Below are 56240 nucleotides of genomic sequence, written 5' to 3' on the forward strand. Positions count from 1 at the left end.
GGGCGGCGGGGTCTCCTCCATGGTGAAGTCGGCGTCGCCCCGGCCGCTGTAGACGATGTCGTCGAACTCCCCGCCGAGGATCCCCGCGGCGGCGGCCACCTCGGGCGTCGGCGGCGGCGAGGGGAGGAGCGGGCCCGCCCCGTGGCCCTCGGCCGGGAGGGCGGTGCGGCGCGGGCTCCCGGAGGAGCCCTGCGCGGGGACGCCGGGCGCGGACGCGCCTGTGGCCGTCCGGGTACGCGCTCGCGCCCATACCCGCACCCGCACCCGTACCCGGCGCCGTACCCGAGCCGGAACCCGTACCCGAACCCGAACCAGTACTCGTACCCGTACCGGAACCCGAACCCGTACGCGGCCCCGAGGACTTGCCCACGCCGCCGGGCGGTAGGTCCAGCGGGACCGGGCCGGTCTGTCCCGTCCGTCCTGCCCGCCCGGGGTCCGGCGGGTCCTCCCCCTTGCTGATCTTCGTCACCGCGTCATGCTGACACGGTGCCTCCGGGGAGTCGACGGTTCCGGCGCGGCCGCTAGAAGCCGAGCTTGCGGAGCTGCTTGGGGTCGCGCTGCCAGTCCTTGGCGACCTTGACGTGCAGGTCGAGGAAGACGGGCGTGCCGAGGAGGGCCTCGATGTGCTTGCGGGACTTCATCCCGACCTCCTTCAGGCGGCTGCCCTTGGGGCCGATGATGATGCCCTTCTGGCTGGGGCGCTCGATGTAGACGTTGGCGTGGATGTCGAGCAGCGGCCGGTCGGCGGGGCGCCCCTCGCGCGGGATCATCTCCTCGACGACGACCGCGATGGAGTGCGGCAGCTCGTCGCGTACGCCTTCGAGCGCGGCCTCGCGGATGAGCTCGGCGACCATGACCTGCTCCGGCTCGTCCGTGAGGTCGCCCTCCGGGTAGAGCGGCGGGGACTTCGGGAGGAGCGGGATGAGCAGGTCGGCGACGAGCCGGACCTGCTTGTCGCCGACGGCCGAGACCGGGACGATCTCGGCCCACTCGATGCCGAGCTCCTTGCCGAGCTGGTCGATGGCGATCAGCTGCTCGGCGAGGGTCTTGGAGTCGACCAGGTCGGTCTTGGTGACGATGGCGACCTTGGGGGTCTTCTTGATCTCGGCGAGCTCCTTGGCGATGAAGCGGTCGCCGGGGCCGAGCTTCTGGTCGGCGGGCAGGCAGAAGCCGATCACGTCGACCTCGGCCCAGGTGGTGCGGACGATGTCGTTGAGCCGCTCGCCCAGCAGGGTGCGCGGCTTGTGGAGGCCGGGGGTGTCCACCAGGATCAGCTGGGCGTCCGGGCGGTGCACGATGCCGCGCACGGTGTGCCGGGTCGTCTGGGGGCGGTTGGAGGTGATCGCCACCTTCTGTCCGACCAGAGCGTTGGTGAGGGTGGACTTGCCCGCGTTGGGCCGCCCGACGAAGCAGGCGAAGCCCGCCCGGTGGGGGGCGGTGTTCTCATCGGTCTCATCACGGCGCACGCTCATGGGGGCCATTGTCCCCGATGAGCGGCCGGGTCACGTACTCAGTGCCCCCGCCGGGCCCGGCGGCGCCGGATCCGCCACCCCGTGAGGCCGCCGGCGGCGCCCAGCGCGAGCACCGAGGCGACCAGCCAGGGCAGGGCGAGGAAGGAGACGCCGGCGCTCTCGCGGACGTCCCGGGCGGTGGCGACGAGGGTCACCTCGCCCCAGTCGAGCTGCGGCGAGCCGATCCACTTCTCGGTCAGCCGGATCCGCTGCCGGGGCAGCAGCTCGGACGGCACGTGGGCGAGGTCCCGGTCGAGCAGGGTCCGCCCGAAGAGCCCCTCGGCGGTGAGGACGACCTTGGGGTTGAGGGTGACGTTGCCGCGGTTGTGGAGGGTGTACGTGACGAGTGCGGTGCTCTCCCGGGTGCCGGGTACGGCCGGCCGGTCCTGCTCCAGGGTGACGTCCTCGACGGCGAGCGCGGGCACGGCGGGGCCGCTGACCTTGAGGTAGACGCGGGCGGCGACGGCCCGCTGGATCCCCATGGCGACGGCGCCGCCGCCGGGGGTGATCCGCTCGTCGAGGGCGACGACCGCGCCGGGGTGGTCGCCGGGGTCGGCGTCGGCGGGGACGGTCAGGGTGAAGGGGACGGTGACGGCGGAGCGCGGCGGGACGGTGACCGTGGTGCGCTCGGGCCGGATCCAGGCGCCGGGGCCGGTCTGCGGCTCCTTCAGGGTGCGGATGGCGAAGCCGCCGTCGCGCTCGGTGTTGTAGGCGTCGGCGCCGTAGAGGCGGAAGGTCAGGGGCTCGCCCGTCTTGTTGGCGACGGTGACCTTGTCGCGGAGGGTGGCGCCGGGGTCGGCGGTGAGGAAGTAGTAGGGGCGTTCGCCGAGGCGGGCGGCGGCCGGGTAGACGGCCCACTCGCCGTTCTCGGCGGCCTGGGCGGCCGGGGCCCCGAGGAGCAGCAGGGCGGCGCTCAGGAGGAGGACGTACAGCTTGCGTCGCACGGTGCGGAACCCCCGGGTGCGGTGGGAGGGGCGGAGGGGAGAGGGGAGGAAGGGAGCGGCGGCGAAGGGCCGGCCGGGGGGTGCGCCCGGCCGGCCCGACGGCCGCTGTCAGGACGGGGTCACGACAGGGTCAGCGTCAGCACGCCCGCGTAGCTGCCGGGCGCGGTGAACGCCGGGACGTCCAGCGAGAGCTGGGCGTCGACGGTGAACTCGCCGCCGGTGACCGTGCCGTTCGCCGTGGAGGCGAGGGTGGCGCCGGCGCCGACGGGTCCGGCGGAGCCGGCCGTGCAGGCGCTGGGGCTGCCCTCCTTGGCGACGCAGGCCGGGGTCCAGCTGAGCCGGTCGGCGCCGATGGCACCGCCCGGCCCCGCGAAGTCGGTGACCTTGCCGGTCACGGACCAGCCCGCGGGGCCGCCGCGGAAGTCCTTGACCGTCACCGTCTGGAGGGCTCCGGTGGCCGCGCCGCCCTGGCCGAAGTCGACCGCGGAGAGCGCGACGGCGTCCCCGGCCTGGGTCATGGACAGTTCGCCCGCCGTGACCGTGGCGGTGATCTTCTGGCTGTTCGGCGGGGTCGGGGTGTCGTCGATCACCTGGTACGGGATCGGTCCGGCGCCCTTCTCCGCGTTCCAGGAGCCGCCCTCGTAGGCGACGACGCCGGTGGTGGCGAGGTCGTTCACCTTGAGCCGGGCCACGAAGCCGCCCGCGCTGTCGGTGGTGACGGTCATCCGGTCGGCGGTCTCCGCGGCCCCGGCGCGGGCGGCCACGGTCACCTCGGTGAGCGGGGTGAACTTGGCGCCGGTGACGGTGACCCGGGCGCCGGGGGCGCCGGTGCCGGCGGCGAGTTCGAGGGTCCGCTCGTTGGGCACGGGCTGGTCGCCGGCCCGGACCGTCTGGGAGACGGGGGCGGGCGGGTTCAGCACCGTACAGGGGGTGTCCAGCTCCATGATGTAGCTGGTGTGGATGTTGTAGTCACCGGGCGAGAGGGTGATCTCGCCGGCCTTCGTGACCGTGAAGGTGCCGGTCATGGAGAAGCCGGGGAAGGCGCCCTTGCCGGGGACCGGCGGGTTCTTCTTGGGGCCGGTGACGTTCACCGCGCCGGTCTGCGCGCCGCCGAGGACGACCTTCCCCGTGGGGGTGAGGATGTCCGCCGGGAGCGCGAGGTCGACCGGGTTCGACGCGGCGGGCTTGGTGATCGCGTAGGTCACCTTGACCGTGTCGCCGACCTTGGGGCTGGCGTTGTCGACCGAGATCACGGCGGTGGTGGTGCCCTCGATGGGCGGGATGCCGGCGATGGGCGGCGGGACGCAGCGGGTGCGGAATTCCACCGACTGCCCGGCGCCGGTCGCCTGCGCCGGGGCGGCGAGCGCGCCCCCGGCCGCGAACGCGAGGGCGGTGACGCCGAGGACGGCGGTCCACCGCCGTCTTCGGGCCGCCGCCCGGGTTCGGGTGAATGCCATGTGAAAGCCCCCTCCTGAGGGTCGAGAGGGCGCCATTGACGGCCGGGGGCCGAAAGAAGTCAAGGGAGACGGGAGCCATCGACTGATGGCCCATCAGGTCATGGCAAGATCGGTCGATGTGGCGACTTCTCCGGCATGTCCGTGGACACGCCGGAGACCGGTGCCGCCCTCGGCGGCACCGGTCGGGGAGGGTGCGGTGGATCAGCTGATGACGAACGGGCCCGGGGACTGCGACGTGACCGCGTCGCAGTTCACCGTGACGCCGAAAATGACCAGCTTGAGGGCGACGCCGGCGAAGTAGGAGTTGAGGCTGTCGCCGGCCACCACGTTGGTGGCGGTCAGCGGGCCGAGCTTCGCGGTGCCGCCGGCCGGGATGGCCGGGTTCTTCTTGCCGGTGAAGGTCCGGTCCGGGCCCGTCGCGTTGTCCAGGATCAGCGAGGAGCTGATCGTGTCCGCGCCGACGGCGACCGGCGTGGTGACGGGTGCGGTGATCGAGACCTGGGCCGTGCTCCCGGAGTGGGTCATGGTGAGCGTGGCGGTGCCGCCGCCCCACATCCCGCAGTCGTACGTGGCCGTCGCCGTGCCCGGCGACACCGCGGCGGAAGCCGTGGGGGCGAAGGCGAGCGAGGCGGCGGCGAGTCCCGCGGCGAGTGCTCCGGCCGCACCCATGGTGCTTCTTCTCATGGCGAGTTCGTACCCCTTCCGATGACGAACGCAGGGGTGCGGGCGCTGCGTGGAATGGCGCAGATCTGACGGTCCGTCGGACCGCCCGCCGCCTATTGACGCGCAGACGGCATGGGAAGGCAAGAGAAGTCGCGGAGATCCTTCACAAACGCGCAAGGGTCCGGCCGCGGCCGGACCCCACCCGTCGCCGGTACGGCGCTCAGCCCGCCGTGACGGCCGAACGCAGCTGCCCGTCGGGCCCCGCCAGCAGCACCGGCGTCCCGGGCCCGCCCAGGTCCCGCACGGCCGCCCGGTCCTCGTCGGACGCGGCCTCGGCGGCGGAGACCACGGCCGCCGCCTCCAGCGACTGCGCGCCGCTCGCCACGGCCATCGCCACGGCCGTCCGCAGGGCGCTCAGCTTCAGCGACTCCAGCTCCACCGTGCCCGCCACATAGGTGCGGCCGGTCTCGTCCCGTACCGCCGCACCCTCGGGCACACCGTTGCGGGCGCGGGCGCTGCGCGCCAGCGTGATGATCTTGAGGTCCTCGGGGCCGAGGTCGCCGTGCTCACTGCTCAGTGTCATGGACCGAGCATAGGTCGGCGCACCGGACCGGCCCGTCGCCGGGTGCTCACCCCGCCAGCGGGTGCATCGCCCCCCGCCGGCCCTCCGGGGAGGCCAGCCACTCCAGCTTCTCGGCCGTACCGGCCTCCGGCATCGGGGTGTGCAGCACGATCACCAGGTCCGGCCGGGCCGGCACCCGCAGCTGGGTGGCCTCCATGACGAGCAGACCGGCCACCGGGTGGTCCATCTCCTTGCGGTTCTGGCCGCCCGGCCGGATGTCCCGGCGCTCCCACAGCTCCGCGAACTCGGCGCTCGCCGCCTTCGCCTCCTCCACCACCGCCCGGAAGCCGTCGTCGTCCGGGCACTCCGAGCACGCCGACCGGAACTGCGCCACGACCTTCGGCGCCAGCTCCTCCCAGCCCCGCATCCGCGCCCGGTACCGCTCGTCGGTGAAGAAGTCGATCAGACAGTTCCGGCTGACATCGGGCCGCATCCCGAGCACGGAGGCCGCCGCGTCGTTGTACAGCACCGTGTTCCAGTACACGTCCATGATGTGCGCGGGGAACGGCATCCACGCGTCGATCAGCCGCCGCAGCCCGTCGCACATGTCCCGGTCCTCGGGGGCCGGTTCGAGCGCCGGCGGATTGAGCGCCGCGAGCACGTACAGATGGCGCCGCTCGGCCGGACTCAGCCTCAGCACCCGCGCCACCGCGTCGAGCACCTGCGGGGAGACCGAGATGTCCCGGCCCTGCTCCAGCCACTGGTACCAGCTCACCCCGACCCCGGCGAGGACCGCGACCTCCTCGCGGCGCAGCCCCGGCGTGCGGCGGCGGCCGCCGGCCGGCAGCCCCGCCTCGGCCGGGGTGACCCGGGCCCGACGGCTCATCAGGAACTCGCGCAGCTCCGCCAGCCGGTGCGCCTTGCCGCCGGCGCTCTCCACTGCTGTCCCCACGTGTGCTTCCTCCCCCGGACGCCTGGTGGTGCGGCCAACAGGATAAGTTCCCGCTCCCCGGCGTTGTTCCCGGCCGACGAGAGTCACGGTCATGGCAACCGTGTCCTCTCCCCCGTCCGTGTCCCCGCCCCCGTCCCCCACCCTCACCGGACGGGCCCGGCTCGTCCTCTTCGTGCTCTGCGCCGCCCAGTTCATCGTGGCGCTCGACTTCTCCGTCCTCAACGTCGCCCTGCCCGTCCTCGGCGCCGACCTGGGCCTCGACCGCTCCGCCCTCCAGTGGGCGGTCACCGCCTTCGCCCTCCCCTCCGGCGGCTTCCTGCTGCTCTTCGGCCGGATCGGCGACCTGTACGGCCGCAAGCGGCTCTTCCTCGCCGGCCTCGGCCTCTTCGCCGCCGCCTCCGTCCTCGCCACCGTCGCCTGGGACCCCGCCTCCTTCCTCACCGGCCGCGCCCTCCAGGGCCTGGCCGCCGCCGCGATCGTGCCCACCGGCATGTCGCTGCTGACCACCTCCTTCCCCGAGGGCCCGCTGCGCGACCGGGCGCTCGGCATCTCCGGCACCCTCATGTCGCTGGGCTTCACCGTCGGCATGGTCCTCGGCGGCGTCATGACCGAGACCCTCGGCTGGCGCTCCACCATGGGACTGCTCGCCGTCTTCGCCCTGCTGGTGCTGCCGCTCGCCCCGGGCCTGCTCACCGAGTCCCGGACCCCGGACCGGCCCCGCCTCGACGTGCCCGGCGCCGTCACCGTCACCGGCGGTCTGCTGGCCCTGATCTACGCCCTGACCACCGCCGCCGAGCGCGGCTTCGGCGGCACCGACGTCCTCGTCGCCCTGGCCGGCGCACTGGTCCTGCTGACCGCCTTCGTGATCGTCGAGTCCCGGCACCCCGCGCCGCTGGTCTCGCTGCCGATGCTGCGCCGCCGCACCGTCGCCTTCGGCAACATCGGCGGGCTCGTCACCTTCTCGATGATGTCGACGATCGTCTTCGTCCTGACCCTGTACCTCCAGGAGACGCTGGGCCTGTCGGCCTTCGCCACCGGGGTCGTCTTCGGGATCCAGGGCGCCTTCTCGGTCCTCGCGGGCACCCTCACGCCGAAGGTGATCGGGCGGCTCGGCGCCCGCCGCACCCTCGTCGCCTCCCTCGCCGGACAGGCGGTCCTCACCGCCGCGCTGCTCGCCGTGGGCGAGCGCTCGGGGGTGGTCGTGGCGACCGTCGCCGTCACCCTCGCCTCGATGTTCCACCTCGGCGCGATCATCTCGTACGGCCTGACGGTCACCTCGGGCGTCCGGGACGAGGAGCAGGGCCTCGCGACCGGTCTGGTCACCACCACCCAGCAGGCCGGGCTCACCGTCGGCATCCCGATGCTGGGCGTGCTCGCCACCACCGGGACCGGCCTCTACGACGGGGTGCGCACGGTCATCGCCCTGGACGCGGCGATCGTGCTGGGCGCGGCGGTCCTGGTCGCCGTGGGCCTGCGCCGCGCCCGGTGAGCCACGGCCGGTGAGCCACGGCCGGTGAGCTACGGCCGGTCGAGCCGGAGCCGTACCGCCTTCGGCAGACCCGCGACGACCAGGTCGTACGAGTCCTCGACGAGCTCCCGGACCATCCGGTCCGGGAGCCCCGCCACCTCGACCGTGTTCCAGTGCCGCTTGTTCATGTGGTAGCCGGGGGTGATCGCCGGATGCTCCTCGCGGAGCCGTACGGCGTCCTCCGGATCGCACTTCAGATTGACCCGCAGCGGCTCGCCGTCCAGCCAGGACAGGGCGAACAGCTTCCCCGCCACCTTGAAGACCGAGGTGTCGGGCCCGAAGGGGAACTCCTCGGTGGCGTCGTTGAACTCCAGGCAGAAGGCGCGCAGCTGTTCCGGGGTCACTCCGGTTCCCCTCCCTCCGCGCCGGCCGGGACGACCGGCTCCACGAGCACGGTGACGATCTTGTTCCGGCGGCCGGCCGGGGCCTCGGCGGTCAGCCGCAGCTCCCGCCCGTCCGGCAGGGTGACGGGGGCCGAGGCGCCGGAGATCGGGACCCTGCCGAGGGCCTTGGCCAGCAGACCGCCGACCGTCTCCACGTCCTCGTCGTCGAACTCGTCCGGGCCGAAGCCGTACAGCTCGCCCAGGTCGCCGATGTCGAGCCGGGCGGTGACCCGGTGGCGGTCGTCGCCGAGCTCCTGGACCGGCGGCAGCTCCCGGTCGTACTCGTCGGTGATCTCGCCGACGATCTCCTCCAGGATGTCCTCGATGGTGACGATGCCGGCCGTGCCGCCGTACTCGTCGATGACGACGGCGACGTGGTTGCGCTCCTGCTGCATCTCGCGCAGCAGATCGCCGGCGTTCTTGGTGTCGGGGACGAAGGCCGCCGCCCGCATCGCGGTGGAGACCAGGTCGGCCTCGGCCTCGCGGTTGATGTGCGTCTTGCGGACCAGGTCCTTCAGGTACACGATCCCGACGATGTCGTCCTCGTTCTCCCCCGTCACCGGGATGCGGGAGAAGCCGGAGCGCAGCGCCAGGGTGAGGGCCTGCCGGACGGTCTTGTACCGCTCGATGCAGATCAGGTCGGTGCGGGGCACCATCACCTCGCGGACCAGGGTGTCGCCCAGCTCGAAGACCGAGTGCACCATGCGGCGCTCGTCGTCCTCGATCAGCGACTCCTGCTCGGCGAGGTCCACGAGCGCCCGCAGCTCGGCCTCCGAGGCGAAGGGGCCCTTGCGGAAGCCCTTGCCGGGGGTGAGCGCGTTGCCGATGAGGATCAGCAGCTGCGGGATCGGGCCCATGATCCGGGCCAGCGGGACGAGGACGTACGCGGCGGCGGTCGCCGTGCTCAGCGGGTGCTGGCGGCCGATGGTGCGCGGCGAGACGCCGACGGCCACATAGCTGACCAGGACCATCACGCCGATCGCGACGAGCAGCGCCTCCCACGTCTCGGGGAAGTACTCCAGGCAGGCGTACGTGACGAGGACGCCGGCCGCCATCTCGCAGGCGACGCGGACGAGCAACGCCACGTTGAGGTAGCGGGTCGGGTCGGCGGCCACCTGGGAGAGCTTCCCGGCCCCGCGCCGCCCGGAGCGGACGGCCTCGGCGGCCCGGAAGCTGGAGACGCGGGCGAGTCCGGCCTCGGCGCAGGCGGCGAGCCAGGCGACGATCACCAGGGCGACCGCGCCGAGGATCAGCTGGATGCTCATCGGACGCGCGGGCTCAGTTGACGGTCGGGGCCGGGGACGGGCCGGTCAGGCCCTTCTCGGCGCGCCAGCCGTCGACGATCGCCGCCTGGAGGCCGAACATCTCGGCCTTCTCGTCCGGCTCCTCGTGGTCGTACCCGAGGAGGTGGAGGACGCCGTGGACGGTGAGCAGCTGGAGCTCCTCGTCCATGGAGTGCCGGGTCTCGGCGTCCTCGCCCTGCTTCTTGGCCACCTCGGGGCAGAGCACGATGTCGCCGAGGAGCCCCTGCGGGGGCTCCTCGTCGTCCTTGACCGGCGGGCGCAGCTCGTCCATCGGGAAGGACATGACGTCCGTCGGTCCGGGGAGGTCCATCCACTGGATGTGGAGCTGCTCCATCGCGTCCGCGTCCACCACGATCACCGAGAGCTCGGAGAGCGGGTGGATGCGCATGCGGCCCAGGGCGTAGCGGGCGATGTCCAGGATCGCCTGCTCGTCGACCTCGGTGCCGGACTCGTTGTTGACGTCGATCGACATGTGCGGTGCTTCTACTTCCCGTTGCGGCCGGTGCGCTGCTCGTTGGCGCTGTCGTACTTCTCGTACGCGTCGACGATACGGCCGACGAGCTTGTGCCGGACGACATCGTGCGACGTGAGCGTCGAGAAGTGCACATCGGGAACTCCGTCGAGGATGTCCCGCACCTGCCGCAGACCGCTCTTCGTCCCGTTCGGCAGGTCGACCTGGGTGACGTCACCGGTGATGACGATCTTCGAGTCGAAGCCGAGACGGGTGAGGAACATCTTCATCTGCTCGGGGTTCGTGTTCTGCGCCTCGTCGAGGATGATGAACGCGTCGTTGAGCGTGCGTCCGCGCATGTACGCCAGCGGCGCGACCTCGATCGTCCCGCTCGCCATCAGCTTGGGGATGGAGTCGGGGTCGAGCATGTCGTGCAGGGCGTCGTAGAGCGGGCGCAGGTACGGGTCGATCTTCTCGTAGAGCGTGCCGGGCAGGAAGCCGAGGCGCTCGCCGGCCTCGACCGCCGGGCGGGTCAGGATGATCCGGGTGACCTGCTTGGACTGCAGGGCCTGGACCGCCTTGGCCATCGCCAGGTAGGTCTTGCCGGTGCCGGCGGGGCCGATGCCGAAGACGATGGTGTGCTTGTCGATGGCGTCGACGTACCGCTTCTGGTTGAGCGTCTTGGGGCGGATGGTGCGGCCGCGGCTGGAGAGGATGTTCTGGGTGAGCACCTCGGCCGGGGTCTCGTCGGCGCCTTCGCCGTTCTCGCTCGCCTTGAGCATGGCGATGGAGCGTTCCACTGCGTCCTCCGTCATCGGCTGTCCGGTGCGGAGCACCAGCATCATCTCGTCGAACAGGCGCTGGACGAGGGTCACTTCGGCGGCGTCGCCGACCGCGCTGACCTCGTTGCCCCGGACGTGGATGTCCACGCGGGGGAACGCCTTCTCGATCACGCGGAGCAGGGAGTCGCCGGAACCGAGGACGGTCACCATGGGGTGCTTGGCGGGCACCGCGAAGTGGGCGCGGGCCTCGCCCGGCGTTCCGTTGGGGGCTGTGGGTGTCTGCGTCATGGGCCGGCCCTCTGGCCTGCGCATACCTCCTGCTGCGGGGTTCTCGCTGCTCGACAACCTCTCGCACCCAAGCCTACGACCTGGCGCCGGTGTGTCCGAAGTGGTTTACGGGACGGTGATCACGGGGCCGCGAGCGGTCTCCTACGGGACGGCCGCCCGGAAGCCGATGGTGGGGACCGCACGGCGGGGCGGCCAGGGCCGGGCCGGGGCGGGGAGGAGGTCCTCCAGGAAGGCGTAGCGGGCCCGCAGCGCCTCGGGGTCCTGGCGGTCGTCGTGCTGGACGTGCTGCCACCAGGCGGCGACCTCGGCCCAGGTGGGGGCGGAGAGGGAGCCGCCGAACTCCTGCACGGAGAGGGCGGCGGTGAGGCCGGCGAAGGCGAGCCGGTCGGCGAGCGGCCAGTCGGCGAGGGTGCCGGTGACGAAGCCGGCGACGAAGACGTCGCCGGCGCCGGTGGGGTCCAGCGCCTCGACGCGGATGGCGGGGACCTCCGCGGTCTCGCCGGTGGCGCCGTCCACGGCGTAGGCGCCCTCGGCGCCGAGGGTGACCACGGCGTAGCGGACCTTGTCGGCGAGCGCGCGGGCGGCGGCGCGGGGGCACTCGGTGCGGGTGTAGCGCATCGCCTCGGCGGCGTTGGGCAGGAACGCCTCGCAGTGCTCCAGGTCGGTCAGGCCCGCCAGGTCCCAGCGGCCGGTGTCGTCCCAGCCGACGTCGGCGAAGACCCGGGCGCCGTCGCCGGCGGCGCGGGCGACCCACTCCTCGGTGCGGCCGGGGGCGAGGGAGGCGACGGCCGCGCGGGCGAGCGGCGGGTGGATCGCCGCCCCGTCGGGGTGGGGGGCCTCATGGCCGTGGGAGACCATCGTGCGCTCGCCCTCGTAGGCCATGGAGACGGTGACCGGGGAGTGCCAGCCCTCGACGGTGCGGGAGAGCGAGAGGTCGATGCCCTCGCCCTGTTCGAGGGCGTCCCAGCAGTACTCGCCGTAGTGGTCGTCGCCGAAGGCGGCGGCGAGGGAGGTGCGCAGGCCGAGCCGGGCGAGGGCGGTGGCCATGTTGGCGACGCCGCCGGGGCTGGAGCCCATGCCGCGGGCCCAGGACTCGGTGCCGCGGACGGGGGCGCTGTCGAGGCCGGTGAAGACGATGTCGAGAAAGACGGTGCCGGTCAGGAAGACGTCGCAGGACGGGTCGGCGGGTTCGCGGACGGTCTCCAGCGGGTCGACCCGCTCGTCGAGCCGGTCTCCGTGACGCCCGTCGAGGCGGTCTCCGTGTCGTTCCTCGCGCTGGTCTCGGTACCGCTCGTCGCGCTGGTCTCCGCTGGCTGTGGTCACGGCGAACTCCCCGGTCGTGGTGCGGCGGGATCGGCACCGGGTGCCGATCCCGACAGTGTGCCCGATGGGGTCGGGGTGACGGCGGTGACGCGACGAATCGCCGCCTCTTACCCCGGTCCACCCACTCCAAACCGATTGTGACCTGTATCACAGGATGAATCGGGGGAGAGCACCTTCTCCGCCCATTCGGTTGCTTGATACACATGGTGCCGCGACCCCGTGGATCACCGGGGCGCCGTCTCATTCCCCCGTTCAGTCCCTGGACCGCCCATGCCGTCGCGCCCGCGCGCCCGTGGGGCGCTCGCCGCCCTCGTCGCCCTCTTCACGGCCGGTTATCTCGCCCCGTACCTGCTGCCCACCGTCGTCGGCCGGCTCGCCGCCGGACTCGGTCTGGGGCCGTCCCAGGCCGGTCTGGTGGGTTCGGTGCTGCTGCTCGGCTCCGCCTCCGCCGGTTTCACGCTCGCCGCGCGCGTGGAGCGGATCGGCCCGCGCCGGGCGGCCCGGCTCGGCCTCCTCGCGATGGTCCTGGGGTACGGCTCCGCCGCCTCGACCGGCAGCCTGCCGCTGGTGGTCGCCGGGGTGGTGCTCGGCGGCTTCGGCTCCGGCACGGCGACGGCGGTGGCCGCCTCGGGGATCGCCGGGCAGCCGGATCCGCAGCGCGCCTCGACGCTGGGCCTGCTGTCGGTCTCGGCCACGGCCGGCGCCCTGTACCTGACGCTGCCGCGCCTCGGCGGGGGCCACTCCCTGCCGCTCCTGGCGCTCGCCACGGCGGCGCTCGTGGTGTGGCCGGTGACGGGCCGGCTGCCGGGCGCCACGCGCGCGTGGCGGAGTGGCTCCGCCGCCCCGGAAGCCTCCGCCCCGCTGCCGTACCGCCGGGCCGGGGCCGTCCTCGCCGGCTGCGTCCTGTGCTGGTCCCTCGCCCAGAACGCCCTCTGGGGCGTGAGCGGCCGGATCGGCACCGGGCAGGCCGGGCTCTCCGAGGTGACCGTCGGCGCGGTCTTCGCGGTGGCGCTCGGCGCGGGCCTCGCCGGGGTCACGGCCGCCGGGGCGCTCGGCGCGCGGCTCGGCCGGGCCGTGCCGATCGGCGTGGGCACGGTCCTGATCGCGGGCTGCGTCCTGCTCAGCTCGACCGCGGGCGGCCTGGCCTCCTTCGCGACCGGCGAGGTCCTCTGGAACACCGCCTACCCGGTGGTCCTCTCGTACGTGCTCGGCCTCGCCGCCTCCCTCGACCCGCGCGGCCGCTGGGCCGTCCTGGTCGGCTCCGCGTCCTCCCTGGGCACGGCCTGCGGCCCGCTGGCCGGCAGCGTCCTCTCGGAGACGGCCGGCTACCCGGGCATGGGCGCGGCCCTCGCCACGCTGCTCCTCCTGGTGGCCGCGCCGATGGCGGCGGTGGCGCGGCACGCCTCGGGCCGTCCCCTGGTCCCCGGCTCGATCCGCCGCCGGGGCGGCGCGCCCGCGGCGTTCCTGGCGGGCACGGCCCCCACGACGACGGCGCTCCTCCCCCAGGTCGGCGCGCCTGAACAGGAGATCGCCCCGATCCCGGCGCCCGCCCGCCGGCGACCGACCCGCTCCGCCTTCCGCCTGGCCCGCCCGTCGGGCCGGGGCTGAGGGTCAGACGCGGAAGTCGTACGCCTCCACCTCGGCCAGGTACCGCGCCCTGCGCGGCTCGTCGTCCTCCAGGAACGAGGCTTCGAAGGACTGGCGGGCCAGCGTGCGGAGCTGCTCGGGGCCGAGGGACAGCGCCTCGCGCACCGCGTCGTAGTTGTCACCGGCGTACCCGCCGAAGTACGCGGGGTCGTCGGAGTTGACGGTGACCAGGAGGCCGGCGTCCAGCATGGCCGGCAGCGGATGGTCGGCGAGGGTGTCGACGACCCGGAGCCGCACGTTCGACAGCGGGCAGAGCGTGAGCGGGATCCGCTCGCGGACCAGGCGCGCGACCAGCTCCGGGTCCTCCATGCACCGCAGCCCGTGGTCGATCCGCTCCACGCCGAGGACGTCCAGCGCCTCGCGGACGTACGCCGCCGGGCCCTCCTCGCCGGCGTGCGCGACGCGCCGCAGACCGAGCCGGGCCGCCTCCTCGTACACGGCGCGGAACTTGGCCGGCGGGTTCCCGGCCTCCGCGGAGTCGAGGCCGACTCCGGTGATCCGGTCCAGGTACGGCCTGGCGGACTCCAGCGTGGCGAGCGCCGACTCGGCGGACTCGTCGCGCAGGAAGCACATGAGGAGCCGGGTGGAGATCCCGTACCGCTCCTCGGAGCGGTCGAGGGAGGCGCCGAGGCCCTCGATGACGGCGGCGAAGGGGACGCCCCGCGCCGTGTGCGCCTGCGGGTCGAAGAAGATCTCGGCGTGCCGGACGCCCTGCGCGGCGGCCCGCTCCAGGTAGGCGTCGGCGAGCGCGGTGAAGTCCTCGGGGGTGCGCAGGACCGCCGTCAGGGCGTAGTAGAGGTCCAGGAAGGACTGGAGGTCGCCGAAGCGGTAGGCCGCGCGCAGCTCCTCGGTGTCCGCGTACGGCAGGGTGACGCCGTTGCGGGCGGCGAGCGCGAAGGCCAGCTCGGGTTCGAGGGTGCCTTCGATGTGCAGGTGGAGCTCGGCCTTGGGGAGGGGCATGGGTGGTGCTCTATCTCTTCGGTACGGGGACCCTCATGAGGTCCTGGGCAATGCTCAGCTCGCCCTCGAATCCGGCGGCGCGGGCCTGCCGTTCGAACTCCGACGGGTCGGAGTAGCGCTGCGAGAAGTGGGTGAGGACGAGGTGCCGGACGCCCGCCTCGCGGGCGACGGCGGCGGCCTGTCCGGCGGTCAGGTGTCCGTGGTCCTCGGCGAGCCGGACGTCCTCGTCGAGGAAGGTCGACTCGATGACCAGCATGTCGGCGCCCTCCGCGAGGGCGTGCACGCCGTCGCAGAGGCGGGTGTCCATGACGAAGGCGAAGCGCTGTCCGCGCCGGACCTCGCTCACCTCGTCCAGACCCACGCCGCCGAGGCTGCCCTCGCGCTGGATGCGGCCGACGTCCGGTCCCGCGATGCCGTGGGCGGCGAGCCGCTCGGGGAGCAGCCGGCGCCCGTCGGGCTCGACGAGCCGGTAGCCGAAGGACTCGACGGGGTGGGAGAGCCGGCGGGCCTCCAGGGTGAACGCCTCGGTGACGGCGAGCACGCCGTCGTCCGCGACCGGCGCCTCGGTCAGTTCGACGGACTCGCGGTAGGCGGTGGCGTACCGCAGCCGTTCGAAGAAGTGCCGGCCGCTCGCCGGGAAGTGGGCGGTGACCTGGTGCGGGACCTGGTCGAGGTTGATCCGCTGGATCACCCCGGCCAGGCCCAGCGAGTGGTCGCCGTGGAAGTGCGTGACGCAGATCCGGTTCAGGTCGTGCGCGGCGACCCCGGCCCGCAGCATCTGCCGCTGGGTGCCCTCTCCGGGGTCGAAGAGGAGGCCGTGGCCGTCCCAGCGCAGCAGATAGCCGTTGTGGTTGCGGTGGCGGGTCGGGACCTGGCTGGCGGTGCCGAGGACGACCAGTTCGCGGACGGACACGTGGTTATCCGGGGGGCCAGTTGAGGCCGCGGCCGCCGAGCACGTGCGCGTGCGCGTGGAAGACGGTCTGGCCCGCGCCCGCACCGGTGTTGAGGATGATCCGGTAGCCGCTGCCGTCCACCTTCTCCTGCTCGGCGACCTCGCCGGCCTCGCGCAGCACGTCGGCGGCGACGCTCGGCGCGGCGGCGGCGAGCGAGGCGGCGTCCGGGTAGTGCAGGCGCGGGATGACGAGCACGTGGGTGGGCGCCTGCGGGTTGATGTCGCGGAAGGCCAGCGTGGTCTCGGTCTCGCGCACGAGCGTCGCCGGCACCTCCCCCGCCACGATCTTGCAGAACAGGCAGTCGCTCTGCGGCTCTCCGGCCATGCTGCGGGCCTCCTCGCCCTCGGTGGTCAGTACGTGCGCATGCTATCCGGCGGGTCCGGTCAGTCTCTGGGCATCCGGCGGTTGAGGGCCGAGCGGCTCACCCAGTACGTGATGACGACGGCCCAGAACAGCGGCGCCCCGAGCGCCCCGACCACTCCCGCGTCGAAGGTCCACAGCGCCATGGTGACGGCCGAGTACAGGCCGAGGAGTCCGACGGCGGCGGCCATCGCGAGCACCGGCCGGCAGTTGCGGGCGACGAGCAGCAGCGGGCGGCGCAGTCGCGGCGGGACCCGGCGGGCCATCCACACGGCCCAGCCGGCCCAGGCGCCGAGGAGCACGGTGGCCCCGACGAGGAAGGGCACGATCGCGTCGGCGCCGGTCGCCCCGGTGCGGACCGGGGCGGAGCCGAGCGTGGAGGCGAGGAAGCCGAGCAGGGCGACCCAGCGGGCTCCGGCGGCGGTGCCCCAGGCCATCGCCTCCAGGTTGTAGCGGGCCTTGCGGTCGTCGAGGTCGAGCGCGGCGGAGGCGACGAAGCCCTCGGCGGCCTGGGTCCAGGCTCCGCGCCGGAACCAGCGGCGGCGCAGTCTCAGCAGGGAGAGGTTGTTGTGGGCCTCGCTGCTCTGCGGGTTGAGGCGCAGGGTCGTCTCGTACGCCCGCCGGGCGGTGGTGTGGTCGCCGCGCCGCTGGGCGGTGAGGCCGACGAGGAAGTGGGCGGCGTCCTCCTCGGGGCCGAGGGCGACGGCGGTTCTCGCGGCCTCGTAGGCGGCGGCGCGGCGGGCCTTGTCCCGGCCGCCGCCGGCCTCGGCGGTCTCGGCGAGCGCGGTGCCGAGCGCGTAGTGGCTGCCCCAGAAGTCCGGGGCGAGCTGAACGGTGCGGTGGGCGGCGGCCTCGGCGTCGCCGTACCGCTTGAGGGCGAGCAGGATCTGGGTGCGCATCAGGTGCGCCATGACCAGCTCGGGCTCGGCGCGCAGGGCCTGCTCGACGGCGGCGAGGGCGGCGGGGTGGTCGCCCGCCCGGTGCTGGCAGCGGGCGAGCAGGGTGAGGGCGTCGGCGTCCTCGGGGTCGCCGGCGAGGTGCCGGGCGGCGAGCTCCCCGGCCTGCTCGTAGCGGCCGGCCTCGTACAGCGCCTCGGCGCGGGCGAGCGCGGAGGGCGCGGACGGCGTGGCGGGGGTGGCGGGCGTGCCGGGGGTCGTCACAGCTTGCGCTTCCGCTTCAGGTAGGCGAGGAGGTCGTCGTAGAGACCGCCCTCGTTGGCGAACATGGCGACGTTCCGGGCGGAGGCGAACCAGGGTTCGGTGGAGGGCCGGAGCTGCTTGGCGGCGGCGAGCAGGTCCTTGGTGGTGATGAGCCGGACGGAGCCGGTGCGCGCGGAGTCGAGGAGGGCGGCCTCGGCGGCGGTCTCGCACAGGTGGGCGAGGTCGGCTCCGGAGAAGTCCTCGGTGACCTTGACGAGCTTGCCGAGGTCGACGGCCTCGATGGGCCTGTCGCGCAGGTGGTAGCGGAGGATCGCCTCGCGGGCGGGGGCGTCCGGCGGGAGGACGAGCAGGGTGCGGTCGAGGCGGCCGGGGCGGCGCAGGGCGAGGTCGACGTCCCAGGGCACGTTGGTGGCGGCGAGGACGAAGACGCCCTCGTTGCCCGCGCCGGAGGCGATGCCGTCGAGCTCGGTGAGGAGCTGGTTGACGACGTTGCGCAGGCCGTTGTTGTGGGTGCGGGAGCGCTTGCCGCCGAGGGCGTCCAGCTCGTCGAGGAAGACGACGCAGGGGGCCTGGCGGCGGGCGGTCTCGAAGATGTCGTGGATGTTCTTCTCGGAGGCCCCGATCCACATGTCGAGGACGTCGGAGAGCGAGACGGTGAGGAAGTTCGCGCCGAGTTCGCCGGCGACGGCTCGGGCGATGAAGGTCTTGCCGCAGCCGGGAGGACCGTAGAGGAGGAGTCCGCCGCGGAGCGACTTGCCGTAGAGGCGCCGGAGTTCGGGGTTGCGCATGGGGGCCAGGAAGGCGGCTTCGAGGCGCTCCTTGACGTCCGTCATGCCGCCGACGTCGGCGAGGCGCACGGCACCGGGGGCGTCCACGTCCCAGGCGGCGGCGTCCCCGGCGAGCCCGTCCCCGCCCTCGGCCTGCGGCTCCTCCAGGAACCGCGGCCCGACCAGGTCCGACACCTGCTCCTCGGCGGCGGCCCAGTCGAAGGACGGCTTCGGCGCGGCCGGCGTCTCCGGAGCCCGAGGGGGCTCCGGCGCGGGCGCGGGTTCCGGCGCGGGTGCCGGCGCTGGTGACGGCTCCGGCGCGGGTGCGGGCTGCGGCAGGCCCATGGCGCGGACCATCAGCGCCCGCGCGTCGGCGTCCCCCGGCGCGTGCTGGAGCGCGACGGCGGCCTCCGTGACGGCCTCGTCGTTCCGCCCCTCCGCGAGGAGGAGTTCGGCGAAGTGGAGGCGCAGGGGCACGTCGCCGGGCGCGGCGGCGATCGCGGCGCGCAGACTGCGGAGGAGAGGGGACTCGTCGGCCATACGGGTCAGCCTAGAAAAGACCCGGGACGCTTGGACAGCGGGTCCCCCACTCTGTGGACAACCTCCCCCACCGCCGCCCCCTGTGGACAACCTCCCCCGCCCCGCCCTGTGGACGACCGGACCCACGGGGGACGACCGGACCCGCCCTCCAGACAACCGCGCCGGGTCAGCCCCAGCGGCCCGTGCGGCCCAGGACGAGGGCGGTGGCCGCCGTGCCCGCCGTGGAGGTGCGCAGAACGCTGCGGCCGAGCCGGTACGGCTTCGCCCCGGCCGCCTCGAAGGCTGCCAGCTCCTCCGGGGAGACCCCGCCCTCGGGCCCGACCACGAGCACGATCGAACCGGTGGCGGGGAGGTCGGCGGCGGCGAGGGCGCCGCTGGGGTGCTCCCGGTCCTCGTGCAGCACGACCGCGAGGTCGGCGGTGGCGAGGAGCGCGGCGACCTGCTTGGTGGTCATGAGGTCGGCGACCTCGGGGAAGCGGGTGCGGCGTGACTGCTTCCCGGCCTCGCGGGCGGTGGAGCGCCACTTGGCGAGCGCCTTCAGGCCGCGGTCGCCGCGCCACTGGGTGATGCAGCGGGAGGCCGCCCACGGCACGATCGCGTCGACGCCGGTCTCGGTCATGGTCTCGACGGCGAGCTCGCCGCGGTCGCCCTTGGGGAGGGCCTGGACGACGGTGATCCGGGGCTGCTCCTCCGGGTCCTCGTGGTCCGCCGTCACCTCCACGGTCAGCCGGTCCTTGCCCTCGGCCTCCCGCGCCACGCACCGCGCCCAGCGGCCCCGGCCGTCGGTCAGGACGAGTTCCTCGCCCGCCTGGAGCCGCTTCACGGAGACGGCGTGCCGCCCCTCGGGGCCCTCCAGGACGAAGGTGCCGGCGCCGGGCACGGCGTCGACGACGAAGACGGGGGCGGTCATGAGGCACTCCTGGGGGCCGGATCGGCGAGTTCGGTGAGGGCGGTGTCGAGTTCGGCGGCGAGCACCTCGACGAGTTCCCCCGCGGGCAGCTCGCGGGCCAGCCGGTGGCCCTGGCCCGCCCACAGGGCCATGCCCTGGGCGTCGCCCGCGGTGGCGGCGGCCTTCCGCAGCGGGGCGGTGAGGTGATGGATCTCGGGATAGCCGGCGGGGGCGTACGGGCCGTGCTCGCGCATGAAGCGGTTCACGAGCCCGCGGGCCGGCCGGCCGGAGAACGCCCGGGTGAGGGCGGTGCGGTTGAAAAGCGGGTCGGTCAGGGCCCGCTTGTGCAGCGGATGGGCGCCGGACTCCGGGCAGGCCAGGAAGGCGGTGCCGAGCTGGGCGGCGGCGGCCCCCGCGGCGAGGACCGCGGCGATCTGCGCGCCGCGCATCAGGCCGCCCGCGGCGACGAGCGGCAGCGCGGTGGCCTCCCGGACCAGGGTGAGGAGGGCGAGGAGCCCGGTGCCCGGCTGCTCCTCGGCCGGGTCGTCGCGGTACGAGCCCTGGTGGCCGCCCGCCTCGACGCCCTGGACGCACAGCGCGTCGGCGCCGGCCGCCTGGGCCGTACGGGCCTCCTCCGCGGAGGTGACGGTGACGATCGTGTACGTGCCGGCGCGGGCGAACGCCTGGAAGGTCTCGGGCTTCGGGCAGCCGAAGGTGAAGGAGACGACGGGGACCGGGTCCTCCAGGAGGATCGCCAGCTTGGACTCGTACCCGTCGTCGCGGCAGTCGTCGGTCTCGCCGAGCTGCGTCTCGTACCAGCCGGCCTCCCCGGCGAGCTGGTGGCGGTAGACCTCGACGGCCGCGGGGTCGACGGTGGGGCCGGTCTGGGGCATGAAGACGTTGACGCCGAAGGGCTGTCCGGTCAGCCCGCGCACCTGCTTGATCTCCTGGTAGAGGCTGCCGGCCGTCTTGTACCCGGCGGCGAGGAAGCCGAGCGCACCGGCCTCGCCGACGGCTCCGACGAGTGCCGGACCGGAAGCGCCACCCGCCATGGGGGCCTGCACGATCGGGTACCGGAAGAGATCGTTCAGCGCGGTGGTGGACATATGGGCATCGTGTCATGCCCCTTCCCGCCCACGGGAAAGGGGCGGCACTCAGAGTGCCGCCCCTCTCACACACGGGTCATCCCCCCCGCGGGGCTCAGCGCCCGTTGAACGCGTCCTTCAGCCGCGAGAACAGCCCCTGCTGTCCCGGCTGGAACTGGCCCGTGGGCCGTTCCTCGCCGCGCAGCTTGGCCAGTTCGCGCAGGAGGCGCTCCTGCTCGGGGTCGAGCTTGCCCGGGGTCTGGACCTCGACGTGGACGATCAGGTCGCCGCGGCCGTTGCCCCGCAGGTGCGTGATGCCCCGGCCGTGCAGCGGGACCGACTGGCCCGACTGGGTGCCCGGGCGGATGTCGATCTCCTCCAGCCCGTCGAGCGTCTGGAGCTGCACCTTCGTGCCGAGCGCCGCCGCCGTCATCGGGATGGTGACCGTGCAGTGCAGGTCGTCACCGCGGCGCTGGAAGACCTCGTGCGGGGTCTCCTGGATCTCGACGTACAGGTCGCCGGCGGGGCCGCCGCCGGGGCCGACCTCGCCCTCGCCCGCGAGCTGGATCCGGGTGCCGTTGTCGACGCCGGCCGGGATCTTCACCGTCAGCGTGCGGCGCGACCGCACCCGGCCGTCGCCCGCGCACTCGGGGCACGGGGTCGGGACGACGGTGCCGAAGCCCTGGCACTGCGGGCAGGGCCGGGAGGTCATGACCTGGCCGAGGAACGACCGGGTGACCTGGGAGACCTCGCCGCGGCCGTGACACATGTCGCAGGTCTGCGCGGAGGTGCCGGGAGCGGCACCCTCACCCGAACAGGTGGCGCAGACGACGGCCGTGTCGACCTGGATGTCCTTGGTGGTGCCGAAGGCCGCCTCGTTGAGGTCGATCTCCAGGCGGATCATGGCGTCCTGGCCGCGCCGGGTCCGCGAGCGCGGCCCGCGCTGCCCGGCCGTGCCGAAGAAGGCGTCCATGATGTCGGAGAAGTTGCCGAAGCCGCCGGCCCCGAAGCCTCCCCCGCCGCCCATGCCGCCGGCGGAGGAGAGCGGGTCGCCGCCGAGGTCGTAGACCTGCTTCTTCTGCGGGTCCGACAGGACCTCGTAGGCGGCGTTGATCTCCTTGAACCGCTCCTGCGTCTTCGGGTCCGGGTTGACGTCCGGATGAAGCTCGCGGGCGAGGCGCCGGAAAGCCTTCTTGATCTCGTCCTGGGACGCGTCGCGGCGTACGCCGAGTGTGGCGTAGTAGTCCGTGGCCACTTACGACTCCGCCAGGATCTGTCCGACGTAACGTGCCACTGCGCGTACCGCTCCCATCGTTCCGGGGTAGTCCATGCGGGTCGGTCCGACCACGCCGAGTTTGGCGACTGCCTCGCCGCCCGAACCGTAGCCGACCGAGACGACGGACGTGGAGTTCAGCCCCTCGTAGGCGTTCTCGTGCCCGATGCGTACGGTCATGCCCGATTCCTTGACCTCGCCGAGCAGCTTGAGGAGCACGACCTGCTCCTCGAGTGCCTCCAGGACGGGCCTGATCGTCAGGGGGAAGTCATGTCCGAAGCGGGTGAGATTGGCGGTGCCGCCGATCATCAGCCGCTCCTCGTGCTCCTCCACGAGCGTCTCCAGGAGCGTCGCGAGCACGGCCGAGACCGTGGCGCGCTCCTCGGGTTCCTCGAAGGACTCGGGGAGGTCCTGCACCAGCTGCGGCACGTCGGCGAAGCGACGGCCGCCGACCCGGCTGTTGAGCCGGGCCCGCAGATCCGCGAGGGAGGTCTCGCCGAAGGGCGCGGGGCAGTCGATCACCCGCTGCTCGACCCGTCCGGTGTCCGTGATCAGGACGAGCATCAGCCTGGCCGGGGCCAGCGCCAGCAGCTCGACGTGCCGGATGGAGGAACGCGTCAGCGACGGGTACTGCACGACGGCGACCTGCCGGGTCAGCTGCGCCAGCAGCCGCACCGTACGGCCCACGACGTCGTCGAGGTCCACGGCGCCGTCGAGGAAGTTGTGGATGGCGCGCCGCTCGGGGGTGGAGAGCGGCTTGACGCCGGCCAGCCGGTCCACGAAGAGCCGGTAGCCCTTGTCGGTGGGGATCCGGCCCGCGCTGGTGTGGGGCTGGGCGATGTACCCCTCCTCCTCCAGCACCGCCATGTCGTTGCGCACGGTGGCGGGCGACACGCCGAGCTTGTGGCGCTCCGTGAGCGCCTTGGAACCGACCGGTTCCTCCGTCCCGACGTAGTCCTGGACGATGGCGCGCAGCACCTCGAGTCTGCGTTCGCTCAGCACGCGCACACCTCCCGCTCCAGCCGTTCCGGTTGCTCCGCTTTTGGCACTCACCCTGTCCGAGTGCCAGGAATCCCCCGGCCAGTGTACGGCCGGGGCCGTCGCTCCTGGCAAGGAGGCGGACCCGCTAGCGTCGGAGCCATGGACATCGACGAAGCGGTCTGGGCGGCTCAGGGGTGGGAGAGGCTCGCGTCCGGAGTGGGCCGGCGGCGGCTCCCCGGCTGGGACGCGACCACCGGACTGGTCGTGGGGGACACGGCCGTCCTGCTCTACGACACGGGCTCCACGCTCGCCGAGGGCGCCGCGATCCGGGCCCAGGCGGAGGCGATCACCGGCGGCCGGCGCGTGACGCACATCGCACTCGGCCACCCCCACTTCGACCACGTCCTGGGCACCGCCGCCTTCGCCGGAGCGGAGGTGTTCGGCGCGGTCGGCATGGACGAGCTCCTCGGCTCCGCCCGCACCCGCGCGGAGCTGTACGAGGACGCGGTGCGCCAGGGGGTCGGCGAGCGGGCCGCGGCGGAGGCGGTGGAGGCCCTGGTGGCCCCGCGCCACACGGTCACCGGCGAGTGGACCCTCGACCTCGGCGGCCGCCAGGTGCTCCTGGCCAACCTGGGCCCGGCCCACTCCGGCCACGACCTCGCCGTCTTCGTCCCCGGCGAGCGCGAGACCGTTTTCTGCGGCGACCTGGTCGAGGAGTCCGGCGAACCCCAGGCGGGCCCCGACGCGATCGGCGCCCGCTGGCCCGACGCCCTCGACCGCCTCCTCGCCCTCGGCGGCGAGGACGCCCTGTACGTCCCCGGCCACGGGGCGGTCGTCGACGCGGCTTTCGTCCGACGCCAGCGCGATGAACTGGCACACCGCTTCCAGGTGTCGTAGCGTCCCCGAAATGCGCAGCTACGACCCGGACCTGACGCCCCGATGGAAGAAGCAGGCCCCCGCGCCGGAGGTCCCGGCCGAGCCGGACCTGGTGGTCGAGGAGGTCTCGACGGGCTTCTGCGGGGCCGTGATCCGCTGCGAGGCGGGCACCGTCACTCTGGAGGACCGCTTCGGCAAACACCGCGTCTTCCCGATGGACCCGCGCGGGTTCCTCCTGGAGGGCCGTGTGGTGACCCTGGTCCGCCCGGCGTCCGGCGGACCGGCCCGCCCGGCCCGTACGGCCTCCGGCTCGATCGCCGTCCCCGGCGCACGCGCGCGCGTGGCACGGACGAGCCGCATCTACGTGGAGGGCCGGCACGACGCCGAGCTGGTCGAACGGGTCTGGGGCGACGACCTGCGCGTCGAGGGCGTCGTGGTGGAGTACCTGGAGGGCGTCGACCACCTTCCGGAGATCGTCGCCGACTTCGCGCCCGGCCCGGACGCCCGCCTCGGCGTCCTCGTCGACCACCTGGTTCAGGGCTCCAAGGAGTCCCGGATCGCCGCGCGGGTCTCCTCCCCCGACGTCCTGGTGGTGGGACACCCGTACATCGACATCTGGCAGGCGGTGAAACCGTCCGTCCTCGGCATCCGGGCCTGGCCGGAGGTCCCGCGCGGCCAGGACTGGAAGACGGGCACCTGCCGGGCCCTGGGCTGGCCCGCCGACAACACGGGCGCGGTCTGGCAGGCCATCCTGAAGCGCGTCACGTCCTACAAGGACCTGGAACCGGAGCTGCTGGGCAAGGTGGAGCACCTGATCGACTTCGTGACGGCGCCGTAGCCGCGGCGGTTTCCCGGGGGCCGGGCCTCAGTCCACCAGGTCCCGCACCACGGCGTCCGCGAGCAACCGGCCCCGCAGCGTCAGCACGGCCCGCCCCGCGGCGTACGGCTCCGCGTCGAGCAGCCCGTCGGCCAGCGCCCTGCGCGACGCCGCGAGGCCCCGCTCCCGCAGCAGCTCCAGCGGGCAGCCCTCCCGGAGCCGCAGCTCCAGCAGGATCCGCTCGACCCGCCGGTCCTCGTCCGACAGCAGCTCGCGCCCGGCCCCCGGCGACCTCCCGGCCCCGAGCGCGGCGGCGTACGCGCCGGGATGCTTGACGTTCCACCACCGCACCCCGCCCACGTGCGAGTGGGCGCCTGGCCCGGCGCCCCACCAGTCGGCGCCCCGCCAGTACAGCTCGTTGTGGAGGCACCGCCCGGCCTCGGAGGTGGCCCAGTTGGACACCTCGTACCAGGCGTACCCGGCCTTCTCGAACGCCTCGTCGGCGATCAGGTACCGGTCCGCGTGCACGTCGTCGTCGGTCATCGGCACCTCGCCGCGCCGGATCCGCCGCGCCAGCTGCGTACCCTCCTCGACGATCAGGGCGTACGCGCTCACATGGTCGGGACCGGCCCCGATGGCCGCGTCCAGCGAGGCCCGCCAGTCGTCGTCGCTCTCGCCGGGGGTGCCGTAGATCAGGTCGAGGTTGACGTGTTCGAAGCCGGCCGCGCGCGCCTCCGCGACGCACTGCTCAGGCCGGCCCGGCGTGTGGGTCCGGTCGAGGATCTTCAGCACGTGCGGCCGGGCGCTCTGCATGCCGAAGGAGATCCGGTTGAAGCCGCCGGCCCGCAGTTCCTCCAGGTAGGCGGGGTCCACGGACTCCGGGTTCGCCTCGGTGGTGATCTCCGCGTCGTCGGCGAGCCCGAACTCGTCCCGGATCGCCCCCAGCATCGTCACGAGGTCGCCGGCGGCCAGCAGCGTCGGCGTGCCGCCGCCGACGAAGACCGTCCGCACCGGGCGCGGGTCGTCGCCGAGGACCTTCCGGGCGAGCCGGACCTCCTCGACGACCTGCCCCGCGTAGTTGTCCCGCGAGGCGAGCACGCCTCCGGCACCGCGCAGCTCGCTCGCGGTGTAGGTGTTGAAGTCGCAGTAGCCGCACCGCGTGGCGCAGTACGGCACGTGCAGATAGAACCCGAGCGGCCGCTCCCCGGCCCCTTCCAGGGCGCGCGCGGGCAGCGCCCCGTCCTCGGGCATGGGCTCACCATCGGGCAGTACGGAAGGCATGGGGTCCATTGTCCCGCACCGCCCGAGGTGACGGGCTCCGCGCCGGTCAGGCCTCGCGGGACCCGGCGTACATCTCGTCGATGAGCTCCTTGTAGGTGCGCTCGACGACCGGGCGCTTGAGCTTCAGCGAGGGGGTGAGCTCGCCGTGCTCGATGTCGAGGTCGCGCGGGAGGAGACGGAACTTCTTGATCGTCTGCCAGCGCTGGAGGCCCTCGTTGAGCCGGTCGACGTATCCCTGGATCATCTTCTCGGTCTGCGGGGCGGCGACGACCTCGGCGTACGGCTTGCCGGCGAGGTCGTGCTCGGCGGCCCAGCCGAGGATGGCGGGCTCGTCGAGCGCGATGAGCGCGGTGCAGTAGTTCCGGTCGGCGCCGTGGACGAGGATGTTGGAGACGAACGGGCAGACGGCCTTGAACTGGCCCTCCACCTCGGCCGGGGCGATGTACTTGCCGCCGGAGGTCTTGATCAGGTCCTTCTTGCGGTCGGTGATCTTGAGGTAGCCGTCGGCGGAGAGCTCGCCGATGTCGCCGGTGTGGAACCAGCCGTCGGCCTCCAGGACCTCGGCGGTCTTCTCGGGGAGGCCGTGGTAGCCCTCCATGATGCCGGGGCCGCGGAGCAGGATCTCGCCGTCGTCGGCGATGCGGACCTCGGTGCCGGGGAGCGGCTTGCCGACGGTGCCGGTGCGGTACGCCTCGCCGGGGTTGACGAAGGAGGCGGCGGAGGACTCGGTGAGGCCGTACCCCTCCAGGATGTGGATGCCGGCACCGGCGAAGAAGTAGCCGATCTCGGGGGCGAGCGCGGCGGAGCCGGAGATGCAGGCGCGCAGCCGGCCGCCGAACGCGTCGCGGATCTTGGCGAAGACGAGGGTGTCGGCGACCTTGTGCTTGGCGGTGAGGCCGAAGGGCGCGGAGGCGGAGCCGGTGCGGCGGAAGTTGTCCTGGGTGACCTTGGCGTACTCGCGGCCGACGCCGGAGGCCCACTGGAAGATCTTGTACTTGGCGCCGCCGCCGGCCCTGGCCTTGGCGGCGACCCCGTTGTAGACCTTCTCGAAGATGCGGGGGACGGCCGCCATGTAGGTCGGCTGGACCACCGGCAGGTTCTCGATGATCTTGTCGACGCGGCCGTCGACGGCGGTGACGTGGCCGACCTCGATCTGGCCGGAGGTGAGGACCTTGCCGAAGACGTGGGCGAGCGGCAGCCACAGGTACTGGACGTCGTCCTGGGTGACGAGGCCGGTGGCGGCGATGGCCTTGGCCATGTACGACCAGTTGTCGTGCGGCAGGCGGACGCCCTTGGGGCGGCCGGTGGTGCCCGAGGTGTAGATGAGGGTGGCGAGCTGCTCGGCGGTGATCGCGGCGACCCGCTCCTTGACCGCCTCGGGGTGCTTCTCCAGGTACGCGGCTCCGCGCGCCTCCAGGTCGGCGAGGGTGAGGACCCACTCCTCGGAGGTGTCCGCGCCCTCGGGGTCGATGACGACGACGTGGTGGAGTCCGGGCAGGTCGGCGCGGCGCTCGACCGCCTTGGCGAGCTGGGCGGCGTCCTCGGCGATGAGCACCTTCGACTCGGAGTCGGCGAGGATGAAGGCGGACTCGTCGGCGTTGGTCTGCGGGTAGACCGTGGTGGTGGCGGCGCCGGCGCACATGACGCCGAGGTCGGCGAGGATCCACTCGACCCGGGTGGCGGAGGCGAGGGCGACCCGCTCCTCGGAGCGGATGCCGAGGTCGATCAGACCGGCGGCGATGGCGAAGACGCGCTGCGCGGCCTGACCCCAGCTGAGCGACTTCCAGTCGTCCGGTCCGGTGCCGGAGGCGGCGGGCACCGGATAGCGGTACGCCTCGGCGTCGGGGGTGCGCTCGACTCGTTCGAGGAAGAGCGCCGCGACGGAGGGCGGCCGGTTGTCGATCTGGGTCTGGTTGTCGCTCACGTCGTCCTCCGGGCGGCGGCGGTGCCTGTTGGCGGTGCAACTACGGATGCGGAACGCACTCACGCGGGAATGCGTAACTAACTCACGAGTAACCTTCGGGGGGCTTCAGATTAGAGCGCCGAGGTCCGGTACGTAAGGGCCTGTGGATAACGAACGGGTCCGCGCGCCGATGGCACGCGGACCCGTTCATGGCGGCCGGAACGGCTACTTCTTGCTCTTGCCGCCCGACTCGTCGCTCGACAGGACGGCGATGAACGCCTCCTGCGGGACCTCCACCGAGCCGACCATCTTCATGCGCTTCTTGCCTTCCTTCTGCTTCTCCAGCAGCTTCCGCTTACGCGAGATGTCACCGCCGTAGCACTTGGCGAGGACGTCCTTGCGGATGGCGCGGATGGTCTCGCGGGCGATGACCCGGGAGCCGATGGCGGCCTGGATCGGCACCTCGAACGCCTGGCGCGGGATGAGCTCGCGCAGCTTGGCGACGAGCCGCACGCCGTACGCGTAGGCGGCGTCCTTGTGGGTGACGGCGGAGAAGGCGTCGACCTTGTCGCCGTGCAGCAGGATGTCGACCTTGACCAGGCTGGACGCCTGCTCGCCGGTGGGCTCGTAGTCGAGCGAGGCGTACCCGCGGGTCTTCGACTTCAGCTGGTCGAAGAAGTCGAAGACGATCTCGGCCAGCGGCAGGGTGTAGCGGATCTCGACCCGGTCCTCGGAGAGGTAGTCCATGCCGATGAGCGTGCCGCGGCGGGTCTGGCAGAGCTCCATGATCGCGCCGATGAACTCGCTGGGCGCGAGGATGGTGGCGCGCACGACGGGCTCGTACACGTCGCTGATCTTGCCCTCGGGGAACTCGCTCGGGTTGGTGACCGTGTGCTCGCTGCCGTCCTCCATGACCACGCGGTAGACCACGTTGGGGGCGGTGGCGATGAGGTCGAGCCCGAACTCGCGCTCCAGGCGCTCCCGGATCACGTCGAGGTGGAGCAGGCCCAGGAAGCCGACGCGGAAGCCGAAGCCGAGGGCCGCGGAGGTCTCCGGCTCGTAGACGAGCGCGGCGTCGTTGAGCTGGAGCTTGTCCAGGGCCTCGCGGAGGTCCGGGTACTCCGAGCCGTCCAGCGGGTAGAGACCCGAGAAGACCATCGGCTTCGGGTCCTTGTAGCCGCCGAGCGGCTCGGTGGCGCCCTTGGACTGGGCGGTGATCGTGTCACCGACCTTGGACTGGCGGACGTCCTTCACACCGGTGATGAGGTAGCCCACCTCACCGACGCCGAGACCGTCGGAGGCCGTCATCTCGGGGGACGAGACGCCGATCTCCAGGAGCTCGTGGGTGGCGCCGGTCGACATCATCTTGATGCGCTCGCGCTTGTTGAGCTGCCCGTCGACGACACGGACGTACGTGACGACGCCCCGGTACGAGTCGTACACGGAGTCGAAGATCATCGCGCGGGCCGGCGCGTCGGCGTTGCCGACCGGGGCCGGCACGTCCGCGACGACCCGGTCGAGCAGCGCCTCGACGCCGAGACCCGTCTTGGCGGAGACCTTGAGGACGTCCTCGGGCTGGCAGCCGATGAGGTTGGCCAGCTCCTCGGCGAACTTCTCCGGCTGGGCGGCCGGGAGGTCGATCTTGTTGAGGACCGGGACGATCGTGAGGTCGTTCTCCATCGCCAGGTACAGGTTGGCGAGGGTCTGCGCCTCGATGCCCTGGGCGGCGTCGACCAGCAGGATCGTGCCCTCGCAGGCGGCCAGCGACCGCGACACCTCGTACGTGAAGTCGACGTGCCCGGGGGTGTCGATCATGTTGAGGATGTGCGTGCGCCCCTGCTCCGGCCCCTCGGTGGGGGCCCAGGGCAGCCGGACCGCCTGGGACTTGATCGTGATGCCGCGCTCACGCTCGATGTCCATCCGGTCGAGGTACTGGGCGCGCATCTGCCGCTGGTCGACCACACCGGTGAGCTGGAGCATCCGGTCGGCGAGCGTGGACTTGCCGTGGTCGATGTGCGCGATGATGCAGAAGTTGCGGATCAGTGCCGGGTCGGTACGGCTCGGCTCGGGCACGTGGGTAGGAGTCGCGGGCACGCAGGGTTCTCGTCTCGGGCGGTGTTCGGAACGGATACGTAGCCCCCATCGTCCCATGCCCGCGGCCACGCGTCCGGTTCGGGCGGCCCGCGCCCCCGTTTGGGCGGCCGCGCGGGCGCCTGATACCGTGGACAGCTGTGTCTCGTGTGCCCTCTCAGCTGCGCGGCACATACCTGAAGAAACATCGAACCTGTAAAGGCTCTCTCAGTGGCGAACATCAAGTCCCAGATCAAGCGGAACAAGACCAACGAGAAGGCGCGCCTGCGCAACAAGGCCGTCAAGTCGTCGCTCAAGACCGCGATCCGCAAGGCCCGTGAGGCTGTCGCCGCCGGCGACCTCGAGAAGGCCACCGTGGCCACCCGTGCCGCCTCGCGTCAGCTCGACAAGGCCGTCTCGAAGGGTGTCATCCACAAGAACGCCGCCGCCAACAAGAAGTCGGCGCTGGCGATCAAGGTTGCCTCCCTCCAGGGCTGAGTCCGGATCTTCTGATCTCAGGCTGTACCCAGGCCGCACGGGACCCAGCGGACCCTCTCTACCGCTCCCGCCCGGCCACCCGGCCCGTACGCGAGACGCGTTCGCCACGCGTGTACGGGACCACGAGCAGTGAACCGAAGGCCCCGGCCACTCCTTCCCCAGGACGCCCGGGGCCTTCGCGTTGCCCGCGGCGGAACGGTCCCGGCGCGGAACCGTCCGGGCGCGGAACCGTCCCGGCGCGGGGAAACCGGCGCGCGGGGGATGCGGCGCGCGGGGGAACCGCCCCGCAAGGGAACCGGCTCCGGCTCCGCAGGGAAACCGGCCCGCAGAGGTCGTCAGCGCCCGCCGCGCCCCGCCCGCGCGGCTCGCGCCACCGCGACGACCGCCTTCTCCAGGGCGTACTCGGGGTCGTCCCCGCCGCCCTTGACGCCCGCGTCCGCCTCCGCGACCGCCCGCAGGGCCATCGCGACGCCGTCCGGGGTCCAGCCCCGCATCTGCTGCCGCACCCGGTCGATCTTCCAGGGCGGCATGCCCAGCTCGCGCGCGAGGTCGGCGGGCCGCCCGCCACGGGCGGACGACAGCTTCCCGATCGCCCGCACCCCCTGCGCCAGCGCGCTCGTGATGAGCACGGGCGCGACCCCGGTCGACAGCGACCAGCGCAACGCCTCCAGCGCCTCCGCCGCCCGCCCCTCCACGGCCCGGTCTGCCACGTTGAAGGACGACGCCTCGGCCCGGCCGGTGTAGTACCGGCCGACGACCGCCTCGTCGATCGTCCCGTCGACGTCCGCCGTCAGCTGCGCGACCGCGGAGGCCAGCTCCCGGAGATCGCTGCCGATGGCGTCGACGAGCGTCTGGCACGCCTCGGGCGTCGCGGACCGCCCGAGCGTCCGGAACTCCTGCCGGACGAACGTCAGCCGCTCCGCCGGTTTCGTGGTCTTGGGACAGGCCACCTCCCGCGCGCCCGCCTTGCGCGCCGCGTCGAGGAGACCCTTGCCCTTGGCTCCCCCCGCGTGCAGCAGGACGAGCGTGATGTCCTCGACGGGCGCGTCGAGGTACCCCTTGACGTCCTTGACGGTGTCCGCCGAGAGGTCCTGCGCGTTGCGCACGACCAGCACCTTGCGCTCGGCGAAGAGCGAGGGGCTGGTGAGCTCGGCGAGGGATCCGGGCTGGAGCTGGTCGGGGGTGAGGTCCCGTACGTCCGTGTCGGCGTCGGCGGCTCGGGCGGCCGCCACCACCTCCCGGACGGCACGGTCGAGGAGCAGGTCCTCCTGGCCCACGGCGAGCGTGACGGGGCCGAGGAGGTCGTCGCTGGAAGTCTTTCTGGTGGCCATCGCGTTCCAGCATCCCACGGCCCACCGACAGCGGACCCCGGCGAGGTCCGGACCCCGGCGAGGGTCTGACGGTGGCGACGCCCGGACCCCGGCGGGGTCCCGCGGCCGGCCGGGCGAGAATGGGCGGGTGAGTGAACGACACGTACTGGTGCTCCCCGACCGCGACGCCGCCGAGGAGGTGGCCGAGGAGCTGGCCGGCCGCTTCGGGGTGGCCGAGGAGCCGCAGCTGGTCAGGGACGCGCTGGCCGGCGAGGACGACGCCGAGGACGCGCAGTGGCTGGTGGTCGTCGAGGACCCGGACGGCCGGCTCGACCCGTCGGCCCTGGACGACTTCGCCGCCGAGTACGAGGGCTGGCTGGAGGCCCCCTGACCGGCCGGGTCCGCTAGCGGGCGGCCTTCGGCACGATCTGGACGTCCAGGTCGATGGAGATGCTGGAGCCGACGGCCGCGATGCCCCGCGCGAGCAGGGTCTGCCAGGTGAGGGTGAAGTCCTCGCGGTGGAGTTCGGTGGTGGCCCGGCAGGCGCAGCGCGTCTCGCCCTCAAGCCCGCTGCCGAGACCGAGGTACTGGGTGTCCAGGGTGACCGTGCGGCTGACGCCGTGGAGGCTGAGCGCGCCGGTGACGTTCCAGCGGGTTCCGCCCCGGTGGGTGAAGCGCTCGCTGAAGAACTCGATGGTCGGATGGACGCCGATGTCGAGGAAGTCGCCCGACCGCAGGTGGTCGTCGCGCATCTGCACCCCGGTGTCGATCGAGGCGGCGTCGATGACGACGTGCATCGCGGAGTGCTCCATGCGGTCGGCGATCCGTATCGCGCCGGCGAAGCTGTTGAAGCGGCCGTGGATCCGCGCCAGTCCGATGTGCCGGGCGGTGAAGCCGATCTGGGAGTGGGCGGGGTCGATCTCCCAGTCGCCCGGCTCGGGCAGCGAGGGCTGCGGGGCGACCTGGAGCAGCACGTCCCCGAGGTCGGCGTGGGCGCCCTGGTCCACCACGGCGGTGGCGTGGTGCGGGGTGTAGCCGTCGGAGGTGACGGCGATCCGGTACTCGCCGGCCGGGACCGTGGCCAGGAGGGTGCCGTACGGATCGGTCTCCCCGCCCAGCACCCTGCGGCCCGTCGTGTCGGTGAGCGCGAACTCCGCCTGCCGCAGCGGCTCGTGCACGGGGTCCAGCACCCGGCAGCTCAGCACGCCCGCCGAGGCGGGCACGGTGACTCCGGCGAGGGCGCCGCCCCGCCCGCCGGCGCCGCCGTTCCCGCGCTTCCCGAAGAGACCACCGAACATCATCAACGCACCCCCGTGCGACTCGTTCATTATGCAACGAGTTCGCATTCGATCACCCTTGAGGCGTTCGAGGCAAACGCGCCCTTACGGTCGTCGCGTCCGGATTAGGGGGTTCGCTCGTCCGGCACCGGGAGGACCGGCAGCTCGTCGAGCACGATGCCGAAGAGCTCCCGGTAGGCCGCGCGCAGCTCCTCGTCCGAGCCGAACTCCCGCTCCGTGCGCTCGCCGGCCACGGTCCGGTACAGCTTCCTGCCGGCGATGCTGACCCGGCCGTCCTCGGTGAGCCGCGAGCAGATCACCCCGCGGGTGAAGTGGGACTCCGGCGAGGTCCGGTGGTACCAGGCGCCGGCGGCGAAGTCGGCGAGCTCACGCGGCCGGCGCTCCAGCCGGTACTGCGGCTTGCCGTCCCGGAGCACGTCGAGGTCGCCGTCCGCACCCGGAACCTCCTCGATCACGAAGGTCCCCGAGGGGTCGGCCTGCGGCCCGCGCTCGTCGAAGGCGAGCGGATGGTGGCTGTGGTCGCCGAAGCCCACGTCCGCCAGCCACCGCTCCCCGTCCGCCGTCTCCACCAGCAGGGCCATGTGGTCATACGGGATCCCCGCCCGCCCGTCCGGGCCGATGACCCTCGCCTGGAGCAGCCCGACCCGGTAACCGAGCGCCCTCAGCAGCGCGGCGAAGGCGGTGTTCAGTTCGTAGCAGAACCCGCCCCGCCGGGCCGCGACGACCTTGTCGACCAGCGCCTTCTCGTCGAGGACGATGTCCTGCCCGAGGTGGATGGACAGGTTCTCGAAGGGCACGGCCAGCAGGTGCCGCAGGTGCAGCTCCCGCAGCGCCCCGGCGTCCGCCCGGTCCGGCCGCGCGGCGCCGATGCGCTCCAGGTACTGCTCCACCGCGGTGTCCGGCAGCCCTGCGGTCTCTTCATGATCGGTCATACGGGCAGTCTGCCCGCCCGGTCGGCGTCAGGGGGTGGCGGCGGCGGATTCCGGCTTTTGGGCGGGCAGTTCACGCATCCGCGGGAGCGGTGAGGGCAGCAGCCACAGGACCGCGAAGACGGCGCCGACGGTGGCGACCCACAGGGTGGGGCGCACGCCCATCGCGGTGCCCAGCACGCCTCCGACGAGGGCGCCGACCGGCCGGAAGCCGTGGTTGAGGGTGCGGAAGGCGCCCATGACCCGGGCCCGCATGGTCTCGGGTATGAGGGCCATCTGGAACGACCCGGCGGCCACGTCCACGATCATCACTCCGGCGCAGGACAGGAACTCGGCGGCGAAGAGCACACCCACCACGAGCGGCAGCGGCCCGTCGGCGGCGGGGATGAGGATCAGCGGCAGGGTGAAGCCGAGGAAGCCGGTCACGATGGAGCCGCCGATGCCGATCCGGCGGACGACCGCTCCGCTGCACGCCGCCCCGAGCAGACCGCCGACGGCTCCGGCGCCGAGCACGAGGCCGAGCAGGCCCGCCCCCAGGCCGAGGTCCTTGGTGGCGTAGAGGACGAAGAGGGTGTGGAACATGTAGTTGAAGAACTGGACGGTGCCGGAGGCGGCGAAGAGCGCGCGCATCGACGGCTCCCGCACCACCCACCGCATCCCCTCCGTGAAGTGCCCCTTGGCCACGGGCGCCGGGGCGGGCTCGTCCGGCCGGATCCTGGCCAGGTAGCCGGCCGACACCAGGTAGGTGAGGGCGTCCGCGAGGAGCGCCAGGGGCGCGGTCAGCACCTGCACCAGGACGCCCCCGATGCTGGGCCCGGCGAGCCAGGCCATCGAACGGCTGCCGTTCACCAGCGAGTTGGCCTGCACGAAGCGCTCTGCGGGGACAAGGCTCGCGAAGATCGTGGAGTTGCAGACCTCGAAGAGCACCGACAGGGCGCCGACCCCGAGGGCGACCGCGTAGAGCTGGCCGAGCGTCAGGATGTCGAGCGCGTAGGCGACGGGCAGGGTGAGCAGCAGCGCGGCCCGCCCCAGATCCGTCGCGATCATGATGCGGCGGCGGTTCGCCCGGCGGTCGGCCCAGGCACCGAAGGGCAGGTTGAGCAGCAGGGCCGGGAGGAGTTCGAGGGTCTTCAGCCAGCCCATCTGGGCGGCGTCGGCCCCGAGCACGAGCACGGCGGCGAGCGGCAGCGCCATGAGGGATATCTGGTCGCCGACCAGGGAGACGGTCTGCCCCGTCCAGTAGCGGCGGAACGTCCGTTCGCGCAGCAGCGCCGGAACCCGCGCGGTGAGGGCCATCGCCGTCACTCCTTCTCGTCGTCGCCGTCAGGGTCCAGGTAGGCGATCTTCATGAAGCTGACGGGCCGCGCGCCCGGCGGCCGGAGGGCCGGGTCGTCCTCGCGGTCCGCGTAGGCACCGAGCAGCTCGTCGATCCGCTCACCGAGGGAGGTGAGTTCGGCGGGGGTGAGGTACACCAGGGCGTCGCCGAACAGCTCGGCCTCCCGCCACTCCTTGGAGACGCCGGCCCGGCCCTCCAGCACCTTGGCGAACCGTCCGAAGTACCGCTCGGCGACGGCCACGTTGAGCTCGTCGGTCGCTTGGGCCACCGAAGGGTCGTCGCTGTAGCCGGGCCACTCGGTGTACCGGGCGGTCGCCTGCCAGGGCTTCTCCCGGCCACGCCCGCCGGGCGCCTCCTCCACAAGCCCGTACTTGGCGAGTATCCGCAGGTGGTACGAGCAGCTGGCCACCGATTCGCCGGTCAGCTCGGCGGCCCGGGTGGCGGTGAAGGGCCCGTGCCGGCGCAGCAGCCCGACGAGGGTCAGCCGCAGCGGGTGGGCGTAGGCCCGCAGAGCCCGGGGGTCGGTCAGCTTGATGCTGTGGGCCTTCTCGCCCTCGGGTCGCGGCGCGGTATTCTCCTGCATGGTCTAAAGCTATCTATAGAAAGACTCCTTTACAAGCACTCCTTTACAGAGGTTCCTTTACAAGGCTCTGTTCACGGGTCGGGGCCACTCACCACCCCCTTGCCACGGCCACCAGACCGCTTCCCGCACCCGCAACGGCGATCGCCCCGTCCCGGTCGGTCCGCAGCACCCGTGCCCCGCCCGCCCGCAGCGCGGCCAGCGTCCGCGGCGACGGATGGCCGTACGGGTTGTCCCGGCCCGCCGACACCAGCGCGAGGCGCGGCCTCACCCGCGCGGTCAGTCCCGGGTCCTGGTGAGCGGACCCGTGATGCGCCACCTTCAGCACGTCCACCGCGCCCAGCTCGGGGTGGGCCCGCCACAGGGCCCGCTGCGCCGGCGGCTCCAGATCGCCGAGGAGCAGCACGCTCACCCCGCCCGGCCCGCGGACCAGCAGCGTGACACTGGCGTCGTTCGGCCCGCCGTCCGGCGGCCCCGGCCCTGCCCGCGGCCACAGCACCCGCCACTCCAGCGCCCCGGCCCGCCGCCGCTCCCCCGGCTCCGCCCGCAGCACCGGCACCCCCGCCGCGCCCGCCACCCGCCGGACGAACGCCGCCTGTCCGGGCGGCTCGTCGAGCCCCGTGACCTGGATCGCCCCCACGGCCCGCCCCTTCAGCACCCCGGGCAGACCGGCCACGTGATCGGCGTGGAAGTGGGTCAGCACCAGCAACGGCACCCGCCGCACCCCCAGCTCGCGCAGACAGCGGTCCACCGCCGCCGGATCCGGCCCTGCGTCCACCACCACCCCCGCGCCGCCGCCCGCCGCGAGCACCGTGGCATCGCCCTGCCCCACCTGGCACATCGCGAACACCCATCCCGGCGGCGGCCAGCCGGTCACCCACCGCACCAGCGGCACCGGCCGTACCACCACGAGCACCAGCAGCACGGCCACCCCGACCACCGGCCAGGCCCGGCGCCGCGTCCGCCGCACCCCCGCCACCACCCCGCAGGTGAGGAGCGCGAGTGCCGCCCCGCCCCACCAGCCACCGGGCCACGCCACTTCCGCGCCCGGCAGCTCCGCACCCGCCCTGGCCACCCCGGCGATCCACCCGGCCGGCCACCCCGCCACCCAGGCCGCACCGCCCGCGCCCGCCGCCCACACCGGCGCCACCGCGAGCGCCACGAATCCGAACACCGTCGCCGGCGCCACCGCCAGCTCCGCGAACAGGTTCGCCGGGATCGCGACCAGACTCGTCCGGCCCGCGAAGACCACCACGACCGGCGCGGTCACCGCCTGCGCCGCCAGCGCGGCGGCCAGCGCCTCCGCGAGCCGTCCCGGCACCCCGCGCCGCCGCAGCCCGTCGCTCCACCGGGGCGCCACCACCAGCAGCGCCCCGGTGGCCAGCACCGAGAGCAGGAACCCGTAACTCCGCGCCAGCCACGGGTCGTACAGCACCAGGAGCAGCACCACCCCGGCCAGTGCCGGAATCAGCGACCGCCTGCGGCCGGTGGCGATCGCCAGCAGCGCGACCAGTCCGCAGGCCGCCGCCCGCAGCACGCTCGGCTCCGGCCGGCACACCACGACGAACGCCAGCGTCAGCCCCGCCCCCGCCACCGCGGTCCCCCGCAGCGACAGCCCGATCCGTGGAGCGAGCCCGCCCCGCTCCACCTGCCGCGCCCGCCCCGGCCGTCCCACCAGCAGGAGCAGCACGATCGAGAGGTTGCTCCCGGACACGGCCAGCAAGTGCGAGAGGTCGGTGGCCTCGAAGGCGTCCCGCAACTCGGTGCCGATCCGGGAGGTGTCCCCGACGACCAGGCCCGGGAGCAGAGCCCGCGCGTCCGGCGCGAGCCCGTCGGTCGCCGCGCGCAGCCCGGCCCTGAGCTCCCCGGCGGTGCGCTGGAGCGCGCTCGGCGGCCCCACGATCCGCGGCGGCCCCGCCCGCGCCTTGAGCACGGCCGCGTACGGACCGCCCGGTTCCCGGGGCGGCGCGAAGCGGGCACCTACCCGCAGCCGGGTGGACGGCAGCAGCCCCAGCCACGCCTCCCGTGCCTCCCCCGGCGGCACGATCAGCAGCACCGGTGCCCGGGTCCGCACGGCCGCACCGCCCGTCCCCTCCACCCGCACCACCTCGGCGTCCATCATCACCGACACCGGCACCATCGCCCGACCGCTCACCCGGGGCCAGGTGAGCCTCGGGTCCGAGGCCACCGTCAGCTCCACCCAGGCCCTGCCGTACTCCTGGGCCAGCACCGGCACCGGTCCCCGCCGCAGGTCCGCCGCGTGCAGCCCCGCCGAAGCCGCGCCCGCCGCCGCACAGAGCAGCACCCCGGCCCAGGCGGTGGCCCTCAACCGCCACCCGGGCGCCCCCGCGCGCCCCCGACGGTGACCGTCACCGGGATGGCTACCGGGATGGCTGGCGGGACCCTCGCGGGCCTCCCCGTCCGACGCGGGATCCCGCTCCTGGGTCAGCCGCCGCGCCACGGCCGGTGTCAGCAGCGCCACCGCCCCGGCCAGACAGAGCCCGACACCGGCCATCGTCCACCAGCCGGCCACCCCCAGGGCCAAGGCGGCGGCCGCCCAGGCGGCCAGCGCCGGCGGAACGAGCCGCAGGTCGGCCGGTGGCTCCTGCCCCACCTCCTCCTCACGGATCCCGTCCGCCACCGGCTCCGCCCGGGTCACAGCCGCACCAACGGCTGGAGGTCCGCGTAGCGCCGCTCGCCGATCCCGTCGACCTCGCGCAACTCCTCGACCGAACGGAAACCCCCGTGCTCCGTACGGTGGTCGACGATCCGCCGGGCGAGCACCGGTCCCACTCCCGGCAGCCCGTCGAACTGCTCGGCCGTCGCCGTGTTCAGGCTCACCGGCACACCGCTCGCGCCGGCCCCGGGCCCCGGCCCACCGCCACCAGAGCCCCCCGCCGCCCCCGCACCCGGCACGCCCGCGCCCGGCACCCCGACGAGCACCTGCTCACCGTCGAAGAGGACCCGGGCCCGGTTGAGCCCCGTCAGATCCGCGCCCGCCCGCACCCCTCCCGCGGCGCGCAGCGCGTCCGCGACCCGCGACCCGGCCGGCAAGGTCAGCACCCCCGGCCTGCGGACCTTCCCTCCCACATCCACCACGACCTCCGCCGACGCCGACGGACCCTCCGACGCCGACGGACCCGCCGAGGCCGAGGAACCCGACGCCCCTTCCGCCCCCGATCCCGGTGCCGCCGGAGGCGCGGCCACCACCGGCGCGGGCCGTACCACCTCCGGGGCGCGCACGGGCTCCGGGCGGCCGGCCCAGAAGAAGCCGCCGGCGGCGCACGCGGCCACCACGAGAACGACGGCGAGCGCCGCCAGCGACCTCGGTTCCAACCCGCACCGCGTCTGCACCCACAGCGGCAACCGCTCCCGCACGGCGGCCCGCCACCGCCGCTCCCCCGCACCGACGGGCGCCCGCTCCTCGACCACCACCACCGGGTCCGGCACGTCAGACGGCGGGAACAGCGCGTCCCCCCGCTCCCGTACGAGGTACGAGGAACGCGACGCGGCCGCAGAAACCGCAGAAGACGAAGAAACCGAAGGAGACGAGGCAGCCGAAGGAGACGAGGCAGCCGAAGAGACCGAAACGGAAGGCGAAGACGCCGCACGAAGATGACGAAGATCCATACCTGCGACGGTAGAGACGGCGCCGACCCCCTGCCGTCGCCCCGCGACTTCCGTGGAGAACTTCGCGGCTGTGGACAACTCCCTCACCCACAAGGGTGAAGCGGCTGCCTCAGCGCGGCGAGACGACCACCGCGAGCAGCCCGGGCCCCGTGTGCGCGCCGATGACCGCGCCGACCTCGCTGACGTGCAGTTCGGCGACGCCCGGCACCCGCTCCCTGAGGCGTTCGGCGAGCGCGTCGGCCCTCTCGGGCGCGGAGAGATGGTGGACGGCGATGTCGACGGGGCCGGAGCCGGCCTGTTCCACCGCCAGCTCCTCCAGCCGCGCGATCGCCTTCGAGGCCGTGCGTACCTTCTCCCGCAGCTCGATGCGGCCGCCGTCGAGTTCGAGGAGCGGCTTCACCGCGAGTGCGGAGCCCAGCAGCGCCTGCGCGGTCCCGATCCGCCCGCCCCGCCGCAGGTAGTCGAGCGTGTCGACGTAGAAGTAGGCGGAGGTGTCCCCGGCGCGCTTCTCCGCCGCGGCGACCGCCTCGTCGAGCGAGCCGCCCGCCTCCACGACCTCCGCCGCCGCCAGGGCGCAGAAGCCGAGGGCCATGCCGATCATGCGCGTGTCCACGACCCGTACGGGGACGGGGGCGTCCTTCGCCGCGAGCACGGCGGCGTCGTAGGTGCCGGAGACCTCGGCGGAGAGGTGCAGGGAGACGATCGCACGGGCTCCGGCCTCCGCGGCCTCGCGGTAGGTGGCGGCGAAGACCTCGGGGCTGGGCCTGGAGGTGGTGACGGACCGTCGCTTCTGCAGCGCCTCGGCGAGCGATCTGGCGGAGATCTCGGTGCCCTCCAGGAGGGCGCGGTCGCCGATGACGACGGTCAGCGGGACCGCGGTGATGGCGTGCCGCTCCATCGTCCGGGGTGGCAGGTAGGCCGTTGAATCAGTGACGATCGCGACATGCCGGGACATGAGCGGGAGGTTACCCGCCGCGACGGTCACTCGGCAGCCCGGCCCCGGTCACACCCCGCTCCGCCGGGCCACCAGGATCACACGCCCGCCCGCCCCAGCCCCGCGGACACCCCCCAAGCCCCTCGAAGGCCCGCCCAAGCCCCGCACCTGCCTGCCCGAGCCCTGCGAACGCCCGGGGCCCGGACACGCCTCAGTGCAAGCCCCTCAGGCACCCGCCAAGCCCCTCCGACGACCGTCAGCCGGCGGACTCCGGCCGGGCCGTCTTCTCCCACGGGTAAGCCGTGACACGGGGGTCCGGCGCCGTGATCGCCTGCGGCCCCTCATCGACCTGCGACTGCCCCGGCGCCTGCGACTGCCCATGGGGCTGTCCCTGCGACGAGCCCTGGGGCTGTCCCTGCGACGGCCCCTGCGCCTGCGGCCGGCTCTCCGTCCCCGGCGCCGACTCGTACCAGGCCGCCGCCTGCGCGGGCTCCGGCGTGGCCGTCTCCCGGTCGGTGGTCGTCCAGTGGCGCAGCGCGCCCGTCTCCACGTCGATCTGGGCGCTCAGCGTGTCCAGATCGTCCTCGGCGAAGCGCCGGGCCCGGTCACGGGCGGCCTGGCGCAGCGCGTCGGCCGAGCCGGTGATCCGCTCGGTGCGCTCGGTCAGCCCGGGCAGCTGCCCGGCCACGTACGCCTTGTCGGGCTCCCGCTCCAGGCGCTTGAGGTCCTCGTCCAGCTCACGGCCGTGCGCGCTGAGCCGGGCGAAGAGGTCGAGCGACTCCCGCAGCGAGGCGTCCTCGACGGCCCCCGCCTGGAGCGCGTCCTGGGTGGCGCGCATCGAGGTGCGCAGCGAGAGCCGCAGTTTCGCCAGCTCGGCGGCGACTCCGGCCTGGCCGAAGCTCTTGGCTCGCAGGGTCGTGTCCTCGACGGTGCGGCGGGCCTGGTCGAGCGTGCGGTCGACTCCGCGTTTGGTCGCCTTGACCACCTTCACCGTGGCGTAGACCCCGAGCGCCACCAACGAAAGGAAGAGAAGCGCCAGGATCGTGACAATCGCGGCTTCCATGTGCGTCGCTCCTCAGACTCCGTCGGCGTCCCACGGCTGTGGTCCTTCCACCGTCCTTCCACCGTAAACGGAAGGGGCAGGCCGGAGGTTCCATCGGAACCCCCAACCTGCCCGTAGGGGAAACCCCTAGACCCGTCGTGGTGCTCAGGCCACGATGTTCACCAGCTTCGGCGCGCGCACGATCACCTTGCGGATCTCGGCGCCGCCGAGGGCCGTGACGACGTGCGGGTCGGCCAGGGCCAGCGCCTCCAGGTCGGCGTCGGAGATCGACGGGGAGACCTCCAGGCGGGCCTTGACCTTGCCCTTGATCTGCACGACGCAGGTGACGGTCTCGTCTACCACGTACGCCGGGTCGGCCACCGGGAAGTCCTGGTGGACGACCGAGTCGGTGTGGCCGAGGCGGTGCCACAGCTCCTCCGCGATGTGCGGGGCGAGCGGGGCGACCAGCAGCACCAGCTGCTCGGCGACCGGGCGGGGGAGCGCGCCGCCGCCCTTGGTCAGGTGGTTGTTCAGCTCGGTGATCTTGGCGATGGCGGTGTTGAAGCGCATCGCGGCCATGTCCTGGGAGACACCGTCGATCGCCTTGTGCAGGGCGCGCAGGGTGTCCTCGTCGGCCGCGGCGTCGGCGACGGTGACCTCGCCGGTCGCCTCGTCGACGATGTTCCGCCACAGGCGCTGGAGCAGGCGGTACTGGCCGACGACGGCGCGGGTGTCCCACGGGCGGGAGACGTCCAGCGGGCCCATCGCCATCTCGTACAGGCGCAGGGTGTCGGCGCCGTACTCGCCGCAGATCTCGTCCGGCGTGACGGCGTTCTTCAGGGACTTGCCCATCTTGCCGAGGACGCGGCTGACCTTCTCGCCCTCGTACCAGTAGGCGCCGTCGCGCTCCTCGACCTCGGCCGCCGGCACGGCGATGCCGCGGGCGTCGCGGTAGACGAACGCCTGGATCATGCCCTGGTTGTAGAGCTTGTGGAAGGGCTCGGCCGAGGAGACGTGGCCCAGGTCGAAGAGGACCTTCGACCAGAAGCGGGCGTACAGGAGGTGCAGCACGGCGTGCTCGGCGCCGCCGACGTACAGGTCGACACCGCCGGTGGGCATACCCTCGCGCGGGCCCATCCAGTACTGCTCGATGGCCGGGTCGACGAGCTTCTCGTCGTTGTGCGGGTCCAGGTAGCGCAGCTCGTACCAGCAGGAACCGGCCCAGTTGGGCATGGTGTTGGTCTCGCGGCGGTACTTCTTCGGCCCGTCGCCCAGGTCGAGGGTGACGTGGACCCACTCCTCGTTGCGGGAGAGCGGGGTCTCGGGCTGGGTGTCGGCGTCGTCCGGGTCGAAGGTGCGGGGCGAGTAGTCCTCGACCTCGGGCAGCTCCAGCGGGAGCATCGACTCGGGCAGCGCGTGGGCGACGCCGTCCTCGTCGTAGACGATCGGGAAGGGCTCGCCCCAGTACCGCTGGCGGCTGAACAGCCAGTCGCGGAGGCGGAAGTTGACGGTGCCCTCGCCGATGCCGCGGCCGGCCAGCCAGTCGGTGATCCTCGCCTTGGCCTCGACGACGCCCAGGCCGTCCAGGGAGATCTCGTCGTTGGCGGAGTTCACCAGCTTCGCCTCGTACGAGCCGAAGGCGTCGTCCCAGGTGGACGGGTCGGTGCCGCGGTCGTCGCTCGGCTCGACGACGCAGCGCATCGGCAGCTCGAAGGCGCGGGCGAAGGCGAAGTCGCGGGAGTCGTGGGCGGGGACGGCCATGATGGCGCCGGTGCCGTAGCCCATGAGGACGTAGTCGGCGATGAAGACGGGGACCGCCTCGCCGCTGACCGGGTTGGTCGCGTACGCGCCGGTGAAGACGCCGGTCTTCTCCTTGGCGTCGGCCTGCCGCTCGACGTCGGACTTGGAGGCGGCCTGCTTGCGGTAGGCGTCGACGGCCTCGGCGGGGGTGGCGTGGCCGCCGGTCCACACCGCGTGGGTGCCCTCGGGCCAGGCGGCCGGGACGATCTTCTCGACCAGGTCGTGCTCGGGCGCGAGCACCATGTAGGTGGCGCCGAACAGGGTGTCCTGGCGGGTGGTGAAGACGGTGATGGCGCCGGTGTCGCCGACCTGGAAGTCGACGCGGGCGCCCTCGGAGCGGCCGATCCAGTTGCGCTGCTGGAGCTTGATGGCCTCGGGCCAGTCCAGGGCGTCGAGGTCGTCCAGCAGGCGGTCCGCGTAGGCGGTGATGCGCATGTTCCACTGGCGCAGCTTGGCCTTGAAGACCGGGAAGTTGCCGCGCTCGGAGCGGCCGTCGGCGGTGACCTCCTCGTTGGCGAGGACGGTGCCCAGGCCGGGGCACCAGTTGACCGGGGCGTCGGAGGCGTACGCCAGGCGGTACTCGCCCAGGACGTCGGCGCGCTCGGCGGCGGAGAGCTCGGTCCACGCGCGCGTGGTGCCGGGGACCTCACGGGTGCCGTTCTCGAACTGCTCGATCAGCTCGGCGATCGGGCGGGCCTTCGCGGCCTCGGTGTCGTACCAGGAGTTGTAGATCTGCAGGAAGATCCACTGGGTCCACTTGTAGTAGTCCGGGTCGATCGTGGCGAAGGACCGGCGCTTGTCGTGGCCCAGGCCGAGCCGGCGCAGCTGGGCCTTCATGTTCTCCATGTTGGCCTCGGTGGACACGCGCGGGTGCGTGCCGGTCTGCACGGCGTACTGCTCGGCGGGCAGGCCGAAGGCGTCGAAGCCGAGGGTGTGCAGCACGTTGTGGCCGCTCATGCGCGCGTGGCGGGCGAAGACGTCCGTGGCGATGTAGCCGAGCGGGTGGCCGACGTGGAGGCCCGCACCCGAGGGGTACGGGAACATGTCCATGATGAACTTTTTGGGCCGGGCGGCGAGCTCGGGGTCGCCCGCCAGGTCACCGGAGGGGTTCGGGGCCTCGTAGGTCCCCTCGGCGTCCCATACGTCCTGCCAGCGTGCCTCGATGTCGGCGGCCATGGCCGCCGTGTAGCGATGCGGGGCCGCCGTCTCGGCGGCCGTGTTGATCTCGGTCATGGTCCTAGAAGCTCCATCGATCGTCTCTGCCCACTGCCACGAACTGCCACGAAATGAAAAATCCCCTCGCACAGGAGGGGACGCCGCGCCGACTCCGACGGGGTGTCTTCCGCCCGTCGGGACTGGTCAGCGCGGCTCGATAAGCAGGAGGCGTACGGCACGCATGGCGCCAGGGTACCGCAGCGCTCCCAGGGCCCGCATCGACGTCCGAGGGGCGGCGGGAACGACGAAACGGGCCATCCGGTGTGGATGACCCGCTTGCCTTCTGTGGAGCTAAGGAGAATTGAACTCCTGACCTCCTGCATGCCATGCAGGCGCTCTACCAACTGAGCTATAGCCCCGTGTGAAATTGTGCGGCGATCGATGTGCCGCGGAAGTGCGGAGAGCCATCCGGTGTGGATGGCCCGTCTGCCTTCTGTGGAGCTAAGGAGAATTGAACTCCTGACCTCCTGCATGCCATGCAGGCGCTCTACCAACTGAGCTATAGCCCCTCAAGATCGTCCCCGCCCGGTTCCCTCTCGGGCCGTCCTCGCGGCGACGGACAGAACAGTAACCGGCCGCCGGGCAGAACTCCAAATCCGTTTCGCCGGTGCTGTCGGAGGCTCCGGGTAGGGTCGCCCCCTGTGTCCCCCTCCGTTCCTTCCCCGTCCCGCGCCCGGCCGTGGCCCCTGGTCGCCGCCGCGGCCGCCTGCCTGATCTCGTTCGCCGCCTTCTGGGTGGCGCAGCGCGTCGCGCACGTGAACATGCTCGACGTGATGGTCTACCGGGCCGAGGCGGAGACGCTGCGGGCCGGCGGCGACCTGTACGCGATGCGCGCCACCTCGGCGAACCTGGCAATGACGTATCCGCCGTTCGCCGCCGTGCTGTTCCTGCCGCTGACCCTGGTGGACGTCCCGCTCATGCGGACGCTCTCCACGGCGGGGAACCTGCTGCTCGTGCTGGCCCTGGTGCGGCTCTCGCTCCAGCTGGTCCGCCCCGCGCTCGCCGCGCCCGGACGCCGCGCCGACCTGTGGCGTACGGCACTGTGGGTGGCGGCGGTCGCCGTCTGGTGCGAGCCGGTGTGGACGACCCTGCGGTACGGGCAGATCAACCTGCTGGTCGCGGTGGCCGTGCTGTGGGACTTCACGCGCCGTGAGGGCAGCCGGTGGGCCGGCCTCGGCATCGGCCTGGCGACCGCGGTGAAACTCACACCCGGCCTCTTCGTGGTGCTGCTCCTCGCGGCGGGCCTGCTGCTGTGGCGGCGCGACCGGGGGCTGAACCAGTGGCTGCGCACGGCGCTGACCGCCACCGGCGTCTTCCTGGTCACGACGCTGGCCATGGTGGTGGCGCTGCCGGCGGACTCGAAGACCTTCTGGACCCGGACGCTGTTCGAGACGGGCCGGGTGGGTCACAAGGAGGAGACCGCCAACCAGTCGCTCAGCGGGGTCCTCGCGCGGCTGATGCACACGGACGAGCCCGGCCTGTGGTGGCTGGCGGCGGCGGTGCTGCTGGGCGGCGCGGCGATGGCGCTCGCGGTACGGGCGGCGGTGCGCGGCGACAAGGCGGTGGCCGTGGTCGTCACCGCGTTCACGGCGCTGATGGTCTCCCCGATCTCCTGGTCCCACCACTGGGTCTGGTGCGTGCCGCTGCTGATCCTGCTGTACGACCGTGCCACGCGCGCGTGGCTCACGACCGGCGCCGTGGCACTGGCCTTCGCCTCGTTCGCGCTGTGGTGGGTGCCGCACGACCCGGGCCGTCCCGAACTCGACCAGAACGCGGGTCAGATGCTGCTGTCGGCGGTCTATCCGCTGACGGCGACGGCGGTCCTTGCCGGCTACGCGCTGGTGGAGTGGCGGGCGACCCGACGGCCTCGCATCCCGGGCCCCCGCCGGGAGGCCGTCGTGGCCCGGGAGCCTCAGGCCGTGGCGAAGGAGTAGAACCGCTTCAGGGTGCAGTGCTCGTCGAGGAGCCGGCCGTAGATCGGCTCCCCTTCGAGTTCGCGATAGGTCTCGATCGGGTCGCCCTTTATGATCAGCGCCCGCGCGCACTCCTCGCACCAGTACTGGTAGTCGGGGTTGACGGGGTCCATGTCCCGCACGATGGGCGTACCGCTGCCGCACCAGTCGCACTTCCGCCTGTGCGCACCCAAAGGCCACCCTCCCGTCCGGACCTGGTCCCCCTCCGGCCGTCCGATTCTGCCATGGCGGGCGGCCGCCCAGAAGTGACAAAACGACAGATCCCGCCCCCCTTGGCAGGGGAGCGGGATCCGGTGACTGTGGAGCTAAGGAGAATTGAACTCCTGACCTCCTGCATGCCATGCAGGCGCTCTACCAACTGAGCTATAGCCCCTCGTGTTCTTCGCGCTCGGCGCTGCGAACAAGAAGAACTCTAGCCGGTGACCTGCCGGAAAGTGAAATCCGGGCCCTGGGGGCCCGGCCGCCCGGGGTGTGTCAGGTGTCGTCGCCGAGGACCGGCTCGGGCAGCGAGCCGGCGTTGTGCTCAAGGAGGCGCCAGCCGCGCGCGCCCTGGCCGAGGACCGACCAGGAACAGTTCGAGAGGCCGCCGAGGCCCTCCCAGTGGTGCGGCTCCAGGCCGAGGAGGCGGCCGATGGCGGTCCGGATGGTGCCGCCGTGGCTGACCACGACCAGGGTGCCGTCCTGCGGCAGCTTGTCGGCGTGCTCCAGGATCACCGGGGCGGCCCGGTCGGCCACCTCGGTCTCCAGCTCGCCGCCGCCCCTGCGCACGGGCTCGCCGCGCTTCCAGGCGGCGTACTGCTCGCCGAAACGCGCGACGATCTCGTCGTGCGTGAGCCCCTGCCACTCCCCCGCGTACGTCTCGCGCAGCGCGGCGTCGTGGGAGACGGCGAGTCCGGTGAGCGCGGCCAGCTCGGCGGCGGTGGCCGCCGTCCGCTTCAGGTCGGAGGCGACGATCGCGTCGGGGCGGAGGGCGGCGAGCAGCCGGGCGGCCCGGCGGGCCTGGTGGACACCGGCCTCCGTGAGCTCGATGTCGGTCGAGCCCTGGAAGCGGCGCTCCAGGTTCCACGACGTCTGGCCGTGGCGCCACAGGACGATACGGCGGCCGGTGCCGCCCTTGGCGGCGCTCAGCTCAGCTCACCGTCCGCCCTGTCGGCGCCGGTCAGCTCGGCGTGCTCGGCGGCCTTGCCGCGGGTCTTGACCGCGTCCTCGGGCAGCGGCAGCTCGGGGCAGTCCTTCCACAGCCGCTCCAGGGCGTAGAAGACACGCTCCTCGCTGTGCTGCACGTGGACGACGATGTCGACGTAGTCGAGGAGGATCCAGCGGGCGTCGCGGTCGCCCTCGCGGCGCACCGGCTTGGCGCCGAGCTCCTTCTGGAGCCGCTCCTCGATCTCGTCGACGATCGACTTGACCTGGCGGTCGTTGGGCGCGGAGGCGAGCAGGAAGGCGTCGGTGATCGACAGCACGTCGCTGACGTCGTACGCGATGATGTCGTGAGCGAGCCGGTCGGCCGCCGCCTGGGCGGCGGCGTTGACGAGCTCGATGGAGCGATCCGTGGCGGTCACAAGCAGGCTTTCGTCGGCGGTCGGGTACCCCTCCAGGGTCTCACGGACCGCCGACGACCCCGTAACGATTACGAGGCGCCCGGAATCTCGTAGTCCCGGCCCAGGACGACGGTGACCGCGGCGGTGCCGGCGGGCTTGCCCTTGGTGACCGAGTCCTCGGGCAGACCGAGGGTCTTGGCGACCTCGACGGCCGTGGCCTTCTGGGCGTCGTCGCCGTAGACGACCTCGGACTTCGCCTGGCTGTCGGCCTTGGTCCCGCCGACGAAGGCGTAGCCGCCGTTGATCAGGACGATCTTGGCCGCCTCGACGGCGTCCTCGCCGGTTCCGTCCTTGATCGAGACGCGCGGCACTCCGCCGGCGTCGAGGGCGGTGACCTTGCCGCCGAGGATGTCCTTGACCACGCTGTCGCCGGCGCCGTCGGCGAGCGAGCCGTCCTCGGCGACGGGGAGCAGCGCCGTCTTGTAGGCGCCGGTCTTGGCGTGGTCGGCGAGCTTGGCGAGGGAGGCGGCGAGGTCCTTCTCGGGGAGGGACGGGTCGGCGATCTGCTGGAGGTACTCGATGGCGGCCGCGGCGTTCGACGCGTCGCTGGGCATCTTGCGCAGCATGCCGTTGACGACCTGGCCGAAGCGCTGGAGCTGCTTGGCCTCGGCCTCGCCGGAGGCCCGGTGGGTGGCGTAGGCGACGGCGGCGCGGCCGTTGAGGGTCTGCTGCTCGCCCTTCGGGACGAGCGGGTCGGCGCCTGCCTTGGCCTTGGGGTCGGGGACGGCGGTGTCGGTGTCGACCTCGATGCCGCCGAGGTACTCGACGAGGTTCTCCAGGTACGGCGTGTCCAGGCGCCAGGTTCCGGCGATCTTGGCGCCGAGGAGGGTGTCGAGGGCTTCGCGGGTGCCGCTGGAGCCGTCCTCCTCGACGGACTTGCCGAGGGTGGTGGCGGAGCCTTCGGTGTCGGCGACGGCGAGCGCGTTGGGCAGCAGGACGGTCGTGCCCTGCTTGGTCGTGGAGTTGTCCACGAGGAGCGCGGTGGAGGTGCCGCCGCCCTTGAGGTCGTGGAGGTGGAGGACGATCGTGTCGCGCTGCTGGGGTCCGGTGGCGGCGTTCGGGCCCTGCTTCTCGCTGTCGCCGGTGCCGGGGAGCAGACCGGCCGACCACAGGTAGCCGACGCCGCCGACGGCGGCGAGGACGAGGACGACGACGAGGGCGATCACCCGGTTGCGGCCGCGCCGGCGGGCCTCCTCGCGCCGCTCCGACCGGCTCTCGGTGAACTTGAGCCAGTCGATGACGTCCTCGGAGTCCTCGTCGGGCTCCTCGATGAAGGAGAACTGCTCGGTGCGGTACTCCTTGGCCTCGTCGGCCTCGGCGTCGGGTTCGGGCCGCCGGGGCGCGCCGGGGGCTGTCGGGGCGGTGGGCGGCTCGGGGGCGGGCCGCTGCCCGGGGACACCGGCCGGGGCGGAGACGGGCGCGGCGGGCTCGGCGGCCTGCCACTGCTGTCCGGCCCCGCCGGCGCCGCCGTAGGGGTCGTACGGGTCGTAGGAGGGCTGGGCGTAGCCTCCCTGGGGCTGCCCGCCCTGATAGGTGTCGTACGAGGGCTGCTGGGGGGCCTGGGGCTGGGCGTAGGGGTCGTAGCCGTACGTCTGCTGCCCGCCGGCGTACGGGTCGTACGCGGGCTGCTGCGGAGCCTGGGCCTGCTGCTGGTACACCGGCTGCCCGTACGCGTCGTAGCCGATGATCTGCGGCTGCGGCTGGTACGGGTCGTACGGGTTGTGCTGATCGTTCACCGGTGCCCCTCCCCGGGACTCACTCGCCGCGGTACAGCTGGCGCTTGTCGATGTAGCGGACCACGCCGTCCGGGACGAGATACCAGACGGGGTCGCCCTCCGCGACCCGTGCGCGGCAGTCGGTGGACGAGATGGCGAGCGCGGGGATCTCGACGAGGGAGACTCCGCCCTTGGGCAGTCCGTCGTCGGTGAGGTCGTGGCCCGGCCGGGTGACGCCGATGAAGTGGGCGAGGGCGAAGAGCTCCTCCGCGTCGCGCCAGGTGAGGATCTGCGAGAGCGCGTCGGCCCCGGTGATGAAGAAGAGGTCGGCGTCGCTGTTGAGGGAGCGCAGGTCCCTCAGGGTGTCGATGGTGTACGTGGCGCCGCCGCGGTCGATGTCGATGCGGCTGACCGAGAACTGCGGGTTGGAGGCCGTGGCGATGACCGTCATCAGATAGCGGTCCTCGGCGGGCGAGACGGCCTTGTGGCTCTTCTGCCACGGCTCACCGGTCGGTACGAACACCACCTCGTCCAGGTGGAACAGGGCGGCGACCTCGCTGGCCGCCACCAGGTGTCCGTGGTGGATCGGGTCGAACGTCCCGCCCATCACGCCGAGGCGGCGCTTGCCGCGGCCGCCAGTAGGCACTTCCTGCTCTCCCATGCGTGCAGAGCCTACTGGCACGGCGGCGGGCGCCGGTTCAGCGGCCTCCCGGTGGGCGTACCGGCTCAGCGGTCGCGGTTGAAGCGGGTGGTGATCCAGAGCAGGAGCATCAGCGCGATGAAGGCGCCGCCGCCGGTGACGTACGGGTTGAGGCTGTCGTGGTTGCCACCGTGCTCGGCGCCCTCGGAAGCAAGCGTGACGAGGTTGGCGGCGGTGCTGTGGAGGCTCATCTTCGGCAGACCTATCCGATCGGGGGTGGGAGCGGAGACTTCGCGCACATCGTATGCGGGCGGTCCCGGCTCTCTCACGCCGACTCAGGCGTTGGCGTCCCCGGCGTCCCCGGACGCCCCCCGGGCGGAGGCGTCGGCGGGCCGGTCGGACGCGGCGGCGGCCGTCCGGCCGTCGATCTCGTCCGTCTCGCCAGTCGTCTCGGCCGTGGCCGCGCCGGTGGTCTCGTCCGTGGTCCCGCCGGCGGTCCCGCCAGTGGTCTCGTCCGTGGTCCCGCCGCTTCCGTAGCCGCGGAGCAGGAACCAGGCGAGGAGGGCGCCGCCGACCATGGAGATCAGCAGGACGATGCGGAGGGTGTCGCCCGGGCCCTGCTGCGCCGCCGCGGCGAGGGCGGCGGTGGCCGCGTCGATGTCCGGCATGGGGTGGTGCTCCCTCGTCGTCCACAGGGCCCGAGTTGTCCACAGGCCCCCGGCACACGGTAGCGCCCTCGCCTAGGGTGGGTCGTGTCAGGGGGACGAGTACCGACTCGTAAGGATGGACAGGGGGCGTTCATGACCGACAACCACGGCGGGGACCAGCGGGGCGGCGTGCCGAGCAGGCAGCGCAAGCGGTTCCCCGGCATCTCCTCCCGGGCCTACGAGCACCCGGCGGACCGTTCGGCGCTGGTCGCGCTGCGGAAGCTGAGCGGTTTCGACACGGTGTTCAAGGCACTCAGCGGGCTGCTCCCGGAGCGCAGTCTGCGACTGCTCTACCTCTCGGACTCCGTCCGGGTGAGCGACGCGCAGTTCTCCCACCTCAACGACATGCTGCGGGACGCCTGTTACATCCTCGACCTGGACAAGGTCCCGCCGATGTACGTGACGCAGAACCCGGTGCCGAACGCGATGTGCGTGGGGCTGGACGAGCCGGTGATCGTGCTGACCACGGGGCTCGTCGAGCTGCTCGACGAGGAGGAGATGCGGGCGGTGGTCGGCCACGAGGTCGGTCACGCCCTGTCCGGGCACGCGGTGTACCGGACGGTGCTGCTCTTCCTGACCAACGTGGCGCTGAAGGTCGCCTGGATCCCGCTGGGGAACATGGCGGTGATGGCGATCGTGACCGCGCTGCGCGAGTGGTTCCGCAAGTCGGAGCTGTCGGCCGACCGGGCCGGTCTGCTGGTGGGACAGGACCTTCACGCGTCGATGCGGGGTCTGATGAAGCTCGCCGGCGGCAACCACCTGCACGAGATGAACGTGGACGCGTTCCTCGCCCAGGCCGACGAGTACGAGAAGGCCGGTGACCTGCGGGACTCGGTGCTGAAGATCCTCAACGTGCTGCCGCGCTCGCACCCGTTCACCACCGTGCGGGCGGCCGAGCTGAAGAAGTGGTCGGAGAGCCGGGACTACCAGCGGCTGATGGACGGCCACTACCCGAAGCGCTCGGAGGACGCGGACACCTCGGTCACGGACTCCTTCCGGGAGTCGGCCGGGCACTACGCGCAGACCGTGCGGGAGAGCAAGGATCCGCTGGTCAAGCTCGTCGGGGACATAGCCGGCGGGGCCGGGGACCTCGCGGGTGACCTCGGCGGACGGCTGCGGACCGTGTTCGGCGGCGGCGCTCCGAAGAAGGACCGGGGCGAGGACACCGGCAAGGGCTCCGACCAGGACTCCGCGGAGTAGCCGACGGCAGGGGTGCGGGGCCCGGGCCGTCAGGGCTTGGCCGTCAGGGCTTCGGCATCAGGGCTCGGGCATCAGGGCTCGGGCATCAGGGCCTGAGCGTCAGGGCCTGAGCGTCAGGGCTTGGGCTGGGCGGCGGGGGCGAGGGCGCCGCAGAGCGCGGGGGCCGCGGGGCGGCTCGTGGCGTAGGGGTCGGTGAGGACCGGGCCGCCCTCCGCCGGGGCCTCGGCGCCGGCCAGGAGCGGGATCAGCCCGCCTCCCGCATCGGTGCCGCATGCCTGCGGCCCGGCCTCGACGGTGCTGGTCAGCAGCTCGGCCCGGTGCATGCGGAGGTCCTCGCGGTCGAAGCGGAGGTGCAGGGTGCGGTGGACCGTGAAGAGGGAGGCCGGGGAGACGTCGCCGGGGGCTGCGGCGGCGGGGCGCAGCGCGTAGGTGAAGGTGTGGTCGGCGGTGACGTCCAGGGTGTCCGGGGTGCTCTCGGCGAAGCGGAGGGTGCCCTGGACGCGGGGCGCGGGGTCGGTGACGGTGACCCGCGCCGGGTCGAAGCGGGTCACCCAGGCGGCCACGGCGTGCCGGCCGTCGTCGGCGGGTGAGGCGACGCTGCGGTCGAACTGGGCGAGCTGGTCGGGGTCGAGCAGCAGGCGGGCGGGCCGCACGGTCTGGCTCGCGAGGACGTCGGGATCGAGGGAGGAGGCGACGAGGTAGTCCTTGGCGATGCTGAGGGCGGTGACGACCTGGCCTTCGGAGAAATGGGTGGTACGGGCGGCGACGGGGAGGTTGACCCCGGCCGCGCCGGTGCGGTACTCGGCGGCGGGACTGCGGGCGAGGAGCAGCGCGGGGTCGCCGCCGGGGACGGGGCCCTGCGGGGCCAGGGGGACGACGGTGGTGCGGAGCGGCTCGGCGCGCTGGTCGGGCGGCGGCTGGTAGGGGTTGCGGAGGCCGAGATAGACGGCCATCCCGAAGGCGAGGACGATCAGCAGGACCAGCAGGAGGGCCTGGCCGGAGCCACGGCGGCGGCCGCCGGCGCCGGGGCGGCTGCGGACGGCGAGCGCGTGCTCGCCCATCCGCTCCTGGGCCGAGAACTCCTGGAGGTGGGCAGCGCGGACGAACGCCTCGTCGAAGACGACGGCTCGGTACTCGTCCTCACCGCCGGGGACTCCCTCGGGGGTCCCCTCAGGCGGGTCGCCACGCCCTGCCATACCTTCAGGGTAGGTCGGCGGGGGCTCCGGTAAACGCCCAGGTACACGACAAGTTCGGAAGAATTCCGCCGTCGGAGTGGTGGTGCGGGCGGGCGGGGCGGCCGTCCGGGTGGTGTCAGGGTGTGCGGGGTGCGACGGAGGCCGGCGGGGCCGTGCGGGCGTCGGTCACCGGGCCGGCCGTGGCCCGTGGGGCGGCGGTGGCCGGGGCGCCGGTGAGCACCGGTGCCGGGGGTGCGGCGGCGGGCGAGGCGGCAGGCGGGGCCGGGTTGGGCTGGTCGACGCCGGTGGAGGCCGGGGGGACCTGGTCCTGCCGGTTGGCGGCGGCGCCGCGGTAGACGGCGGTGAAGGCGAGGGCGACCATGCCGATGCCCATCAGCAGGGCGAGGAGCCAGGCGACGGGGCGGTGCCAGCGGGCGCTGCCACGGTAGGGGCGCAGGGCGCCGCCGTGGCGTCCGTAGGGGCTGGCGTCGTCGCCGACGTCGTCGGGCTCGTAGGTGAGGCCGAGGGGCTCGCGGCCCTCGTCGTAGAGGTCGTCGTCGCCGGCGGCGCGCAGGGCGCGGGCTCGGGCGGACTCGGCCTCGGCGCGGGCCTGGGCGGCGGCGAGGAGGCGTTCGACGGCGGAGGGTTCGTGGACCGCGGCGGCGCGGACGAACTCCTCGTCGAAGACCACGTCCCAGCGGCCCTCGTCGGCGCCTCCGCGCTCGTCGTCGGGCTCCCAGCCGTTCGGGGGCCTGCCCCCCACGTCGTCCGGCACGGATTCAGAGTAGACCGGCTCCGTGGATTTGGGCAGGGAGAGTGCGAAGTCTCCCCGCCCGTACCGAAAGGAGGTGTGCGGGATGGTGTTACCGGATGTGACCGTCGCCGGTGACGATGTACTTGGTGGAGGTGAGCTCCGGAAGGCCCATGGGGCCGCGGGCGTGGAGCTTCTGGGTGGAGATGCCGATCTCCGCGCCGAAGCCGAACTGTCCGCCGTCCGTGAAGCGGGTGGAGGCGTTCACGGCGACCGTGGTGGAGTCGACCAGCTGGGTGAAGCGGCGGGCGGCGGCCTGCGAGGTGGTGACGATGGCCTCGGTGTGGCCGGAGGTCCACATGCGGATGTGCTCGACGGCCTTGTCGAGGGAGTCGACCACGGCGGCGGCGATGTCGTGGGAGAGGTACTCGGTCTCCCAGTCCTCGGTGGTGGCCGGGACGACGGTGGCCTTGGCGCCCTCGGCGTGGGCGAGGACCCGCTCGTCGGCGTGGACGGTGACGCCGGCCTCGGCCAGCGCGTCGAGGGCGCGGGGCAGGAAGGCGGCGGCGATGTCCTGGTGGACGAGGAGGGTCTCGGCGGCGTTGCAGACGCTGACCCGCTGGGCCTTGGAGTTGATCAGGATGTCGACGGCCATGTCGAGGTCGGCGGTGGCGTCGACGTAGACGTGGCAGTTGCCGGTGCCGGTCTCGATGACCGGGACGGTGGACTCCTCGACGACCGTGCGGATGAGGGAGGCGCCGCCGCGCGGGATGAGGACGTCGACGAGGCCGCGGGCGCGCATCAGCTCGCGGACGGAGTCGCGGGACTCTCCGGGGACGAGCTGGATGGCGTCGGCGGGCAGGCCCGCGCCGCCGATCGCGTCGCGGAGGACGGTGACGAGGGCGGTGTTGGAGGCGTAGGCGGAGGACGAGCCGCGGAGGAGGACGGCGTTCCCGGCCTTGAGGCAGAGGGCGGCGGCGTCCACGGTGACGTTGGGCCGGGCCTCGTAGATGATGCCGACGACGCCGAGGGGGACGCGGACCTGGCGGAGGTCGAGGCCGTTGGGCAGGGTCGAGCCGCGGACGACCTCGCCGACCGGGTCGGGCAGGGCGGCGACGTGGCGGACGTCGGCGGCGATGGCGCGGACCCGCTCCGGGGTCAGCGTGAGCCGGTCAATGATCGACTCGCTGGTGCCGGCCTCGCGGGCCTTGGCGATGTCCTCGGCGTTGGCCTCGACGATCTCCGCGGTGCGGACTTCGAGGGCGTCCGCGATGGCGAGGAGGGCTTCGTCCTTGGCCGAGCGCGGCAGTGGCGCGATCTGTGCGGCGGCGCCACGGGCCCGGTAGGCGGCCCGGGTGACCGGGGTCAGGTTGTCGAGGGGCGTGAGCGAGGTCATGCCCGCAGGGTACTGGCACGGGCGGGCCTGGCCCGCACGTACGACGGGCGCATCCCGCAGTGCGAGACGCGCCCGTGCCACCGTACGGACGGCGGGGGCCCGGCCCGTCAGGACCCGGGTCCCCGTGCGGTCAGTAGGGGTGGACTCCGACCGGGGCGGCGGGCGGCGGGCCGTAGCCCTCCGCGATCCGCTGGTGGTAGGTCTCCCGGTCGATGACCTCCAGGCCGACGATCTCCCACGGGGGGAGCTTCGCCGTCTGCCGGTGCTCGCCCCAGAGCCGGAGGGCGACGGCGGCCGCGTCGTGCAGGTCGCGGGCCTCCTCCCAGTACCGAATCTCGGCGTGGTCGTTGGCGTAGCGGCTGGTCAGCAGGAAGGGGTGGTCATGGGCCAGTTGTTCGAGCCCGCGGCGCACCTCCTGCAGCGGTGACTCGACGCCGGACACGCTGAGCGTGACGTGCCACAGCTTGGACAGCGGCTGTTCTCCCGCGCCGCCGCCCCGTGGGCCCGTCTCGGCTGCTGTGTTCTCGCCTTGCGTGGCCGTGCCCTGTGCCGCGTCGAAGTCGGCTCCGGCCTCGACACTCGTCAGGGCGCGTTCGGCCGTCCCGCGGGGCAGTGCCCCTGGGCGCGCTCGTCTCACCGGCGGCCTCCTGTGTGATGCGTGTGGTGCTGTACCCCGCGTTGCTCGTTACCCCCGAGACAAAGTTGACCAGTCCGAGCCGTCGCATGGGGCGGTTTTGGTAAAGGTCCCTTCCGGATGGCAGGAGTTTCAGCCGTTTCGGCGGCGGTTTCGCAAGGGCTTC

Annotated in this window: 53 protein-coding genes and 3 tRNA genes (1 of these 56 running past the window's edge); 8 read left to right on the forward strand and 48 right to left on the reverse strand. The window is 73.0% G+C overall.

The genetic code is table 11. The annotated features are described in order from the left end of the window. From ACIGHB_RS22255 to ACIGHB_RS22285, 7 genes are all read right to left on the reverse strand, one after another. A protein-coding gene (locus tag ACIGHB_RS22255) for a hypothetical protein (RefSeq protein WP_399915327.1) crosses the window boundary here: on the reverse strand, nt 1-258 show its 5' portion. It extends 558 nt beyond the left edge of the window; 258 of the gene's 816 nt are visible here — the first part of the coding sequence; its start codon is at nt 256-258; its stop codon lies beyond the left edge, outside the window. Between the two features lie 263 nt (nt 259-521). Further along, a complete protein-coding gene (gene era, locus ACIGHB_RS22260; RefSeq protein ID WP_399915329.1) occupies nt 522-1481 on the reverse strand; it encodes a GTPase Era in 960 nt (319 codons plus the stop codon). A 29-nt stretch (nt 1482-1510) separates the two neighbouring features. Beyond that, on the reverse strand, nt 1511-2455 hold the full coding sequence (locus ACIGHB_RS22265) for a DUF916 domain-containing protein (protein ID WP_360307494.1): 945 nt from the start codon (nt 2453-2455) through the stop codon (nt 1511-1513). 119 nt (nt 2456-2574) lie between these two features. Continuing rightward, the gene (locus ACIGHB_RS22270) at nt 2575-3912 is read right to left on the reverse strand and encodes a beta-xylosidase (protein WP_360307491.1); all 1338 of its coding nucleotides are present in this window, start codon (nt 3910-3912) and stop codon (nt 2575-2577) included. Between the two features lie 201 nt (nt 3913-4113). Beyond that, a complete protein-coding gene (locus tag ACIGHB_RS22275) occupies nt 4114-4596 on the reverse strand; it encodes a hypothetical protein (RefSeq protein ID WP_360307488.1) in 483 nt (160 codons plus the stop codon). Nucleotides 4597-4795: 199 nt separating this feature from the next. Next, the gene (locus ACIGHB_RS22280) at nt 4796-5158 is read right to left on the reverse strand and encodes a cytidine deaminase (RefSeq protein WP_360307485.1); all 363 of its coding nucleotides are present in this window, start codon (nt 5156-5158) and stop codon (nt 4796-4798) included. 46 nt (nt 5159-5204) lie between these two features. Further along, a complete protein-coding gene (locus ACIGHB_RS22285) occupies nt 5205-6089 on the reverse strand; it encodes a helix-turn-helix transcriptional regulator (protein ID WP_360307482.1) in 885 nt (294 codons plus the stop codon). Between the two features lie 91 nt (nt 6090-6180). Between ACIGHB_RS22285 and ACIGHB_RS22290 the strand changes: the two genes are divergently transcribed. Next, the gene (locus ACIGHB_RS22290) at nt 6181-7578 is read left to right on the forward strand and encodes an MFS transporter (protein WP_360307479.1); all 1398 of its coding nucleotides are present in this window, start codon (nt 6181-6183) and stop codon (nt 7576-7578) included. 29 nt (nt 7579-7607) lie between these two features. Here ACIGHB_RS22290 and ACIGHB_RS22295 read toward each other — a convergent pair whose 3' ends face one another. From ACIGHB_RS22295 to ACIGHB_RS22315, 5 genes are all read right to left on the reverse strand, one after another. Further along, the gene (locus tag ACIGHB_RS22295; protein ID WP_360307476.1) at nt 7608-7961 is read right to left on the reverse strand and encodes an MmcQ/YjbR family DNA-binding protein; all 354 of its coding nucleotides are present in this window, start codon (nt 7959-7961) and stop codon (nt 7608-7610) included. After that, a complete protein-coding gene (locus ACIGHB_RS22300) occupies nt 7958-9265 on the reverse strand; it encodes a hemolysin family protein (RefSeq protein WP_399915333.1) in 1308 nt (435 codons plus the stop codon). Before ACIGHB_RS22300 ends, ACIGHB_RS22295 begins: the two co-directional genes overlap by 4 nt. A gap of 13 nt (nt 9266-9278) precedes the next feature. Then, on the reverse strand, nt 9279-9776 hold the full coding sequence (gene ybeY / locus ACIGHB_RS22305) for an rRNA maturation RNase YbeY (protein WP_360307470.1): 498 nt from the start codon (nt 9774-9776) through the stop codon (nt 9279-9281). Nucleotides 9777-9787: 11 nt separating this feature from the next. Further along, nucleotides 9788-10825: a PhoH family protein gene (locus ACIGHB_RS22310; protein WP_399915335.1), complete on the reverse strand. Its 1038-nt coding sequence runs from the start codon at nt 10823-10825 to the stop codon at nt 9788-9790. Between the two features lie 141 nt (nt 10826-10966). Further along, nucleotides 10967-12031, reverse strand: a complete 1065-nt coding sequence (locus ACIGHB_RS22315) for a PfkB family carbohydrate kinase (protein WP_399915645.1) — start codon at nt 12029-12031, stop codon at nt 10967-10969. A 387-nt stretch (nt 12032-12418) separates the two neighbouring features. Between ACIGHB_RS22315 and ACIGHB_RS22320 the strand changes: the two genes are divergently transcribed. Then, nucleotides 12419-13756 carry an MFS transporter gene (locus ACIGHB_RS22320; RefSeq protein WP_399915337.1) on the forward strand — a complete coding sequence of 446 codons (1338 nt, stop codon included), beginning with the start codon at nt 12419-12421 and terminating at the stop codon, nt 13754-13756. 3 nt (nt 13757-13759) lie between these two features. Here ACIGHB_RS22320 and ACIGHB_RS22325 read toward each other — a convergent pair whose 3' ends face one another. The 9 genes from ACIGHB_RS22325 to hrcA form a co-directional block, all read right to left on the reverse strand. Beyond that, the gene (locus tag ACIGHB_RS22325; RefSeq protein ID WP_399915339.1) at nt 13760-14755 is read right to left on the reverse strand and encodes an adenosine deaminase; all 996 of its coding nucleotides are present in this window, start codon (nt 14753-14755) and stop codon (nt 13760-13762) included. A 10-nt stretch (nt 14756-14765) separates the two neighbouring features. After that, entirely contained in the window at nt 14766-15668 is a 903-nt protein-coding gene (locus ACIGHB_RS22330; RefSeq protein WP_360307459.1) for a ribonuclease Z, read from the reverse strand. 4 nt (nt 15669-15672) lie between these two features. Further along, nucleotides 15673-16032, reverse strand: coding sequence for a histidine triad nucleotide-binding protein (locus ACIGHB_RS22335; RefSeq protein ID WP_360307456.1), 360 nt, complete (start codon nt 16030-16032; stop codon nt 15673-15675). Nucleotides 16033-16091: 59 nt separating this feature from the next. Continuing rightward, nucleotides 16092-17228, reverse strand: coding sequence for a tetratricopeptide repeat protein (locus tag ACIGHB_RS22340; RefSeq protein WP_399915341.1), 1137 nt, complete (start codon nt 17226-17228; stop codon nt 16092-16094). Next, nucleotides 17225-18535: an AAA family ATPase gene (locus ACIGHB_RS22345; RefSeq protein WP_399915343.1), complete on the reverse strand. Its 1311-nt coding sequence runs from the start codon at nt 18533-18535 to the stop codon at nt 17225-17227. Before ACIGHB_RS22345 ends, ACIGHB_RS22340 begins: the two co-directional genes overlap by 4 nt. Nucleotides 18536-18701: 166 nt before the next feature. Continuing rightward, nucleotides 18702-19445 (reverse strand): 16S rRNA (uracil(1498)-N(3))-methyltransferase, encoded by a 744-nt coding sequence (locus ACIGHB_RS22350; protein WP_399915345.1) that lies wholly within the window; start codon nt 19443-19445, stop codon nt 18702-18704. Continuing rightward, nucleotides 19442-20530, reverse strand: a complete 1089-nt coding sequence (locus tag ACIGHB_RS22355; RefSeq protein WP_360307444.1) for a nitronate monooxygenase — start codon at nt 20528-20530, stop codon at nt 19442-19444. The genes ACIGHB_RS22350 and ACIGHB_RS22355 overlap by 4 nt, the downstream gene beginning before the upstream one ends. 94 nt (nt 20531-20624) lie before the next feature. Beyond that, nucleotides 20625-21764 (reverse strand): molecular chaperone DnaJ, encoded by a 1140-nt coding sequence (dnaJ, locus tag ACIGHB_RS22360; RefSeq protein ID WP_360307441.1) that lies wholly within the window; start codon nt 21762-21764, stop codon nt 20625-20627. Continuing rightward, a complete protein-coding gene (gene hrcA / locus ACIGHB_RS22365) occupies nt 21765-22784 on the reverse strand; it encodes a heat-inducible transcriptional repressor HrcA (RefSeq protein WP_360307438.1) in 1020 nt (339 codons plus the stop codon). It abuts the gene before it with no gap. Nucleotides 22785-22922: 138 nt separating this feature from the next. On the opposite strand from hrcA, the gene ACIGHB_RS22370 reads away from it, so the two are divergent. Both ACIGHB_RS22370 and ACIGHB_RS22375 read left to right on the forward strand, forming a co-directional pair. Then, a complete protein-coding gene (locus tag ACIGHB_RS22370) occupies nt 22923-23660 on the forward strand; it encodes an MBL fold metallo-hydrolase (RefSeq protein WP_360307435.1) in 738 nt (245 codons plus the stop codon). Nucleotides 23661-23670: 10 nt separating this feature from the next. Beyond that, a complete protein-coding gene (locus ACIGHB_RS22375; RefSeq protein WP_399915348.1) occupies nt 23671-24477 on the forward strand; it encodes a DUF3097 domain-containing protein in 807 nt (268 codons plus the stop codon). Nucleotides 24478-24504: 27 nt separating this feature from the next. Here ACIGHB_RS22375 and hemW read toward each other — a convergent pair whose 3' ends face one another. The 3 genes from hemW to lepA form a co-directional block, all read right to left on the reverse strand. Beyond that, the gene (gene hemW / locus ACIGHB_RS22380; RefSeq protein WP_360307429.1) at nt 24505-25746 is read right to left on the reverse strand and encodes a radical SAM family heme chaperone HemW; all 1242 of its coding nucleotides are present in this window, start codon (nt 25744-25746) and stop codon (nt 24505-24507) included. 37 nt (nt 25747-25783) lie between these two features. Then, a complete protein-coding gene (locus ACIGHB_RS22385; RefSeq protein ID WP_360307426.1) occupies nt 25784-27661 on the reverse strand; it encodes an AMP-dependent synthetase/ligase in 1878 nt (625 codons plus the stop codon). Nucleotides 27662-27865: 204 nt separating this feature from the next. Further along, nucleotides 27866-29734 (reverse strand): translation elongation factor 4, encoded by a 1869-nt coding sequence (gene lepA, locus ACIGHB_RS22390; RefSeq protein WP_399915350.1) that lies wholly within the window; start codon nt 29732-29734, stop codon nt 27866-27868. Between the two features lie 207 nt (nt 29735-29941). Here lepA and rpsT point away from each other — a divergent pair, with 207 nt between their 5' ends. After that, a complete protein-coding gene (gene rpsT, locus ACIGHB_RS22395) occupies nt 29942-30208 on the forward strand; it encodes a 30S ribosomal protein S20 (protein ID WP_093876150.1) in 267 nt (88 codons plus the stop codon). 335 nt (nt 30209-30543) lie between these two features. On the opposite strand, the gene holA is transcribed toward rpsT, so the two are convergent. Continuing rightward, a complete protein-coding gene (holA, locus tag ACIGHB_RS22400; RefSeq protein ID WP_360307419.1) occupies nt 30544-31539 on the reverse strand; it encodes a DNA polymerase III subunit delta in 996 nt (331 codons plus the stop codon). A gap of 127 nt (nt 31540-31666) precedes the next feature. Here holA and ACIGHB_RS22405 point away from each other — a divergent pair, with 127 nt between their 5' ends. After that, on the forward strand, nt 31667-31909 hold the full coding sequence (locus tag ACIGHB_RS22405) for a hypothetical protein (RefSeq protein ID WP_360307416.1): 243 nt from the start codon (nt 31667-31669) through the stop codon (nt 31907-31909). 13 nt (nt 31910-31922) lie between these two features. Here the strand turns inward: ACIGHB_RS22405 and ACIGHB_RS22410 are convergent, their stop codons facing one another. The 11 genes from ACIGHB_RS22410 to ACIGHB_RS22460 form a co-directional block, all read right to left on the reverse strand. Then, the gene (locus tag ACIGHB_RS22410; protein WP_360307707.1) at nt 31923-32816 is read right to left on the reverse strand and encodes a YceI family protein; all 894 of its coding nucleotides are present in this window, start codon (nt 32814-32816) and stop codon (nt 31923-31925) included. 104 nt (nt 32817-32920) lie between these two features. Next, nucleotides 32921-33748 carry an arylamine N-acetyltransferase gene (locus ACIGHB_RS22415; RefSeq protein ID WP_399915353.1) on the reverse strand — a complete coding sequence of 276 codons (828 nt, stop codon included), beginning with the start codon at nt 33746-33748 and terminating at the stop codon, nt 32921-32923. Nucleotides 33749-33775: 27 nt separating this feature from the next. After that, nucleotides 33776-35041 (reverse strand): MFS transporter, encoded by a 1266-nt coding sequence (locus ACIGHB_RS22420; RefSeq protein WP_399915355.1) that lies wholly within the window; start codon nt 35039-35041, stop codon nt 33776-33778. Between the two features lie 5 nt (nt 35042-35046). After that, nucleotides 35047-35664 carry a helix-turn-helix domain-containing protein gene (locus ACIGHB_RS22425; RefSeq protein ID WP_399915357.1) on the reverse strand — a complete coding sequence of 206 codons (618 nt, stop codon included), beginning with the start codon at nt 35662-35664 and terminating at the stop codon, nt 35047-35049. An 88-nt stretch (nt 35665-35752) separates the two neighbouring features. Beyond that, a complete protein-coding gene (locus ACIGHB_RS22430) occupies nt 35753-38320 on the reverse strand; it encodes a ComEC/Rec2 family competence protein (protein ID WP_399915359.1) in 2568 nt (855 codons plus the stop codon). Continuing rightward, nucleotides 38317-39291, reverse strand: coding sequence for a helix-hairpin-helix domain-containing protein (locus ACIGHB_RS22435; RefSeq protein ID WP_399915647.1), 975 nt, complete (start codon nt 39289-39291; stop codon nt 38317-38319). The genes ACIGHB_RS22430 and ACIGHB_RS22435 overlap by 4 nt, the downstream gene beginning before the upstream one ends. Before the next feature lie 109 nt (nt 39292-39400). Continuing rightward, complete coding sequence (locus ACIGHB_RS22440) at nt 39401-40246, reverse strand: DegV family protein (protein ID WP_360307401.1); 846 nt, start codon at nt 40244-40246, stop codon at nt 39401-39403. Between the two features lie 235 nt (nt 40247-40481). Beyond that, nucleotides 40482-41288, reverse strand: a complete 807-nt coding sequence (locus tag ACIGHB_RS22445) for a hypothetical protein (RefSeq protein WP_399915361.1) — start codon at nt 41286-41288, stop codon at nt 40482-40484. 144 nt (nt 41289-41432) lie between these two features. Further along, nucleotides 41433-44300: a leucine--tRNA ligase gene (leuS, locus tag ACIGHB_RS22450; RefSeq protein ID WP_399915363.1), complete on the reverse strand. Its 2868-nt coding sequence runs from the start codon at nt 44298-44300 to the stop codon at nt 41433-41435. A 268-nt stretch (nt 44301-44568) separates the two neighbouring features. Next, nucleotides 44569-44641: transfer RNA gene (locus ACIGHB_RS22455), tRNA-Ala, on the reverse strand. A gap of 77 nt (nt 44642-44718) precedes the next feature. Then, nucleotides 44719-44791, reverse strand: a tRNA-Ala gene (locus tag ACIGHB_RS22460). Between the two features lie 132 nt (nt 44792-44923). On the opposite strand from ACIGHB_RS22460, the gene ACIGHB_RS22465 reads away from it, so the two are divergent. Then, on the forward strand, nt 44924-46216 hold the full coding sequence (locus ACIGHB_RS22465) for a glycosyltransferase 87 family protein (protein ID WP_399915365.1): 1293 nt from the start codon (nt 44924-44926) through the stop codon (nt 46214-46216). Here ACIGHB_RS22465 and ACIGHB_RS22470 read toward each other — a convergent pair. From ACIGHB_RS22470 to ACIGHB_RS22505, 8 genes are all read right to left on the reverse strand, one after another. Then, entirely contained in the window at nt 46195-46428 is a 234-nt protein-coding gene (locus tag ACIGHB_RS22470) for a hypothetical protein (protein ID WP_030494108.1), read from the reverse strand. The genes ACIGHB_RS22465 and ACIGHB_RS22470 overlap by 22 nt on opposite strands. 127 nt (nt 46429-46555) lie before the next feature. Continuing rightward, nucleotides 46556-46628 (reverse strand) — tRNA-Ala (locus ACIGHB_RS22475). 101 nt (nt 46629-46729) lie between these two features. Next, nucleotides 46730-47383 (reverse strand): histidine phosphatase family protein, encoded by a 654-nt coding sequence (locus ACIGHB_RS22480; protein WP_360307701.1) that lies wholly within the window; start codon nt 47381-47383, stop codon nt 46730-46732. After that, nucleotides 47380-47817: a ribosome silencing factor gene (gene rsfS / locus ACIGHB_RS22485; protein WP_360307388.1), complete on the reverse strand. Its 438-nt coding sequence runs from the start codon at nt 47815-47817 to the stop codon at nt 47380-47382. The genes ACIGHB_RS22480 and rsfS overlap by 4 nt, the downstream gene beginning before the upstream one ends. Nucleotides 47818-47885: 68 nt before the next feature. Continuing rightward, nucleotides 47886-49592 carry an LCP family protein gene (locus tag ACIGHB_RS22490; protein WP_399915368.1) on the reverse strand — a complete coding sequence of 569 codons (1707 nt, stop codon included), beginning with the start codon at nt 49590-49592 and terminating at the stop codon, nt 47886-47888. A 19-nt stretch (nt 49593-49611) separates the two neighbouring features. Next, entirely contained in the window at nt 49612-50232 is a 621-nt protein-coding gene (gene nadD, locus ACIGHB_RS22495) for a nicotinate-nucleotide adenylyltransferase (protein WP_360307382.1), read from the reverse strand. Nucleotides 50233-50297: 65 nt separating this feature from the next. Further along, the gene (locus ACIGHB_RS22500; RefSeq protein WP_189847634.1) at nt 50298-50462 is read right to left on the reverse strand and encodes a hypothetical protein; all 165 of its coding nucleotides are present in this window, start codon (nt 50460-50462) and stop codon (nt 50298-50300) included. 84 nt (nt 50463-50546) lie between these two features. Further along, nucleotides 50547-50879, reverse strand: coding sequence for a hypothetical protein (locus ACIGHB_RS22505; protein WP_399915370.1), 333 nt, complete (start codon nt 50877-50879; stop codon nt 50547-50549). A 132-nt stretch (nt 50880-51011) separates the two neighbouring features. On the opposite strand from ACIGHB_RS22505, the gene ACIGHB_RS22510 reads away from it, so the two are divergent. Beyond that, complete coding sequence (locus ACIGHB_RS22510) at nt 51012-52118, forward strand: M48 family metallopeptidase (RefSeq protein ID WP_399915372.1); 1107 nt, start codon at nt 51012-51014, stop codon at nt 52116-52118. 113 nt (nt 52119-52231) lie between these two features. On the opposite strand, the gene ACIGHB_RS22515 is transcribed toward ACIGHB_RS22510, so the two are convergent. The 4 genes from ACIGHB_RS22515 to ACIGHB_RS22530 form a co-directional block, all read right to left on the reverse strand. Continuing rightward, nucleotides 52232-53314 (reverse strand): hypothetical protein, encoded by a 1083-nt coding sequence (locus tag ACIGHB_RS22515; RefSeq protein WP_399915374.1) that lies wholly within the window; start codon nt 53312-53314, stop codon nt 52232-52234. Between the two features lie 115 nt (nt 53315-53429). After that, complete coding sequence (locus ACIGHB_RS22520; RefSeq protein ID WP_360307373.1) at nt 53430-54068, reverse strand: hypothetical protein; 639 nt, start codon at nt 54066-54068, stop codon at nt 53430-53432. 88 nt (nt 54069-54156) lie between these two features. Continuing rightward, nucleotides 54157-55440 (reverse strand): glutamate-5-semialdehyde dehydrogenase, encoded by a 1284-nt coding sequence (locus ACIGHB_RS22525; RefSeq protein WP_360307370.1) that lies wholly within the window; start codon nt 55438-55440, stop codon nt 54157-54159. Nucleotides 55441-55570: 130 nt separating this feature from the next. Then, entirely contained in the window at nt 55571-56077 is a 507-nt protein-coding gene (locus ACIGHB_RS22530; protein WP_360307367.1) for a hypothetical protein, read from the reverse strand. Between the last annotated feature and the right edge of the window lie 163 nt (nt 56078-56240).

Origin of the sequence: Streptomyces sp. NPDC085460 (assembly GCF_044541975.1) — a bacterium.
Lineage (GTDB): Bacteria > Actinomycetota > Actinomycetes > Streptomycetales > Streptomycetaceae > Streptomyces.

Coding starts and splice junctions, on each gene's coding strand:
- ACIGHB_RS22370 (WP_360307435.1), top strand. CDS start 22,923: ATGGACATCGACGAAGCGGTCTGGGCGGCTCAGGGGTGGGAGAGGCTC.
- ACIGHB_RS22355 (WP_360307444.1), bottom strand. CDS start 20,530: ATGTCCACCACCGCGCTGAACGATCTCTTCCGGTACCCGATCGTGCAG.
- ACIGHB_RS22445 (WP_399915361.1), bottom strand. CDS start 41,288: ATGGAAGCCGCGATTGTCACGATCCTGGCGCTTCTCTTCCTTTCGTTG.
- ACIGHB_RS22345 (WP_399915343.1), bottom strand. CDS start 18,535: ATGGCCGACGAGTCCCCTCTCCTCCGCAGTCTGCGCGCCGCGATCGCC.
- ACIGHB_RS22425 (WP_399915357.1), bottom strand. CDS start 35,664: ATGCAGGAGAATACCGCGCCGCGACCCGAGGGCGAGAAGGCCCACAGC.
- ACIGHB_RS22525 (WP_360307370.1), bottom strand. CDS start 55,440: ATGACCTCGCTCACGCCCCTCGACAACCTGACCCCGGTCACCCGGGCC.
- ACIGHB_RS22500 (WP_189847634.1), bottom strand. CDS start 50,462: ATGAGCCTCCACAGCACCGCCGCCAACCTCGTCACGCTTGCTTCCGAG.
- ACIGHB_RS22310 (WP_399915335.1), bottom strand. CDS start 10,825: ATGACGCAGACACCCACAGCCCCCAACGGAACGCCGGGCGAGGCCCGC.
- ACIGHB_RS22300 (WP_399915333.1), bottom strand. CDS start 9,265: ATGAGCATCCAGCTGATCCTCGGCGCGGTCGCCCTGGTGATCGTCGCC.
- ACIGHB_RS22415 (WP_399915353.1), bottom strand. CDS start 33,748: ATGACCGATCATGAAGAGACCGCAGGGCTGCCGGACACCGCGGTGGAG.
- ACIGHB_RS22335 (WP_360307456.1), bottom strand. CDS start 16,032: ATGGCCGGAGAGCCGCAGAGCGACTGCCTGTTCTGCAAGATCGTGGCG.
- ybeY (WP_360307470.1), bottom strand. CDS start 9,776: ATGTCGATCGACGTCAACAACGAGTCCGGCACCGAGGTCGACGAGCAG.
- ACIGHB_RS22325 (WP_399915339.1), bottom strand. CDS start 14,755: ATGCCCCTCCCCAAGGCCGAGCTCCACCTGCACATCGAAGGCACCCTC.
- ACIGHB_RS22270 (WP_360307491.1), bottom strand. CDS start 3,912: ATGGCATTCACCCGAACCCGGGCGGCGGCCCGAAGACGGCGGTGGACC.
- leuS (WP_399915363.1), bottom strand. CDS start 44,300: ATGACCGAGATCAACACGGCCGCCGAGACGGCGGCCCCGCATCGCTAC.
- nadD (WP_360307382.1), bottom strand. CDS start 50,232: ATGGGAGAGCAGGAAGTGCCTACTGGCGGCCGCGGCAAGCGCCGCCTC.
- ACIGHB_RS22290 (WP_360307479.1), top strand. CDS start 6,181: ATGGCAACCGTGTCCTCTCCCCCGTCCGTGTCCCCGCCCCCGTCCCCC.
- ACIGHB_RS22280 (WP_360307485.1), bottom strand. CDS start 5,158: ATGACACTGAGCAGTGAGCACGGCGACCTCGGCCCCGAGGACCTCAAG.
- ACIGHB_RS22505 (WP_399915370.1), bottom strand. CDS start 50,879: ATGCCGGACATCGACGCGGCCACCGCCGCCCTCGCCGCGGCGGCGCAG.
- ACIGHB_RS22375 (WP_399915348.1), top strand. CDS start 23,671: ATGCGCAGCTACGACCCGGACCTGACGCCCCGATGGAAGAAGCAGGCC.
- ACIGHB_RS22435 (WP_399915647.1), bottom strand. CDS start 39,291: ATGGATCTTCGTCATCTTCGTGCGGCGTCTTCGCCTTCCGTTTCGGTC.
- hemW (WP_360307429.1), bottom strand. CDS start 25,746: ATGGACCCCATGCCTTCCGTACTGCCCGATGGTGAGCCCATGCCCGAG.
- ACIGHB_RS22440 (WP_360307401.1), bottom strand. CDS start 40,246: ATGTCCCGGCATGTCGCGATCGTCACTGATTCAACGGCCTACCTGCCA.
- ACIGHB_RS22420 (WP_399915355.1), bottom strand. CDS start 35,041: ATGGCCCTCACCGCGCGGGTTCCGGCGCTGCTGCGCGAACGGACGTTC.
- holA (WP_360307419.1), bottom strand. CDS start 31,539: ATGGCCACCAGAAAGACTTCCAGCGACGACCTCCTCGGCCCCGTCACG.
- ACIGHB_RS22275 (WP_360307488.1), bottom strand. CDS start 4,596: ATGAGAAGAAGCACCATGGGTGCGGCCGGAGCACTCGCCGCGGGACTC.
- ACIGHB_RS22510 (WP_399915372.1), top strand. CDS start 51,012: ATGACCGACAACCACGGCGGGGACCAGCGGGGCGGCGTGCCGAGCAGG.
- ACIGHB_RS22320 (WP_399915337.1), top strand. CDS start 12,419: ATGCCGTCGCGCCCGCGCGCCCGTGGGGCGCTCGCCGCCCTCGTCGCC.
- ACIGHB_RS22350 (WP_399915345.1), bottom strand. CDS start 19,445: ATGACCGCCCCCGTCTTCGTCGTCGACGCCGTGCCCGGCGCCGGCACC.
- era (WP_399915329.1), bottom strand. CDS start 1,481: ATGGCCCCCATGAGCGTGCGCCGTGATGAGACCGATGAGAACACCGCC.
- ACIGHB_RS22515 (WP_399915374.1), bottom strand. CDS start 53,314: ATGGCAGGGCGTGGCGACCCGCCTGAGGGGACCCCCGAGGGAGTCCCC.
- ACIGHB_RS22410 (WP_360307707.1), bottom strand. CDS start 32,816: ATGTTCGGTGGTCTCTTCGGGAAGCGCGGGAACGGCGGCGCCGGCGGG.